50 protein-coding genes (2 of these 50 running past the window's edge) are annotated in these 56,436 nt (G+C 71.7%); 23 read left to right on the top strand and 27 right to left on the bottom strand.

Features of this window, described 5'->3' with window-relative positions; genetic code table 11:
- The 5 genes from WME79_RS33460 to WME79_RS33440 form a co-directional block, all read left to right on the top strand.
- Window positions 1-562, top strand: the end of a protein-coding gene (locus WME79_RS33460; RefSeq protein ID WP_437523085.1) for an amidase. 935 nt of this gene lie to the left of the window's left edge; only the last 562 of its 1,497 coding nucleotides appear in the window; its start codon lies off the left edge, out of view; the stop codon is at window positions 560-562.
- A 199-nt stretch (window positions 563-761) separates the two neighbouring features.
- The gene (locus tag WME79_RS33455) at window positions 762-1,454 is read left to right on the top strand and encodes a hypothetical protein (protein ID WP_437523084.1); all 693 of its coding nucleotides are present in this window, start codon (window positions 762-764) and stop codon (window positions 1,452-1,454) included.
- Window positions 1,455-1,753: 299 nt separating this feature from the next.
- Window positions 1,754-2,875, top strand: a complete 1,122-nt coding sequence (locus WME79_RS33450; RefSeq protein ID WP_437523082.1) for an ADP-ribosylglycohydrolase family protein — start codon at window positions 1,754-1,756, stop codon at window positions 2,873-2,875.
- Between the two features lie 128 nt (window positions 2,876-3,003).
- Entirely contained in the window at window positions 3,004-3,870 is an 867-nt protein-coding gene (locus tag WME79_RS33445; RefSeq protein ID WP_437523080.1) for a helix-turn-helix domain-containing protein, read from the top strand.
- A 111-nt stretch (window positions 3,871-3,981) separates the two neighbouring features.
- Entirely contained in the window at window positions 3,982-4,476 is a 495-nt protein-coding gene (locus WME79_RS33440; protein ID WP_437523079.1) for a VOC family protein, read from the top strand.
- A gap of 64 nt (window positions 4,477-4,540) precedes the next feature.
- On the opposite strand, the gene WME79_RS33435 is transcribed toward WME79_RS33440, so the two are convergent.
- Window positions 4,541-5,083 (bottom strand): response regulator, encoded by a 543-nt coding sequence (locus WME79_RS33435; protein WP_437539992.1) that lies wholly within the window; start codon window positions 5,081-5,083, stop codon window positions 4,541-4,543.
- 1,192 nt (window positions 5,084-6,275) lie between these two features.
- Between WME79_RS33435 and WME79_RS33430 the strand changes: the two genes are divergently transcribed.
- The 3 genes from WME79_RS33430 (at window position 6,276) to WME79_RS33420 (ending at window position 8,362) form a co-directional block, all read left to right on the top strand.
- A complete protein-coding gene (locus WME79_RS33430; RefSeq protein WP_437523077.1) occupies window positions 6,276-7,199 on the top strand; it encodes an undecaprenyl-diphosphate phosphatase in 924 nt (307 codons plus the stop codon).
- A gap of 446 nt (window positions 7,200-7,645) precedes the next feature.
- A complete protein-coding gene (locus tag WME79_RS33425; protein ID WP_437523075.1) occupies window positions 7,646-8,068 on the top strand; it encodes an RNA recognition motif domain-containing protein in 423 nt (140 codons plus the stop codon).
- 108 nt (window positions 8,069-8,176) lie between these two features.
- A complete protein-coding gene (locus WME79_RS33420) occupies window positions 8,177-8,362 on the top strand; it encodes a hypothetical protein (protein ID WP_437523073.1) in 186 nt (61 codons plus the stop codon).
- Window positions 8,363-8,444: 82 nt separating this feature from the next.
- On the opposite strand, the gene WME79_RS33415 is transcribed toward WME79_RS33420, so the two are convergent.
- The gene (locus tag WME79_RS33415) at window positions 8,445-8,801 is read right to left on the bottom strand and encodes a hypothetical protein (RefSeq protein ID WP_437523071.1); all 357 of its coding nucleotides are present in this window, start codon (window positions 8,799-8,801) and stop codon (window positions 8,445-8,447) included.
- Between the two features lie 797 nt (window positions 8,802-9,598).
- Between WME79_RS33415 and WME79_RS33410 the strand changes: the two genes are divergently transcribed.
- The 4 genes from WME79_RS33410 to WME79_RS33395 all read left to right on the top strand — a co-directional run bounded on the left by WME79_RS33410 (window position 9,599) and on the right by WME79_RS33395 (window position 15,818).
- Window positions 9,599-10,672, top strand: coding sequence for a DUF72 domain-containing protein (locus WME79_RS33410; protein ID WP_437523069.1), 1,074 nt, complete (start codon window positions 9,599-9,601; stop codon window positions 10,670-10,672).
- Window positions 10,673-10,838: 166 nt separating this feature from the next.
- The gene (locus WME79_RS33405; protein ID WP_437523067.1) at window positions 10,839-14,018 is read left to right on the top strand and encodes a hypothetical protein; all 3,180 of its coding nucleotides are present in this window, start codon (window positions 10,839-10,841) and stop codon (window positions 14,016-14,018) included.
- A gap of 68 nt (window positions 14,019-14,086) precedes the next feature.
- Window positions 14,087-15,190 carry a deoxyhypusine synthase family protein gene (locus WME79_RS33400; protein ID WP_437523066.1) on the top strand — a complete coding sequence of 368 codons (1,104 nt, stop codon included), beginning with the start codon at window positions 14,087-14,089 and terminating at the stop codon, window positions 15,188-15,190.
- 25 nt (window positions 15,191-15,215) lie between these two features.
- Window positions 15,216-15,818, top strand: a complete 603-nt coding sequence (locus WME79_RS33395; protein ID WP_437523064.1) for a hypothetical protein — start codon at window positions 15,216-15,218, stop codon at window positions 15,816-15,818.
- Here the strand turns inward: WME79_RS33395 and WME79_RS33390 are convergent.
- The 4 genes from WME79_RS33390 to WME79_RS33375 are packed head-to-tail and all read right to left on the bottom strand — an operon-like array spanning window position 15,802 to window position 19,791.
- A complete protein-coding gene (locus WME79_RS33390) occupies window positions 15,802-16,962 on the bottom strand; it encodes a homogentisate 1,2-dioxygenase (RefSeq protein WP_437523062.1) in 1,161 nt (386 codons plus the stop codon). The genes WME79_RS33395 and WME79_RS33390 overlap by 17 nt on opposite strands.
- Window positions 16,962-18,113: a 4-hydroxyphenylpyruvate dioxygenase family protein gene (locus tag WME79_RS33385; protein WP_437523060.1), complete on the bottom strand. Its 1,152-nt coding sequence runs from the start codon at window positions 18,111-18,113 to the stop codon at window positions 16,962-16,964. Before WME79_RS33385 ends, WME79_RS33390 begins: the two co-directional genes overlap by 1 nt.
- A 38-nt stretch (window positions 18,114-18,151) precedes the next feature.
- Window positions 18,152-18,817 (bottom strand): maleylacetoacetate isomerase, encoded by a 666-nt coding sequence (gene maiA / locus WME79_RS33380; protein ID WP_437523058.1) that lies wholly within the window; start codon window positions 18,815-18,817, stop codon window positions 18,152-18,154.
- Entirely contained in the window at window positions 18,814-19,791 is a 978-nt protein-coding gene (locus tag WME79_RS33375) for a fumarylacetoacetate hydrolase family protein (RefSeq protein WP_437523057.1), read from the bottom strand. Before WME79_RS33375 ends, maiA begins: the two co-directional genes overlap by 4 nt.
- A 196-nt stretch (window positions 19,792-19,987) precedes the next feature.
- On the opposite strand from WME79_RS33375, the gene WME79_RS33370 reads away from it, so the two are divergent.
- On the top strand, window positions 19,988-22,399 hold the full coding sequence (locus WME79_RS33370) for a substrate-binding domain-containing protein (RefSeq protein WP_437523055.1): 2,412 nt from the start codon (window positions 19,988-19,990) through the stop codon (window positions 22,397-22,399).
- Window positions 22,400-22,447: 48 nt separating this feature from the next.
- On the opposite strand, the gene WME79_RS33365 is transcribed toward WME79_RS33370, so the two are convergent.
- The 3 genes from WME79_RS33365 to WME79_RS33355 all read right to left on the bottom strand — a co-directional run bounded on the left by WME79_RS33365 (window position 22,448) and on the right by WME79_RS33355 (window position 25,470).
- A complete protein-coding gene (locus WME79_RS33365) occupies window positions 22,448-22,801 on the bottom strand; it encodes a DUF1801 domain-containing protein (protein ID WP_437523053.1) in 354 nt (117 codons plus the stop codon).
- A gap of 354 nt (window positions 22,802-23,155) precedes the next feature.
- The gene (locus tag WME79_RS33360) at window positions 23,156-23,938 is read right to left on the bottom strand and encodes a dienelactone hydrolase family protein (protein ID WP_437539991.1); all 783 of its coding nucleotides are present in this window, start codon (window positions 23,936-23,938) and stop codon (window positions 23,156-23,158) included.
- A 125-nt stretch (window positions 23,939-24,063) separates the two neighbouring features.
- Window positions 24,064-25,470 (bottom strand): NAD-dependent succinate-semialdehyde dehydrogenase, encoded by a 1,407-nt coding sequence (locus tag WME79_RS33355; protein ID WP_437523052.1) that lies wholly within the window; start codon window positions 25,468-25,470, stop codon window positions 24,064-24,066.
- A 268-nt stretch (window positions 25,471-25,738) separates the two neighbouring features.
- Here WME79_RS33355 and WME79_RS33350 point away from each other — a divergent pair, with 268 nt between their 5' ends.
- The gene (locus tag WME79_RS33350; protein WP_437523051.1) at window positions 25,739-26,743 is read left to right on the top strand and encodes a hypothetical protein; all 1,005 of its coding nucleotides are present in this window, start codon (window positions 25,739-25,741) and stop codon (window positions 26,741-26,743) included.
- Window positions 26,740-27,489, top strand: a complete 750-nt coding sequence (locus WME79_RS33345) for a metallophosphoesterase family protein (RefSeq protein ID WP_437523049.1) — start codon at window positions 26,740-26,742, stop codon at window positions 27,487-27,489. The genes WME79_RS33350 and WME79_RS33345 overlap by 4 nt, the downstream gene beginning before the upstream one ends.
- Before the next feature lie 27 nt (window positions 27,490-27,516).
- Here WME79_RS33345 and WME79_RS33340 read toward each other — a convergent pair whose 3' ends face one another.
- Together WME79_RS33340 and WME79_RS33335 are read right to left on the bottom strand one after the other, a co-directional pair.
- On the bottom strand, window positions 27,517-28,338 hold the full coding sequence (locus tag WME79_RS33340; protein ID WP_437523047.1) for an alpha/beta hydrolase: 822 nt from the start codon (window positions 28,336-28,338) through the stop codon (window positions 27,517-27,519).
- A gap of 136 nt (window positions 28,339-28,474) precedes the next feature.
- Window positions 28,475-29,290, bottom strand: a complete 816-nt coding sequence (locus WME79_RS33335) for a metallophosphoesterase family protein (RefSeq protein WP_437523045.1) — start codon at window positions 29,288-29,290, stop codon at window positions 28,475-28,477.
- A 324-nt stretch (window positions 29,291-29,614) separates the two neighbouring features.
- On the opposite strand from WME79_RS33335, the gene WME79_RS33330 reads away from it, so the two are divergent.
- Window positions 29,615-30,520 (top strand): hypothetical protein, encoded by a 906-nt coding sequence (locus WME79_RS33330; protein WP_437523043.1) that lies wholly within the window; start codon window positions 29,615-29,617, stop codon window positions 30,518-30,520.
- A gap of 132 nt (window positions 30,521-30,652) precedes the next feature.
- Here WME79_RS33330 and WME79_RS33325 read toward each other — a convergent pair whose 3' ends face one another.
- The 5 genes from WME79_RS33325 to WME79_RS33305 all read right to left on the bottom strand — a co-directional run bounded on the left by WME79_RS33325 (window position 30,653) and on the right by WME79_RS33305 (window position 35,037).
- Complete coding sequence (locus WME79_RS33325; protein WP_437523042.1) at window positions 30,653-31,024, bottom strand: hypothetical protein; 372 nt, start codon at window positions 31,022-31,024, stop codon at window positions 30,653-30,655.
- A 66-nt stretch (window positions 31,025-31,090) separates the two neighbouring features.
- Complete coding sequence (locus WME79_RS33320; protein ID WP_437523040.1) at window positions 31,091-31,471, bottom strand: hypothetical protein; 381 nt, start codon at window positions 31,469-31,471, stop codon at window positions 31,091-31,093.
- 273 nt (window positions 31,472-31,744) lie between these two features.
- Entirely contained in the window at window positions 31,745-32,212 is a 468-nt protein-coding gene (locus tag WME79_RS33315) for a peroxiredoxin (protein ID WP_437523038.1), read from the bottom strand.
- Window positions 32,213-32,332: 120 nt separating this feature from the next.
- Entirely contained in the window at window positions 32,333-33,541 is a 1,209-nt protein-coding gene (locus WME79_RS33310; protein WP_437523036.1) for a serine/threonine protein kinase, read from the bottom strand.
- Between the two features lie 101 nt (window positions 33,542-33,642).
- On the bottom strand, window positions 33,643-35,037 hold the full coding sequence (locus tag WME79_RS33305) for a hypothetical protein (RefSeq protein WP_437523035.1): 1,395 nt from the start codon (window positions 35,035-35,037) through the stop codon (window positions 33,643-33,645).
- A 140-nt stretch (window positions 35,038-35,177) separates the two neighbouring features.
- Here WME79_RS33305 and WME79_RS33300 point away from each other — a divergent pair, with 140 nt between their 5' ends.
- On the top strand, window positions 35,178-35,912 hold the full coding sequence (locus WME79_RS33300) for a hypothetical protein (RefSeq protein ID WP_437523033.1): 735 nt from the start codon (window positions 35,178-35,180) through the stop codon (window positions 35,910-35,912).
- Between the two features lie 54 nt (window positions 35,913-35,966).
- Here WME79_RS33300 and WME79_RS33295 read toward each other — a convergent pair whose 3' ends face one another.
- The 4 genes from WME79_RS33295 to recA all read right to left on the bottom strand — a co-directional run bounded on the left by WME79_RS33295 (window position 35,967) and on the right by recA (window position 39,958).
- Window positions 35,967-36,938: an HDIG domain-containing metalloprotein gene (locus tag WME79_RS33295; RefSeq protein WP_437523031.1), complete on the bottom strand. Its 972-nt coding sequence runs from the start codon at window positions 36,936-36,938 to the stop codon at window positions 35,967-35,969.
- 157 nt (window positions 36,939-37,095) lie between these two features.
- Window positions 37,096-37,956 (bottom strand): hypothetical protein, encoded by an 861-nt coding sequence (locus WME79_RS33290; protein ID WP_437523029.1) that lies wholly within the window; start codon window positions 37,954-37,956, stop codon window positions 37,096-37,098.
- Window positions 37,957-38,252: 296 nt separating this feature from the next.
- Window positions 38,253-38,762, bottom strand: a complete 510-nt coding sequence (locus tag WME79_RS33285) for a SixA phosphatase family protein (RefSeq protein ID WP_437523027.1) — start codon at window positions 38,760-38,762, stop codon at window positions 38,253-38,255.
- A 20-nt stretch (window positions 38,763-38,782) separates the two neighbouring features.
- Entirely contained in the window at window positions 38,783-39,958 is a 1,176-nt protein-coding gene (gene recA, locus WME79_RS33280) for a recombinase RecA (RefSeq protein ID WP_437523025.1), read from the bottom strand.
- A 371-nt stretch (window positions 39,959-40,329) separates the two neighbouring features.
- Between recA and WME79_RS33275 the strand changes: the two genes are divergently transcribed.
- Complete coding sequence (locus tag WME79_RS33275; protein WP_437523024.1) at window positions 40,330-41,631, top strand: protein kinase domain-containing protein; 1,302 nt, start codon at window positions 40,330-40,332, stop codon at window positions 41,629-41,631.
- Here the strand turns inward: WME79_RS33275 and WME79_RS33270 are convergent.
- The 3 genes from WME79_RS33270 to WME79_RS33260 form a co-directional block, all read right to left on the bottom strand.
- Window positions 41,579-43,699 carry an ATP-binding domain-containing protein gene (locus tag WME79_RS33270; RefSeq protein WP_437523022.1) on the bottom strand — a complete coding sequence of 707 codons (2,121 nt, stop codon included), beginning with the start codon at window positions 43,697-43,699 and terminating at the stop codon, window positions 41,579-41,581. The two genes, WME79_RS33275 and WME79_RS33270, sit on opposite strands and share 53 nt — an antisense overlap.
- A gap of 90 nt (window positions 43,700-43,789) precedes the next feature.
- Entirely contained in the window at window positions 43,790-44,404 is a 615-nt protein-coding gene (locus WME79_RS33265; RefSeq protein ID WP_437523020.1) for a TetR/AcrR family transcriptional regulator, read from the bottom strand.
- 73 nt (window positions 44,405-44,477) lie between these two features.
- Complete coding sequence (locus WME79_RS33260; RefSeq protein ID WP_437523018.1) at window positions 44,478-45,212, bottom strand: tyrosine-protein phosphatase; 735 nt, start codon at window positions 45,210-45,212, stop codon at window positions 44,478-44,480.
- 71 nt (window positions 45,213-45,283) lie between these two features.
- Here WME79_RS33260 and WME79_RS33255 point away from each other — a divergent pair, with 71 nt between their 5' ends.
- Together WME79_RS33255 and WME79_RS33250 are read left to right on the top strand one after the other, a co-directional pair.
- Entirely contained in the window at window positions 45,284-45,826 is a 543-nt protein-coding gene (locus WME79_RS33255) for a hypothetical protein (RefSeq protein ID WP_437523016.1), read from the top strand.
- A gap of 147 nt (window positions 45,827-45,973) precedes the next feature.
- Complete coding sequence (locus WME79_RS33250) at window positions 45,974-47,200, top strand: ArsA family ATPase (protein WP_437523015.1); 1,227 nt, start codon at window positions 45,974-45,976, stop codon at window positions 47,198-47,200.
- Between the two features lie 81 nt (window positions 47,201-47,281).
- Here the strand turns inward: WME79_RS33250 and der are convergent, their stop codons facing one another.
- The gene (gene der, locus WME79_RS33245) at window positions 47,282-49,057 is read right to left on the bottom strand and encodes a ribosome biogenesis GTPase Der (RefSeq protein WP_437523014.1); all 1,776 of its coding nucleotides are present in this window, start codon (window positions 49,055-49,057) and stop codon (window positions 47,282-47,284) included.
- Window positions 49,054-49,986 carry a GTPase Era gene (era, locus tag WME79_RS33240; RefSeq protein ID WP_437523012.1) on the bottom strand — a complete coding sequence of 311 codons (933 nt, stop codon included), beginning with the start codon at window positions 49,984-49,986 and terminating at the stop codon, window positions 49,054-49,056. The genes der and era overlap by 4 nt, the downstream gene beginning before the upstream one ends.
- A gap of 852 nt (window positions 49,987-50,838) precedes the next feature.
- Here era and WME79_RS33235 point away from each other — a divergent pair.
- Window positions 50,839-53,421 (top strand): glycosyltransferase family 39 protein, encoded by a 2,583-nt coding sequence (locus tag WME79_RS33235; RefSeq protein WP_437523010.1) that lies wholly within the window; start codon window positions 50,839-50,841, stop codon window positions 53,419-53,421.
- A gap of 129 nt (window positions 53,422-53,550) precedes the next feature.
- Window positions 53,551-54,033: a TIGR02266 family protein gene (locus WME79_RS33230; protein ID WP_437523008.1), complete on the top strand. Its 483-nt coding sequence runs from the start codon at window positions 53,551-53,553 to the stop codon at window positions 54,031-54,033.
- Between the two features lie 80 nt (window positions 54,034-54,113).
- Here the strand turns inward: WME79_RS33230 and WME79_RS33225 are convergent, their stop codons facing one another.
- Complete coding sequence (locus WME79_RS33225) at window positions 54,114-55,109, bottom strand: zf-HC2 domain-containing protein (protein WP_437523007.1); 996 nt, start codon at window positions 55,107-55,109, stop codon at window positions 54,114-54,116.
- A 19-nt stretch (window positions 55,110-55,128) separates the two neighbouring features.
- A complete protein-coding gene (locus WME79_RS33220; protein ID WP_437523005.1) occupies window positions 55,129-55,749 on the bottom strand; it encodes an RNA polymerase sigma factor in 621 nt (206 codons plus the stop codon).
- Between the two features lie 595 nt (window positions 55,750-56,344).
- Between WME79_RS33220 and WME79_RS33215 the strand changes: the two genes are divergently transcribed.
- Window positions 56,345-56,436, top strand: the 5' end (the start) of a protein-coding gene (locus WME79_RS33215) for a hypothetical protein (RefSeq protein ID WP_437523003.1). Its footprint extends 772 nt past the window's final position; 92 of the gene's 864 nt are visible here — the first part of the coding sequence; its start codon is at window positions 56,345-56,347; the stop codon falls past the right edge of the window.

Raw genomic sequence — 56,436 nt, 5'->3', positions numbered from 1 at the left:
CTTGCCCAATGAGCCCTACGACATGCGAGGGACGGAGTCTCTTGCCTACGACTTCCAGCACTATCTCAAGGGGGTCGCGGTCGGAGGGAATATCGTCGGCTCGATCGACGGATTGGCCGTCGTCACCGGGATCTCGCCGTTCGAGCCGGTGGTCGGCCCGCTGTCCTGGTACGTCGACAAGCTCCCCGTGCTGGCCTCCTCGCTGCTCTTCCCCGAGGACGCGCCCGATCTGTCTGCTTTCTGGGCCCTGCGCGACCAGTACGTGAACGTCTTCAACTCCGTGATGGCGACGCACGATCTGGACGGCCTCGCGTTTCCGCAGACCTATGACACGGTGCCGGAGCTGTCTGGCTCGGACACCTATCCCGCGACGACCGAGTCCGCGATCAACATCGCGGGCTTGCCCGGGGTGGTCGTGCCCGCTGGTCAATACTGCAACGGGGCTCCCTTCAGCCTGATCTTCGTCGGCCCTCGCTGGAGCGAGGCTGCCCTGCTGGGGTTCGCCTACGATTACGAGCAGGCGACTGAACACAGGATCGAAGCTCAGCTGACGTCGTGGTGAGCTCGCGCCTCGCACCTCCGGCGCTGCCGGAGGTGCGAGGGACGTGCGTGCAGGAAGCCGGCGACACACCCGCGGGACAGTGCCAGGGTGCCAAGGCGCACGCTGGCACACCCGCGGCACAGGTTACGCGTCGCACCGCCGTTTTGCCGTGGTTTTTGTCTGCCGTCAGGTTGGCGCTGGTCATGCAGTGGCGGACGCCATGAAGAAGAACGCTTCCATGCTGGTTGTTCTGGCGCCCCTCCTGCTGGCCGCCTGTAACGTGAGCTTCATCGAGGGCGCGACGAACGACGGCGGCGCAAGCGACCCCGCCGATCCGCCGGGCGAGAGCGGTTCGAACGACCCCGCCGATCCGCCGGGCGAGAGCGGCTCGATTGCGGGCAGCGGCAGCTCCGGGGGGGACGCTGTGCCAGGCGATGCGTTGCCGGCCGTCGCCTTGACGCGCGCTCAGCTGGATGTGCTCTGGGACCGGTACTGGGAGAGCCAGGGTGACGTCGGAGGCAGCACCGGGTCGGGCGGCGGCGACGGCCCGGCGCTCGATCCCAACGACCTCTTCCTTCATGCATCGGATCTCGGTGTCTCGTGCGGCTCCCCGACCACGCGTCTCACCTGCGGCGGGCACTGGGAGCTGAGCCTCGCGCTGCCCAGCGCTTACCAGCAGGTCGGCGTCTACGATCTCGAGGATCCAGCGCTCATTGCTTATAGCTACATGAGCGAGACGGGCGAGCCCAACTCGCCGCGGCCGGACGACTGCTCGGGGGGTGGTGGGTCGTTCGGGCCGGGTACGCTCGAGATCCTCTCCATCGACGAGGCCGAAGTGCGCTTCCGTCTCACCATGGGCTCGCCCTGGGACACCGATCCCAGCGGCGAGTACACCGCTCCCCGCTGCCCCTGAGGCGGAGTTGTCCGAGCCACGACTGCGAGGCGAGGCCAGATCGGCGTCACGATCAGGTTCCCCATCGTCGACGAGCACAGACGCTCGGCGCCCGGGAAGGCTCGTGAACATCGGTATCGCAGCTCGAGCTGCTTCGGCGTCCGGTGGTGCGGAGGTGGGCGTCCCCTGCTCTCGCGACACGGTGTCGATCCTACCGGCGAGTGACTGCCATCCTGGCACGCCGGCGCCCTGGCCAGCCCGCGAGGAGGCGCGGATCTCCGCTGTGCTCTCCGGGCACGGAACGTGAAACGCGCGCTCGCATGGCCATCGAGACGACACCCATCGATCGCGAGGACCGCCTCGCCGGCGTCCTCCTTGGGACGGCGGTCGGCGACGCGCTCGGACTGCCCAGAGAGGGCCTGTCGCGCCGCCGCGCAGCCCGCCTCTTCGGCGCGCCGCCGATCGAGCACCGCTTCGTGCTCGGCCGCGGGATGATCAGCGACGACGCCGAGCACGCGTGCATGACGGCCCAGGCGCTCCTGGCCGCGCCGGGGGACGCGGCGCGGTTCGCGCGCGCGCTCGCGTGGCAGCTCCGCGGCTGGCTGGCCTCGCTGCCGGCGGGCGTCGGTTACGCCACCTTGCGGGCGATCCTCAAGCTGTGGCTCGGGTTCTCTCCGGAGCGGAGCGGCGTCTTCTCCGCGGGCAACGGCGCCGCGATGCGCGCGCCGATCCTGGGCGCGGTCCTCGCGCTCACGCCTTCGCGCATCGATGCCATGGTGCGGGCGTCCACGCGCCTCACGCACACCGATCCACGCGCCGAGGAGGGCGCGCGGATCCTCGCGCTCGCGGCCGCGTATGCCGCGGTGCGCACGCCCGAGCAGGTGAATCCGGCCGAGCTGCTCCCGTTGCTCCGCGAGCGCGTCGCGGACGAGGAGCTCCGCCGCAGGCTCGACTGCGCGGCGGAGCTGCTGGGCCGGCGCGCCTCGTCGGAGGACTTCGCCGCAGCGATAGGCCTCCATCAGGGCGTGAGCGGCTTCATCGTGGACACCGTTCCAGCGGCCCTGTTCTGCTGGCTCGCGCACCCGGGCGATTTCCGCCGCGCGGTGGAGGACGTGATCCTGCTCGGCGGTGACGCCGACAGCACGGGCGCGATCGTCGGCGGCCTCGCGGGCGCGACGCTGGGGGCGCGCGCGATCCCGGGAGCGTGGCTCGACGGGATCGCCGATTGCCCGCGGTCGGTCGCGTGGATGCGGCGGCTCGGCGCGCGGCTCGCGCGGTGTTTCCGGGGCGAACACGACGAGGGCGCCGCGGCGGGGGAGGAGCGAACCGCCCGAGCGGAAGGGCCTCTCGGCCTCTTCTGGCCGGTATTGCCGTTGCGCAACCTGGTTTTCCTGGTGCTGGCGCTGGGGCACGGATTCCGGAGGATGCTGCCGCCTTACTGAACTCCGAGCGCCCTCTCCACGGGACGGCTCCCGAAGCCGTTTGCGCGCTGGCTCGACGGAGCCGGGGGCCTGCTCGACCGCGGCACGGCTCGGCCGGAGCGGCCTTTGCGCGCCGCGCGTCCTCGGCCATGGCATGCTGCTTCTCCCTCGGGCTGCCCATGCGCTTCGTCACGTACACCCCGCCTCCCCCACTCGGCCGCTTCGTCCGCCTGCTCTGGTACTACGCCGCCCCCGAGCTCCCCGACCTGCTGGAGCGCGTGCTCCCCAGCGGCGCCATGAGCCTGCTCATCAACCTCGCCGAGGACGAGCTGCGCTGGTACGACAGCGCTGCCGATGGCGGCGCCGCTCGCTGCCACCGCCTCTCCGGCATCGCCGTCTGCGGCGCCCACGCCGAGCACTTCGCGATCGACACGGCGGAGCAGCGCGCGATCGTGGGCGCGGAGCTCTCCCCGGGCGGCGCGGCCCCGTTCTTCGGCCCGGACGCCGCGGCGCTCGGCGGCGCCCACGTCTCGCTCGACGCGCTGTGGGGCCGCGAGGCCGCCCTCGTCCGCGAGCGCGTGCTCGAGGCGAAGACCCCCGAGGAAAGGCTCCGCGCGCTCGAGTCCGCCCTCGCATCGCGGCTCCTCCGCCCGCGCGCGCCGCTCGAGCGCGATCCCTCGGTCGATTTCGCGCTCGCCGCGTTCGCGGACCCGTCCCGCGCGTGGACCGTGGCCGACGTGACAGGGCAGCTCGGGATGACCTCGAAGCGGTTCATCCGGAGCTTCACCGAGCGGGTCGGCCTCACCCCGAAGCGCTATTGCCGTGTGCAGCGCTTCCAGCAGGCGGTCTCTGCGATCGAGCGCGGCGAGCGCGTCTCCTGGGCGGGCGTCGCGGCCGCGTGCGGCTATTACGACCAGGCGCACTTCATCCACGATTTCCGCGCGTTCGCCGGCCTCACGCCCACCGAGTACGTGACCAGGCGCCGCGAGCGGAACCATGTCCCGCTCGACGGCTGACCACCGGCGACGGCTGAGCCGGCGCTGGCCGAGCCGGCGCTCTCCGAGCCGGCTCAGCCGCCCGGCATGTTTTTACAATACCCGCTCCGGCCGCGTGGGCATCCTTCGCTCATGACCCAGCGACCGCACCCTATCGCCCCGCCCCCGTACCACGCCGTCGTGCCGCACCTTGTCGTCGCCGGCGCGCCTGACGCCATCGCGTTCTACAAGAAGGCGTTTGGCGCGACCGAGAAGCTGCGCCTCGCCGACCCGAAGCTCGGCGGCGCCATCGTCTGCGCCGAGCTCGTGATCGGCGACTCCGTCGTCAGCATCGCCGACGAGGCCCCCCAGTGGAACGCGCGCGGCCCGAAGACGCTCGGCGGCTCACCGATCGTCCTCACGCTGAACGTCGAGGACCCCGACGCGGTCGCCGCGCGCGCCGTCGAGGCGGGGGCCAAGATCATCTACCCGATCGCGGACCAGTTCTACGGCCGGCGAGAGGGCAGGGTCGAGGACCCGTTCGGGCACCAGTGGATCCTGTCGGCCGTCATCGAGGACGTCTCGGTCGATGAGATGCAGGTGCGCATGGCGAGGTGGTGGGAGGAGCAGGGCCCGAGCGGCGCCTGACCCGCGCCGCGCCGGCCGTGCCTCTCTGCGGCCGCGTCGGCCTCAGAGAGGCGCGGCCGCAGGCTCACCGGGCCCATCGCTTCCGGGCGCGGATCGCGGATGCGGCGGCCCTCGCCGGCTCCGGCTCGTGCGGCAGATCGTGCGGCGTGGCGCCGCACGTCACGCAGGCCTCCAGCTTCGTGGATCTCGGCGCGTGCGACGACTCCGGCGCCATCCCGGCGTCGGGCCAGCCGCACGACACGAGCTCGCTCCCGGCGTCCGTCGGCGTGAGCGAGTCCGCCATCGAGTGGACCGAGCGCTTCATCTCGGTGAGGCGCGCCAGCTGAAGGACGAGCGCCGTGAGCCGGGCCGGATTGAACGGCTTGAGCAGGACGTGGTGATACACGGCCTCCTTCGAGCGCGTGTACTCCTCGGCGCCGGTGATGAGGAGACAGCTCGTGTACACGGGCATGTTTGCCACCCTCCGGAGCAGCTCGTCCCCTTTCATCCCAGGCATCACCACGTCGGAGCAGACCAGGTGAAACTCCCTGGTTTCTAGCAACACGAGCGCCTGCTCCGCCGACGTACATTCCACGACGTCGACGTCCCCGGAGAGGACTGCAGAAATGGACTTCAGCGCCCTTTCGTCGTCGTCGACGACGAGGACGCAATACTTTCGTCGGGAAGACGAGATCGTGGCGTCCCTGTGCTGACCTTGCGAAGAGGTGCGATGGGCTCTTACGATCGATGACACGGTGCTGCCTCCCTGCGACGATCACGGGCCCGCATCTCCTGCCGCTGTGCCGCGGAAGTGCGCGAGCGCGCTTGCGTGGTGTCGATGGCCTGCACGGCGGCACCCCCCGGCGCCGACGGCCTCTTCTATCGAGGTGTACACGACGATGTTTGTTCGAGTCAACCGCGCAACATGCGCTCTCGACAGGCCAGCACGAAGATCTCGAGTTCCGTTCGACCTGATTGGATGGTGTTGTGGAGGCACTTGGGACGTCGAGGTGCAACGCGAACGGCCCAGTTCAGTGCGGCTGCGGGCGCGCGCCTCGGTTCACGGTCGCGATGCACGGCGGAAACAAATGCAATTTGTTCGAACCTTCACATGGCTATCGTGTGAGCTGCGGCACTCGCGGTGCCCTTCTTCTCTTCTTCGCACGGCCGGCACTTACGCGCTGATCGGGGCTTCCCTGTGTCTGTCGGGACTTCCCCTGTCCCAGCTGCCCTGTTCGTGTGGAGCTGGCGTTTTCGTGCTCTGCAGCTTGCGTCGGCCCGCGCGAGCTCGCCCGCGTCGGGCCGCGGGGCGAACTGCGGCGGCGATGGGCAGGTACCTCGATCATTACTGTTGAGTCCGCCGAGCGCTGGCTCGTAAGGCGGCTCCTGCTCGAAGCGGAAGAGGCCTGCGGCGATTACCGCTGTGCTGGCGCCCTCTCTGTGCCTTGGTCCAGGTGAGCGCCGACTACGACCCTTTCTTCCGCGTCCTCCACGCGCGGCCGCGAACACCGCGGCGGCGCGCGGCGCCGGGACGCGCGGGTCTTCGCGCTTTGCGCGGCCATATCCCGCGAGATCGTCCTGGCGAGGGTGACGCGCGCCTCGCGGGCGAGCGTGCCCCCGCTGGCGCGCCCTGCCGCCGACGCCGATCGCCCGTGTGGCTGGCGGCGCGGCGCTCGGAGGGCACTGCCTCCACGGGATCTCGCGCCGACGGCCGGCGCTCTCCATCGCGCCGCCGCGGCCGCGCCGCGATCCCGCCACGCAGCCCGATCCCGTGCGCGCTCTCGAGCACCTCTGGCCCGCGTGAGGGTAGACTCGGCGCAATGTTCTGGTTCGATGCCGTCCTGCTCGGGGTCCTCGAGGGCCTGACCGAGTTCCTTCCCGTCTCGTCCACCGGTCATCTCATCCTGCTCGGCGCGTGGCTCGGTCACCAGAGCGAGGCGGCGAAGACGCTCGATATCGTGATCCAGCTCGGCGCGGTGCTCGCCGTCGTCGTCTATTTCCGCGAGCGCCTCTCGACGACCGTGCGCGGCATGATCCGGCGGGATCCGGACAGCCTCCGCCTCGCGCTCGCCCTCGCGTTCGCGTTTCTCCCCGCCGCCGCGGTCGGCCTGCTCTTCCACAAGGCCATCAAGGCGTACCTGTTCGGCCCGGGGCCCGTCGCGGCCGCGCTGATCGTCGGCGGCTTCCTGATGATCGGCGTCGAGTCGGTCCGCCGCCGCCGGCCGGATCAGGGCGCTCCGCGCGTCGAGGACGTCACGCTCCAGCGCGCGCTCGCGATCGGCTTCGCGCAGTGCTTCTCGCTCTGGCCCGGCGCGTCGCGCTCGATGACCACCATCGTCGGCGGGCAGCTCTCGGGCCTCAGCACCGCCGCGGCCGCCGAGTTCTCGTTCCTCCTCGCCATCCCGACGCTCGGCGCCGCGACCGTCTTCGATCTCGTCAAGAACGGCCGCGCCTTGCTCGAGGCCCCCGGCGGGATCGTGGCGCTCGTGGTCGGGCTCGCCGTCTCGTTCGCCGTCGCCCTGCTCGTGATCGCGGTCTTCCTGCGTTACCTGAAGCGTTATGGCCTCGCGCCGTTCGGCTGGTACCGCGTCGCGCTTGGCGCCCTGGTCCTCTGGCTCTGGATCGCGAGCCGCTCCGCCCCCGCCGAGGCCGGCGCCGCCGCGGCCTCACCCGCGCCGCGGGGGGACGTGGCAGCCGCAGCGGACGGCCTCGCCCGTACCGGCGATCACCTGAGCCGCCCGTAGGCGTACAGCCAGCGGGCCGTCGTCTCGCCCCGGTAGGGCGCAAACCAAGGCTCGCCCGCCTTTGTCGAGGCCGGCGCCACGGCGGTCGGGCCCGCGGCGAGCGGCGATGATGGCGCGGCGAGGCGATCAGGGGCAACGTGGAGCTGGCGCGCCCGCGCGAGCGCGGACGCGCGGCGGCCTCCACCGCGGACGGCCTGCTTGCGAACGACGACGCATCGGGCTAGGATGCTCCTTCTCACGAACGTCCCTGGCCCTCGATACGACGCTTTCCCGCTTCCCTCGCGTGAGGGAGCCTGCAGCTCGCTCGGACGACTGGACGACGCACCGTGTGACCGCGCGGGAGTTCCGCGCGGCACGTCTCCGTTCGATCCGTTACGGCTTCGTCGGATGGCAGGCCGAGAGCGCCGCAGTGGCGCACCAGAAAGCCGTAAAAAAAGCAGGATGGCATGGGAAATCGTCTCTACGTAGGAAACCTTTCGTTCAGCACCACCCGCGAGACCCTCGAGTCCGCGTTCGCCGCAGCCGGCGAGGTTCGTGAGATCGCGATGCCGACCGACCGCGAGACGGGGCAGCCGCGTGGCTTCGCGTTCGTGACCATGGGCTCGGCCCAGGCCGCGAACAGCGCGATCTCGCAGCTGAACGGCGCGGTCCTCGATGGCCGCGCGCTCAAGGTCAATGAAGCGCAGGAGCGCCCGGCGCGCGGCTTCGGCGGCGGTGGTGGTGGCTTCGGCGGCGGCGGCGGCGGTGGTGGCTTCGGAGGCGGCGGTGGCGGCTTCGGCGGCGGCGGCTACGGCGGCGGCGGCGGTGGTGGTGGCCGTGGCGGTCGCGGCGGCTCCGGCGGCCGCGGCGGTCGCGGCGACCGGTACTGATCGCGGGCGCGGCGCGGCGCCGCTCGTGCGCCGCGCCTGCGCCTTCAGGACGCACCGCGAGGTGCTGAAGAACGCGCCGCCCGGAGGCGCTGAAAGGCCTGGCTCCCTATGCAGCAGAAACAGGCAGCAATGAAGCGGCAAAAAGAACGCGCCCGGCAGGAAAAGCAGCGCGAGAAAGACGCGAACCGTCTCGCGCGCCGCAAGGAAAAGGGCCTCGGTGATGGCGGGACACCGGGGGAGGATCCGGACATCGCAGGGATCGTTCCGGGGCCACAGCCTCCCATCGCCGAGTGAAACGCGGAGCGCGAGCCGAGGCGCGGACAGCGCCCCGGCCGCCGCTCGCGACGCACGCCGTCCCGGGCGATAAGCGCTCGCCCTACGCTTCGGGGCTACGGTACGTGGCCGTGGCGACGTAGCGGAGGACCCGGGAGCAGCACTCGCCACCACAGCTCCCTCGACAGGCGCATTCCCCCTCGAACCGCGCCGCGCGCGATGCAAGGCCGTTCAGGATCGCCTGCGTGACGTCGTAGCCGCCGTTGTCACAGGAAGAGTACGAGCACGGCATTTCGAACAGCGCATGCGCGTGCTCGACAACGACGCGGCGGATGTACTGCGTCTCGTTCGTGGGCGAATTGGGCCGGGTCTCGCGAATTTCCAGGTTCAAGCTCGTGAGCTCCGGCACCTTCTGAAGGAGCTTGCCGGCCGCCAGCTCCCGCTTCTCGCGGAGGAGCATGCGTTCCTCTCGCTCGATATTCCGGCGACGATTCGCTGAATACATCGATCACCTCTGTCCTGCCGCGGAGGAATATATCAATCCCCTCTAGCCCCTGTTCAGTATAGCGCAGGCGACCGGCCGGCGCATGCACAATCTGGGCTCTCCACGCAGTCGGCGCTCTGCATTCGCGGCCTCATCCACGGCGAAAGAGCGTGACGGAAGACCGCCTGGATCAGGAACGACATCCGTTACATCCGTTACATTCGTTGCAGCGGTCACCTCGGTCACGTCGATCACGTCGGTCACGTCGGTCACGTCGGTCACGTCGATTGCCCGTGACGACCAGGGCGCTCGCAGGACGCGTGAACATCGCCCGGTGTCGAGGGGAATGTACCGATCTTGACGAGCGAGCACGGGCTGGTGCGCACGACAGGAGTGCGGTGTTCCAAAGCGACGTCGCTCGGGCACCGTTGAGTGGCCAGAGAGCGCTTCCGTTGCCGGAGGACGGCCTTGTGGTGTGCCTGAAGACTTACACGGAGCAGCCGTGCATGCCCCGCTACGGCAACGGGGGCGTGACGTGAACTGAACCCGGTCACAACAGCTGGCCGGCTGCAGGTCGCCCGAAAGGCGCTCGCCGAGCGGATCGCGCGGCCGGTCTGGCAATCCGGGCGCTCGTCGCGTGGAGCGTGGCGAGCGAGCGGGAGCGTATGCGCACGGCTGGAGAGAGGACCTTCGTGAGATGCAATGAGCACCTGTCGCCGTATCTCAGGGCGAGCGGTTCCATCACCGCAAAGAGGCCTTAGGTTGCTCCCGACATGCACGAAGAAGCCCTGCGCGACCCGCCGCGGTCGCCTTCACAGGAGGCTCTTCACCAGGAGGAGCAGCGGCTCGCGCGCGCCGCAGCCCTCGCGGCGTGCGCGCCTGTGCCCGCCCGCATCGACAACGTCCTCACCGGGACCGCCGGGTGGACGGACCCGACCCTGGTGAAGAGCCATAGATTCTACCCGAAGGGCGTGTCGAGCCCGGCACAACGGCTGAAGTTCTACGCGTCCCAGTTCCCCGTGGTCGAGGTCAACTCGAGCTATTACGCCCTCCCGGGTCCGGGGATGGTCGCGCAGTGGGTCGAGCGGACTCCGCCTGATTTCGTGTTCAACATGAAGGCGTTCGCGCCGCTCACCCAGCACCCCGTGGAGCCCGCCCGCCTTCCCCCGGACGTCCAGGGCGCGCTGCCAGCCTCGCTCTTCGACCGGCGGCGCCTCTACCCGGCAGACCTGCCGGCCGAGGTCAGAGACGCGCTCTGGGAGCGCTTCCGGCTGGCGCTCGATCCGCTGCGCCAGGCGGGCAAGCTAGGGTACGTGCTCTTCCAGTTCCCTCCGTGGTTCACGGCGACGCGCGGCAACGTGCGTGTCATCGAGGATTGCCGCAGACGCATGGACGGGCTCCCGTTTGCCGTCGAGCTCCGGCACGGGTCATGGGGCATGCCCGGACGCATCGAGCGCGTCGTGGACCTCCTCCGAGATCTCGGCGCATTCTACGTCATCGTCGACGAGCCGCAGGGCAAGGAGAACAGCATGCCTCCCACCGCCCTCGTCGCCGATCCTCGCCTCGCTGTGGTGCGCTTCCACGGCCGGCGCGAGGAGACCTGGGACGCGCCCGTCGGCGTGAACGAGAAGTTCAGGTACGTTTACGATCCTGTGGAGCTCGCTCCCTGGGCGGAGACCGTCGCGCGGCTCTCCCAGGAGGCAGAGCAGGTCCATGCGATCTTCAACAACTGCGTGTCCGACCATGCCGTGGTCGGCGCCAGGGGGCTCATGGCTCTCCTCGCCCACAGGGCGGCTGCGCTGGCAGACGAGACCGCGCCGGTCCCCGAGGTCTCGGCCGTCCACTGAGCCTTGCTGTCGTGGTCGCTGCGTCCCTGTCGCGGTCGCTGCCTCTGTGTACCGCCGCTGCCTCCGTGTACCGCCATGGACACCGCACCTCTGGCGGGCGCAGGGCGGCGCCTGCGGCCCGTCACGGCGCCGCGGCGACCAGCGAATCACGGTAGGCTCAACCCCGATGATGCAGTCCAGAGCGGCGGGCGCTCCCCGCCTCGCAGCGGCACCGCGCCGGTCGCGGCGCGCGGCCGCGCTCCTCGCTGCGCTCGCGCTCGCCCGCTGCGGCGGCGTGCCGCCCCGAGCCGCACCGCAAGAGCGCGGCGCGCCCGCGGCGGCGCTCCCCCCGCCGCCCGCGCCCGTGCCCGCCCGCTGGGTCGACGCGAGCGGCGCGACCACGATCGGGCCGCGGGTCGCCGGCGGCACGATCGCGCTGGTCGGCGGTCAGCGCGTCCTCGTCGGGGCCGACGGCGCGGCACGGCCGGAGACCGCGGCGTGCCCCGAGCCCCTGATCGAGCTTGTGCTGGTTCCGTCCGCAACCGGCCCGCGGCTCGTCGGGCGCGGAGTCCACGGTGTCTACCGGTTCGATGACCCGCTCGGCGCGCCCGCGGTCCTCGCCCGGTCGGAGACGGACCTCCAGCACATCGGAAGCGGGCCTGCCGTCGTCGCCGTCTGGGACGTCATCGCAGACTCCCCGATCTTCCTCGACATCGAGACGGGACAGCCGCGCGCCCTGCCGGGCTTGCCCGCTCTGCCGCTGCGCGCCCTCGCGTTCCGCGACGCGCGGCACGGCGCCGGGCTCTTCGAGGCGGCAGGGCTCGCGGTCACGGCCGACGGCGGCGCGTCGTGGCGCCCCGTCACGCCGTCGCCAGGTGGCGACGGCGAGGACGCCGACCCCGCCGCGCTGCTCCGCGTCGCCGACGTCCGTCTGCGCGACGGCGAGCTGATCGCCGTGACGCAGGGCAGGGCCTCGTCGTCCGGGCGGCGCGAGGCGCGGATCCTGGTTGCCGAGGCGCGGCTCGGGCCCGCCGTCGAGGCGCCCGAGCCCGGCCCAGGCGCGCCGCTGCTCCGCTGGATCCGCGCGACGGGGCGCCACCCGCTCGAGGCGGCGATCTCGAGCGGCGCGGCGTGGACGTCCACCGCGATCACGGCGAGCCACGGCGTCCTCGCCCGCGTGGATCTCGCCACCGGCGCGCTCCAAGAGGTCGCCCCCTTCGGCCGCGGCGACTGGCTGAACGTCTGCGGCGTCGGCCGCGCGGGGCGAGCGGCGTGGGTGGCCTGCGCGCTCGGCGAAGGCGGGCCGGACGGCCGCCACGATCCGTTCGGCGTGCTCCAGATCAAGCCCGACCGCCCGCTCGGCAGCGAGCCCCCCGTCCTCGTGCGGAGCGGCGAGGCGGAGCTCCGCGTGTCCCCGAGCGGCGGCGCCCTGCTGCTCGCGCCGTGCGACGCGGACGACGAGGGCAGCGTGTGCGTGCGACAGCCGAGCGGCCGGTGGAGCACGCTCCGCCCGGGCACGGACGTCCGCTGGCGCGGCGCCGGCGCGCTCGCCGACGGCCGGATCGCGATCCTGCGCGGGCTCTGGGACAGCGACGTCGCGCCCCGCGACGAGCCCGCGCCGCGCGGCGGCGACGGCCGCGAGGGCGCCGCGCCCGGCGCCCACGTCGCGGTGATCGACGCCGGCGGCAGGGAAGCTCCGCTGCTCCCGCTCGGCTGGCTGCGCGGCGGGGGCGACGACGTCAACGTGGTCAGCCCCATCGAGGAGGGGCAGGACGGCGCGCTGTCGTTCGTGGTGGCCGACGAGGCCGGAGACCTCACCGCCGTCGTCCTTTCCCCGGGCGGCGAGGCCTCGCGGGCTCGCCTCGCCGGCGCCGCGCACGCCGTGGTCCACGCTGGCCGCGGGATCGCCGTCGGGGAAGGGAAGGTGCTCGCGTCGGATGACGCCGGCCGCACGTGGTCGCCCATCGAGGTCCCACCCCAGGCCGCAGAGGAGATCGCCCAGAGTGGCGACCTGCTCGCCGAGCCCGGGATGCTGGCCGTGAACGAGGTCGGCCTGAGGATCTCGACCCACCTCCGCGTCGGCTGGGGGCCGCCGCTGCCCGCGCAGGGAGCGGCGTCCGGCGGCCCTGCGCTCGGCGCCGCGCCGCTCCTGCCGCTCCGCCCGCCGCCGGCGCCGGCGTTGCCGGAGCGCGCGCTCGCCTGCACGACACAGCCGGGGCCGCCGCTCTCGCCGGCGGGCGTGCCGCCGCCGCGCAGCACCCAGGAGGCGCTCACGCTGCTCGCCCGCGACGCGAAGCCCGGACCGGACGGCCAGCGGCGCGTCTCGTCGGTGAGCGCCAGGCGCTGGGGCCAGCTCTCCACCGTCGCCGCGCTCGAGGTGCGCTCGCCCGACGGCGCTGCTGCCAAAGGCGCCGGCGCCGATCACCAGGCGCGCGGCGCCTCCGCTGCGCCGCGGGCGACCTGGACGCTGCGCTGGCTCGACCCGACCGAGCTCCAGGCCAGGGTCCGCTCGTGGACGGGCCCGGCGCCCGAGGGCGTCGGCCGGGACGCGATCCTCGCCCGGTTCGCGGCGTCCGGCGGCCGGATCCTGTTCGGGGTGCGCGCCTCGGGCCGCGACGTGCTGATCCAGGTGAGGCCGGGCCGCGGCGCCGAGGTCGCCGAGGTGCCGCAAGAGCTGATGCCCGAGGCGGAGGTCGCCTTCAGCGAGGCGCCGGATGGCCCCGTCGCGTGGCTCCGCGGCGCGTCGCTTGTCGCGTGGTCCTCCGGCGAGGCCCCGCGGTCGATCGCCTCGCTCGCGAACCTCGGCGAGCCCGCGCTGGGGCAGCCGACGAGCGCTGGCGTGCCGCTCTTGCTCAGCTTCCGCGGCCTGACGCTCGGCCGGACGGTGCCGATCCCGCTCGCGGCGACGACGGCGCAAGGAGCGACCGCGAAGGCCCCGCCGCTCCTGCCGCTCGACGGCTGGGAGATCGTCCCGAATGTCCGCACCGAGCTCACCCGCATGCCGGCGTGCGCCGCGCGCCCGCCCGGCGCGCGCTTCCTGCTCGATCGCGCGAGCGCGTTCGCGACGGTCGATGGCCACCGCGCGCCCGCGAGCACGGCTGTGTATGACGTCCGTGTGTCAGGTCGTGACGTTTGCGTGGCGAAGATCGCCGCGCTGATCGATCTGGAGCGGCGGACCGACGGCCAGCCCGGCGCGAGCCAGCTCGCGTTCGTTCGCGCCGATCTCGCAGCCCGGCGCGCCGAAGGCGGCGATCGCGGGATCGGCCAAGGCGCAGGGAAGCTCGGCGGAACGGAGGGCAGACCAGCGGGCAGACCGGCGGACAGACCGGCGCGCCGCCTCGCGTGCTCGCTGCCCGTCCGGCCCTGAGTTTGCCGCTCTCGCTGCGAGCTTCGCGCTCGACGGCTCACCCCCCGCGCGGGTATATGTCGCGCCCTATGTCCTCTCCGAAGCATCCTCGTTCCTCGCACCGCCAGCTCGGCGACGGCGTCGAAGACCAGCTCGTCCCGCTCGCCGCGCTCGACCCGCTGAAGATTGATTCGTTCGACGATCTGCTCCGCGCGATGAGCAGGACCGCGTTCAGCGGCCGCGCGCTCGGCGAGGCGTGCGACGTGCTCGAGGCGATGGTGCGCGACGAGGACTGCCTCGTCGTGGCGACGTTCTCCGGCGCGATGACGGTCGCCAAGATGGGCGTCGTCATCGTCCGGATGATCGAGGCCGGCATGATCGACTGCATCATCAGCACAGGGGCGCTCATGGCGCACGGGCTGAGCGAGGCGGTCGGCCTGACCCATTACAAGGCGAACCCGGGCATCTCCGACGAGACGTACTTCGAGAAGGGGTACAACCGCGTCTACGACACGCTCGAGATGGAGAAGAACCTCAACGCGATCGAGGTCTTCGTCCGGAAGGAGCTCGACAAGCTGGACCCCGGCTCTCCCTGGTCGAGCGAGATCATCTGCCGCCAGCTCGGCAAGGCGCTCGCGGACATGGGCGACTCGCCGGGCGTGCTCCGGAGCGCGTACCTCCGCGACGTACCCGTGTACGTGCCGGCCTTCACCGACAGCGAGATGGGCCTCGACGTGGCGACGTGGATGCTGCGCAAGGTGAAGGCGCAGCACGGCGACAAGCCCGGCTTCGACGTGTGGCGCGAGGCCGTGCCGCCGCCGTACAATCCGTTCCTCGACCTGCTGAGCTACGCCCGCCTGGTCCGCAAGAAGAAGCGCCTCGGCATCTTCACCATCGGCGGCGGCGTGCCGCGCAACTGGGCCCAGCAGGTCGCGCCGTTCTACGACATCGTCGGCGACCGCCTGGACATCGAGGTCGATCACCCGCGGTTCCAGTACGGCGTCCGCATCTGCCCCGAGCCCGTTCACTGGGGCGGCCTGTCCGGCTGCACCTACTCCGAGGGCGTGAGCTGGGGGAAGTTCACCCCGCCGCAGGAGGGCGGGCGCTTCGCCGAGGTGTACGCGGACGCCACGGTTGCGTGGCCGCTCCTCGTGCGCGCGCTGCTCGAGCGGCTCGGCAAGATGCCGAAATGAAATAAAGTAGGGGGAGGAGGTCATCGTGCTCGCCCCCAAGCGCCGCCCGCCGCGCACCCACTGGGTGCTCCTCTTCCTGGCCGCCGCCGGCGGCGCGCTCGTATCCGCCGGCTGCCCCTCGCCCGAGGAGCGCGCCTGCGACCGCATCTGCGACTGCTCCGGCTGCAGCGAGGCGAGGTACCTCGAGTGCGTCGACAAGGCGGAGATCGCGCGGGCGGCCGCGGTGAAGGCGAGCTGCACCGGCTCCTTCGACGACTACGTGACGTGCGTCGAGGACGAGCTCGAATGCAAGGACGAGAAGTACCTGTTCGACCGCTGCGACGACCAGCGAGAGAGCCTCCGTGGCTGCGGCGTCTCCCTCTTCCGCTCCCTCTGCGAGGACGCCAACGACACCTTCATGGCGTGCGGGCTGGGATTCCCGTTCTCGACCGACCCCGACGAATGCGTCGGGCAGATCCTGTGCAACGCCGGCTGCATCGTCGGCATGTCCTGCAACGGGCTGAACGGGATCGATTTCGAGGAGTCGCAGCGCTTCAACGAGTGCACGACCGCCTGCTTCAACAAGCCCCAGCCCCAGAACCCTGACGGAAGCCTCCCGTCGCCCGACCCCGCTAGGGGCTCGCGATGAAGCTGTCCTGGTAGCCCGGGTCCTCCACCGCGAGCGCGGCCGCGGTGGCCGAGAGCGGGCGGATCGTGTCGAGCATGACCGCGAGCTCGCTCGTCTCGCGGGCGCCGAGGCTCGCCTCGTACGCGCCGGGGTGCGGCCCGTGCGGGACGCCGGCCGGATGGTGCGAGATGCTGCCGGGGCCGACGCCGCGGCGCGAGGTGAAGTTGCCGCGGCAGTAGAACAGGAACTCGTCGCAATCGACCGACGAGTGGGGGTACGGGCAGGGGATCGCCTCCGGGTGGAAGTCGGTCGGGCGCGGCACGAAGCTGCAGACGAGGGCGCCGCGCGCGGCGAACGTCCCGTGCCAGTCGGGAGGCAGGTGGACGAGCCCGACGCGCGCCTGGAAGCGCTGGATCGGGAACGCGAACGGGTACACCGCCCCGTCCCAGCCGACGACATCGAGCGGCGAGCGCTCGAGGGCGAAGCCGTGGAAGGCGCCGCCGCGCTTCACGACGAGCGCGCGGATGCCCTCGTCGAGGGGGCCGACGAACGTGGGCCGCCGGAAATCGCGGTGCGAGTACGGCGCGTCCATCCGCAGCTGGCCGACCTCGTTGCGCCACTTGCGCGGGAGGTGGATGTCCGCAGCCTCGATCGAGAGCCACCGCTGGGGCACGGCGTCCGGGAGGAAGCGGTGGAAGAGCCCCTTCGGGATGACGACGTAGTCGTCCTGCTCGAAGCGGAGATCGCCGAGCATCGTGCGCAGGACGCCGCCCCCGTGGAAGATGAAGAACAGCTCGTCGGCGTCCGCGTTCGCGAAGTACACCGGATCGGCCGCGTCCGGCTGGACGAGCCCGATCACCACGTCGTCGTTGAAGAGCAGCGGCACGCGGCAGTCGATCGCGGGCCCGCCCCGCCGCGGCAGATCCTGGGACCGGTAGTGCCGCTTCGCCAGCGGGCGCGCCGGCGCGGCGACCGGCAGCGCGAAGCCGTGCGCGGCCTCCGCGATCCGGTGCTCATGCGGCCGGCGCTCGTGGTAGGCGATCGTGTACGGGCCGTCGAAGCCCGCCCGCGTGAGGCACTCCTCGTAGCGGAGATCCCCCGCCTCGCTCCGGAGGGCGGTGTGGTGCTTGGGCGGGACGATCCCGGCGATGACGCGATCGAGCATCAGCCGCGCCCCCCCACCTTCTGCTGCCGCTCGATGCTCTCGAACAGCGCCCGGAAATTGCCGGCGCCGAAGCCGCGGTCCCCCTTCCGCTGGATGAGCTCGAAGAAGAACGGCCCGGCCTCGGGATCGCGGTGCGTGCCCGACGACTCCTTCAGGAAGATCTGGAGGAGGTACGACCTCGCGCCGTCGCCGTCGACAAGCACCTCGAGCTCGCGCAGCTCCGCCACGTCCTCGTCGATCTGCCCGATGCCGAGCCGCTGCAGGCGCTCGGGCAGCATGTCGTAATAGGCGGCCGGGGTCGGCATGAACTCCACACCCCGCGCGCGCATCGCGCGCACGGCGGCGAGGATGTCCTCCACGGCGAGCGCCACGTGCTGCACGCCGTCGCCGCGGTGCTCCTCGTGGAAGACGTTGATCTGCGAGCTCTTGAAGTGCGGCCGGTAGGGCTCGTTGTTCGCGAACTTCACGCCCGAGGCCGGGTCCCACATCACGGCCGAGCGCAGGCCGGAGCCGTGGTCTGTGTCCTTCGCGACGTCGTTCGTGTGGAAGGCGATCTGCCAGAACGGCTCGAGCCCGAGCACGTGCTCCATCCAGAGCAGGGCGGGCGCCATCGTCTGGAAGTTCGAGGTGATGTGATCGAACCGGGCGATCCCGAAGCGGTTCGCGCCGCCGCGCGGCGCGTCGTAGGCCGCGCAGCCGGGGAACAGCGCGGGGTAGCCGCGCCGCTCCACGAAGCGGAAGGTGGTGTCGCCGAACGGCGTCGTGATCGAGAACGAGGCGAAGGTGCCGCCTGCCTCCGTCACCCGGTGGACCTCGTCGATCGGCGTGCCCCCGCGGCCGTCGAGCAACCGGAAGGCGCGGTCGATGTCCTCCACCTCGAAGATGACCGTGCCCACGCCGTCGGGGTGCTTGCGCAGGTAGCGCCACGCCCGCCCCCCCTCGCCGGCGGGCTGCGAGCAGACGACGACACACTCGCCGGCCTGGAAGACGACCGAGCGCTGCGCCGCCGCCGCCGTCAGCTCCGGCGAGCTCGCGGCGATCTCCGCGAAGTCGAGCCGCTCCGTGTAGAACCTGCGGCTCCGCTCCAGGTCGCGCACGTAGTAGTGCAGCGCCTCCACCCGCTTGATGCCGATCGACTCCACCTTGGCCATCCGGGTCCTCCGTCGCGAGGGGGTAACGCAGGGGCGAGCTAGGCGACCGCGTCGACCTGGCGGTCGGCGTGGGCGGCCTGGAACGCGGGCAGATCCATGCACGCGGCCTCGATGCGCGTGAGGGTCGAGAGCGGCGCGAGGTCGACCTCGTAGCGCCGCGCGTTGTAGAGCTGGGGCACGAGGAACACGTCCGCCACGGTGACCTGGTCGCCGACGCAGAACCGCCCGGAGACCTCGCTCGCCGCCGCCTGGAACGCGGCGAGGCCCGCGGCGATGAAGCGCCGGCCAAAGGCCTTCTCATCGCCGCCGAGCTCGTCCCTCACGTACTTCAGGGTGGCGGTGTTCTGCATCGGCTGCGTGCCGGAGTTGATCATCTCCACGAGCTGCCGCGCCTTGGCGCGCAGGTACGGATCTGCGGGCAGGAGCGGCGGCGCGGGGAAGAGGTCCTCGAGCAGCTCGATGATGGCCACCGACTGGGACACACGCCGGACGGCGCCGCCCTGCTCGAACTCGAGCAGGGGCACCTGCGCCATCGGGTTCTTGGCCCGGTAGTCGTCGCGGAGCTGCTCGCCGCCGTCCCGGAGGAGGTTCACCGGCCGGTACGCGTGCTCGATGCCCTTGTGGGCCAGGGCGATGCGCGCGCGCCAGCTGCACGAGCTGCGCCAGTAGCCGTAGAGCGCGAGCCCCTTCACCGCGGCGCTCATCTGGCGACCACCCGCTGCGCGATGCGCCCGAACAGGCTCTCTCCCGCGCGATTCAGCATCTCGATCATGATCGTGTCTCCTGGCTTCATGAACGGCGTCCTGGCCGCCCCGTCCGAGAGGATCTCGAGCATGCGCCGCTCGGCGAGGCAAGACACGCCGCGCGCCGCGTCCTCGTTGGAGACGGTGCCGCTGCCGAGGAGGGTCCCCGCCGTGAGGCTGCGCGTCCTCGCGATGTGCGCGATGAGATCGAAGAACGAGAAGTGCATCTCCGGGCCGGCCTCGGGATCGCCGATGAGCGCGCCGTTGTAGGTCGAGCGGAGCCGCAGGTGGACGCGCCCGTCGCGGAGCGAATCGCCGAGCTCGTCGGGCGTGATCGCGAACGGCGAGAACGCGGTGGCGGGCTTGGAGCAGAAGAACCCGAAGCCCTTCGCGAGCTCGGCGGGCACGAGATTGCGCAGCGTCACGTCGTTGGCCAGCAGGAAGAGGCGGATGTGCCGGTGGGCCTCTTCGCGGCGCGTGCCCTGCGGGGTGTCGCCGAGGACGACGCAGACCTCGGCCTCGAAATCGAGGCCCCAGGCCTCGTCGTGCAGGACGATGTCGTCGGTCGGGCCGAGGAGAACACCGGAGCCGCCCTGGTACACAAGCGGATCGGTCGTCAGCGTCTCGGGAGGCTCGGCGCCGCGCGCCTTGCGCACGAGCACGATGTGGTGGATGTACGCCGAGCCGTCGATCCACTCGTAGGCGCGCGGAAGCGGCGCAGCGAGCTCTTCCGCGACCAGCGGCGTCACGGCCGCTTCGCCGAACTCGACGTCGGCCGCGATGCGGCGGAGCGCGGGCTCGGCGCGCTCCCAGTCGTCCAGCGCGGCCTGGAGTGTGGGGAAGGCCTCGCCTACGGGCGTGTAGGCAAGGCCGTCACGGCGGACGACGACGAGCGTGCCATCGCGGCCGGGGCCGCGGAGAGAGGCGAGCTTCATGCGGGTGCGAGCTCCTCGTGGTCTTACGGTGGTCTCATCGTCTCTGCTTGACAAGCACGAGCCCGCTCACGCCTGCTACGAGCATGTGCTCGCATGCGTCCTGCGCATGCGAGCGACCGAGCGAGCGGCTGAACGGATCTGCATGACTACCGGACTGGACGTTTTCTCGACCCTCCACGACCTTGTGCGACGAGCCATGGAAGGCCTCCCCGGCGCGCGTCGCGGGAGCCTGCTGATTCGCAGCGGCCGGCGCCTCTCCTACAGAGCGATCGTCGGGCTCGACGGCCTCATGCCGGGCCAGGTGAACATGCCGTCCGACGGCGGGGCGCTCAGCGCGTCGGCTCCGTTCGGCCCCGTCGCGGCCCCCGACGCGGCGCACGGCCCGTGCCTCGTCCCCGCTGCCGCGTGGTACCGGGCGCACCTGCCCGAGCTCGCGGCAGCGCCTGGCTGGCCGCTCGACGGCGTCGACGTCCACGTCGTCCCGGTGCCCATGTTCGGCGCGCCGGGCGCCTACCTCGCCCTGGAGCAGCCGGACGCGGCGCCGCTCTCGGGCCCGCGCCGCGCGCTCGTGGAGTCGGTCGCGGCGAGCGCGGGCGCTGCGCTCGAGCGGCGCGGCCTCTTCGAGGAGAAGTCGCAGAGCGCCCAGGAGCTGCGCCTGCTGGAGGAGGTGCTGAGCTCCGTCGCCGAGTCGGTCGATCTCCTCGAGCTCATCGAGACGCTCGCGGACGGGATCCGGAGCGTGCAGACCGGCCCGCGCTGGAGCGCGATCGACCTCGCCATCCTGGAGGATGCTGGGGGCGAGGGGCGCGTCGCCGATGGGTGGCGCGGATCCCACGACGCGAGCGGCGTGCGAGGTCAGCCGATGATCCGCGTCTACAAGGCTCCTCGCCGGCCGCTGACGGCGTACTGGAACAACCTGCGGGACGGCGCGCTGGCGGCGGGGCGTGATCTGCGGGTCGGGGTCGAGTTCAGGAGCGTCATGTCCGCCGGCGCCGCGGCTCAGGAGGCGCTCCTCCAGGAAGGGATCCGCCGGCGGGTGGACGGGATCGCGATCGCGCCCATCGACCCCGTGGCGCTCGAGCCGGCCATCGACCGCGCGATGGAGGCGGGTATCCCGGTCATCACGATCGACACGCCGGCCGCCCCGGGCAGCCGGTCGTTGCTCTACGTCGGGACCGACAACCGGGCCGCGGGGAGGATCGCGGGCGAGGCGATGCTGCGGCTCATGCCGCAGGGAGGCGAGATCACCATCCAGGCGGAGTCCTTCGCCGTGCCGAACGCCCAGGGGCGCATCGAGGGGTTCCGCGAGGCGATCGCCGGCTCGTCGGTCCGCGTGGCCTCGCTCTCGGAGAACCAGTTCGACGCGGAGCGCGCGATGGCGCTCGCCGTCGACGCGGTGCGGTCGAACCCCGGCCTCGCCGGCGCCCTGGGTGTGTGCAGCGAGAACGGCCCCAGCCTGGGGCTTGCGTCGATGACGCTCGGGCGATCCGGCGATCTCAAGGTGGTCGCCTTCGATCTCGTCACCTCGACGGTCGCGATGCTCCAGGACGGCGTGATCCACGCGGCGATCGTGCAGCGCGAGTACGACATGGGGTACCGCGGCGTGCAGGCGCTCTACGAGATGGTCACGCGCGGCGTCCCGAAGGCCCTCGCGGATCTGCCGGCGTCGCGCTGCCTCGACACGGGGGTCGACCTCGTGACCCTCGAGCGCACGCCCTTCTCGAGCGCCCTCTCGGATCACCTCGCCTCGAGCTCCGCTCGCAGGATCGCGAACCGCAGGCTGGGCGCGTGGGGGCACGAGCGCGCGCTCGATTTCCTGGTGATCGGCATGTCCCAGCGCGAGAGCCTCGTCGACGACGAGCGCGCGCCCGTCGCGGACGACTCGCTGGTGGGCCGGGTGATGAGCTCGTGCTGCTCGCTCGTCATCGACACCGCGTCGAGCGAGTACCAGCACTTCGGCGACGTCGCCGAGGCGCGCCGGCGCGGCGCGCGCACGCTGGTCGGCGTGCCGCTGCTCTCCCGGGAGACTGTCCTCGGGGTCCTCGTCCTGGCCAGCCCGCAGCCCGGCGCGTGCTCGGCGACCGACCTGGCGCTCATCGAGCGCGTGGCCGCGGTGGCCGCCGTCGTGATCGAGAACGCGCGGCTCCTGTCGCGGATCAAGGAGCGGACGAGGGCGCTCGAGGCGCTGAGCAGCCGCCAGGAGGCGCTCCTCGAGACGATCGCCGCGATGTCGAGCCCGGTGGTGCCGATCGCGCGCGGCGTCCTCGTCATGCCGATCGTCGGCGCGCTGGACACGCACCGCTCCGGCCGCTTCATCGAGGCGATGCTGAACGAGATCTCCGAGCACCAGGCGCGCGTCGTGATCATCGACGTCACCGGCATGGCGGTGGTCGACGCGAGCGCGGCGAACCACCTCGCGCAGGCGGCGCGCGCCGCCGGGCTGCTCGGGGCCGAGGTGGTGCTCGTCGGGATCTCGCCCGAGGCGGCGCGGCTCATGGTGGAGCAGGGGCTCGATCTCGGGGCGATCGTCACCCGCTCCACGCTGGAGCTCGGGTTCTCGTACGCGCTCGGCAAGACGGGCGGGCGGGTCGTCCACGGGCGCCGCTGAGCCGCGGCGGAGCCCGCGGCCCTCGCGCCGCGGCGCTCCGCGCGATCATCACCGGTCCCGGTGGAGCGCGACGGCGGCCGCGACCAGCGCGGCGATCGCTGCGACGTCCACGTCCTTGGCAGAGCGGATATGGAGGTTCCTGGCCTGCTTGGCTTCGCCGGTGAGCAGGCCGTTCGGATCCGGCAGCTCGGCGCCGCGCTCGAAGCCGAGGGTCACGCCGAAGCGCTGCGGGGCGAGCCAGCAGATCTTGTGTTGGTCGCCGCTGCCCATTCGGAAGCTGATGAGCCGCCAGCCTGGATAGACGTGCTCGTGGACGTCGGGAATGATGCGGAGGAGCAGCTTGCGCACGCGCAAGGTCAGCTGTTGCGCTGCAGGGGGGTACTCGCTCAGCAGAGCGGCCACGGCCGGATCGTCCGACACAATGAATGACGGTAAGTCGACATTCACGAAGACGCAACCGGCTGTGCATCGTCGCGTGACGTTCCGGTTTGGGCGCTCTGTCCTCAGTTCTGGTTGAGTTCTGGCTCAGTTCTGGCTCAGTCCTGGTTCAGGCGCATGCGGTACCACGGTTACATGGGGTTTACATGCGGTCACGTCCGGTGATGTCAGGCACCAGCATCACAAAGCGTCACGACCGGCCAATCTCAGCTCAGGCCGCTTGGTGCATGCGAATCGATCGGTTCGCGGTGGCCGATTGACCAGCTAGCAGGATCCTGACCAGGTCGCCTGCCTTCCGTTGCCTTCCGTTGCGGGCGGTCAGGGGTGGAGTCGCTCGCGGAAGAAGGCGAGGACGCGCGAGAGCGCCTCGCGCGTCGGGTGGCCCTCGCGGTCGACCAGATCGCGCGTCAGGACCGAATGGGCGGCGCGCGGGATCCCATGGGGGTTGCCTGCGGACGAGTCGATCTCGATCCCCTCGAAGCCGTCGCCGAGCTCGGCGCGGAGCCGGTCGAACCGCTCCTTCGGGCACATCGGATCGTGGGTGAAGCGGAGCCCGAGCACCGGGGTGCCGGCGGCGACGCGCTCCTTGACGGCGCGGAGGCCGTCGTCGGAGAGGTGGAGCCCGGCGCGGCGCTCGCGCGAGAGCGGGAAGGGCAGCGACGGCTGGCTCAGCACGGGCGCCGCGATGGCGGGGTCGACCATCAGCGCCAGCGCGAAGTTGCCCGTCAGGCACATGCCGATCGCGCCGACGCCCTTGCCCCCGAGCTCCGCGTGGACGGCGCGGCAGAGCGCGCGCAGCCAGTCGGTGATCGGGCTCGCCTGCCTGGACGCGAGCACGTGGAACTCGCGGCTGACGCAGGCGCGGGCCAGCTGCTCGACGATGTAGAGGGGCGTGTCCGGCTTGCCGGGCGTCCCGAAGAGGTGCGGCACGAAGACGGTGAAGCCGGCGTCCGCCACGCGCTCGGCGAACGCCGCGACCGACGGGGTGATGCCCGGGATCTCGTGCATGACGACGACACCCGGGCCCGCGCCGCGGCGGTAGACCACCCGCGCCACGCCGTCGTGCGAGAACTGCGTTTCGGTGAAGCCGGGGAGCGACATGGTCGCCATCATCGCCCGTCGCAGGACGCCGGGGAAGCGGCGGCGGCCGGACGGCTGGCGAGCGCTCACTCAGCGATCGCTCGGTCGCTCGATCTCGCCGTCCTTCGGTCGCGCCGTTGCTCGGATTACTCGGATGCCGGCAAGCCCCTCGGCCGTTCGTCCTTGGCGATCCAGACGGTCTTGACGTTCACGAACTCGCGCAGGCCGTACGACGACAGCTCGCGGCCGTAGCCGGACATCTTGATGCCACCGAACGGCAGCCGGGGATCGGACACGACCATCCCGTTGACGAACACCTGGCCGGCATCGAGCTCGTTGATGAGGCGCTCTCGCTCATCGGCGTCGCGGGTCCAGGCGCTCGCGCCGAGGCCGAACCGGGTGGAGTTCGCCATCTGGATGGCCTCGTCGAGGTCGGTGGCGCGGAAGACCGCCGCGACCGGGCCGAAGAGCTCGTCGTCGGCGGCGGGGGAGGGGCGCTGGACGTCGGTGAGCACGGTCGGCGGGAAGTAGTTGCCCGGCCCCCTCAGCCGCTTGCCTCCGGTGAGGAGGAGCGCGCCCGCGGCCACCGACGCCCGCACCTGCTCCTCGAGCTCGGCGGCGATCTGCGGCGTCGCCAGCGGCCCGACGTCGACCGACGGATCCATCGGATCGCCGACCCGTAGGCGCCGCATGGTCGCGACGAAGCGCTGCTCGAACTCGGGCGCGATCGACTCGTGCACGATGAAGCGCTTCGCCGCGATGCAGGACTGGCCGTTGTTGATGATGCGCGCCCGGATCGCGGTCCCCACGGCGGCGTTGAGGTCGGCGCTCGGCATGACGATGAACGGATCGCTGCCGCCGAGCTCGAGCACCACCTTCTTGAGGTGCTTTCCGGCGTGGGCGCCGACGCTGCGCCCCGCGTTCTCGCTGCCGGTGAGCGTCGCGGCCGCGATGCGCGGGTCGGCGAGGAGGCGCGGCACGACGTCGGTCCCGGTGAGCAGCGCCTGGAAGACCCCTTCCGGGAAGCCGGCCCGGCGGAGGATGTCCTCGATCACGATCGCGCAGCGGGGGACGTTCGAGGCGTGCTTGAGGAGGCCGACGTTGCCGGCGACGAGCGCCGGCGCGGCGAAGCGGAAGACCTGCCAGAACGGGAAGTTCCACGGCATGATGGCGAGCACCACGCCGAGCGGGTGGAAGGCCACGTAGCTCTTGCCCGCGTCGGTGGCGACCTCTTCGGGGGCGAGCAGGCGCTCGGCGTTGTCGGCGTAGTAGCGGCACGCGGTCGCGCACTTCTGGGCCTCGGCGATGGCGGAGCCGATGGTCTTCCCCATCTCGAGCGTCATGAGCTGCCCGAGCTGCTCCTTCTCGCCGTCCAGGATGTCGGCTGCCCGGCGCAGCTTCTGGGCCCGCTCGGCGACCGGGGTCTGCCGGAAGCTGCGGAACGCGGCGTGCGCGCGCGCCACCTTCTGCTCCAGCGCCGCTGACGAGAGGGGTTCGAACGTCTCGATCGTCTCTCCGGTCGCTGGATTGATCGTCGCGATGGCGGTGTTCACGGATGTGCCTCCTCTTCGAGCGTCGGGGGCGGCGGCTCGTCGCCAGCCGGCTCGGGGCGCGCCGAGCGGTCCCGGCAGGCGAGCTTGAGCCAGACCCGCCACGTCGTGCAATGGTCAGCGAGGACGAGCCCGCTTCTCTTCCTTCGTTCGCGTCGTTCCGGCGTGGTCCACGTGGTGCACGTGGTGCACGTATGTTCCGCGCATGTTCCGGGCGCGTGAGGGTGGAGGGGGGTCGCCATCGCACGTCCTGTTCATTACGCAGAGGGGGATGGTCCGCAGCGGATCCCCTGTCGCAGGCGACGCGGAGCACGCGCTTTCAGCCCGGGCGACGCGGGCAGGCGAGCGCGCGGCGCTCGCTCCTCCGGCCTTCGACGACCCCGCCGGCCAGCTCTCCCGCGCGGGCGAGCTGGAGGTGAGGGTGAGGGCGATGGACGCCCTCCTCTGCGCCGGCGTGCCGTTCATGGTGGCGGGGGCGTATGCCTTCTTCGCGTACACGGGCATTTTCCGGGACACGAAGGATCTCGACGTGATGCTGGACGAGCGGGAGGTGCCGGCGGCGTTCAGGGCGCTTGAGCGGGCCGGCTTCGCGACGGAGCTCATCGATCCGCGGTGGATCGGGAAGGCCTACGCGGGCGATCGCTTCATCGATCTCATCTTCTCGTCGAGCAACGGCCTGGCCGTGGTGGATGGCGGCTGGTTCGAGCACGCGCGTCCGGCCACGATCCTGGGGCACTCTTGCCTGATCGCGCCGGTGGAGGAGATCATCTTCACGAAGGCGTTCGTGGACGAGCGGGAGCGGTACGACGGCGCCGACGTGAACCACCTCATCTACGCGTGTGGGGACGAGATGGACTGGGAGAGGCTCCTCGCCCGGTTCGGTCCCTACTGGGAGGTCCTGTTCGCGCACCTGACGCTGTACCGCTTCGTCTATCCGGGCGCGCGGAGCCGGGTGCCCGGGTGGCTCATCGACGAGCTCTGCCGGCGCACGCTGGAGCAGATGCGGGCCGGCGACGCGCCGCTCCGGGTCTGCCGGGGGAACCTGATCAGCAGGCGGCAGTACGCGCACGATTACGAGAAGCTCGGGCTCGTGGTGGGGCCCCCTGGGGCCGCGCCCGAGGCGGCACGGGGGGCGCTGTGCCGGAAGCGCCGGCGGTCTGCGGCGGGGCGGCCTCGCCTCGGCAAGGGGAAACCGGGCCGCGACGGGGCTCCGTGCGGCGCGGAGGGGCCGGGGGTGGAGGTCGAGGCGGCGCGGGTCCGCAAGCCGGGATCATGAGCACCACCGTCGCTGGAGGGAACGGGGAGCCGGGCAAGCGCCGCATCGCGGCGTCCTCGGATCTGCACTGCCGGCCGGAGCACGGCGCCCGGATGCGCGAGCTCGTGAAGGCGGTGAACGCGGAGGCGGAGCTGCTCGTGCTATGCGGCGATCTCACCGATCGCGGCCATCCCGAGGAGGCGAAGGTGCTGGCCGACGCGCTCGCCGGGCTGTCGATGCCGTGCGCTGCCGTGCTCGGCAACCACGATCTCGACCGGGGGGCAGGCGCCGAGATCGCGAAGCTCCTGGGCGACGCGGGCGTCGAGGTGCTCGACGGGGATCACCTGATCTTGCGCGACGACATCGGGGTTGCCGGCGTGAAGGGCTTCATGGGCGGGTTCGGGAGCGCGACGCTTCAGGCGTTCGGCGAGGGCCCGCTCAAGGCTTTCGTGCAGGAGGCCGTGACCGAGGCGCTGAAGCTCGAGGCGGCGCTGTCCCAGCTCGACAGCGAGAAGAAGATCGTGATCATGCATTACACGCCGATCCTCGAGACGACCGTCGGCGAAAACGTGGAGATAAGGCCGTTCCTTGGGACGAGCCGCCTTGCAGCGCCGATCGATCTGTACGGCGCCGACGTGGTCTTCCACGGCCACGCGCACCACGGGACGCTCGAGGGGCACATGTCGAACGGGACTCCGGTTTACAACGTGGCGATGCCGCTGCTCAGGAAGCTGACGGGGAAGTCGTTTCTGCTGTTCGAGGTGTAGCGGGCGAGCGCCGCTCGGTGCTCTCGCTCAGTGCTTCTGCAGGAAGGCCCGTATCGCTCCGAAATAGGCGGACGCGAAGAGGAGGACATCGTTGTGCCCGGCGCCGTCGATGAGGTGCAGGGCTTTCCTCTCGTGGCGGACGGCAGCATGGTTCTCGCGGGCGTGGTCCGGCGGGAGCAGCGTGTCGCGCGCGCCGTGCAGGACGAGGACCGGGATCTCGACGTTCCTCAGGAGCTCCGGGTTCGAGAAGTTGCGGTGCGCCTCGTCGCGCAGATCGCCGAGGTCGATCTCGAAGAGGGCGAGCAGGTGCCGGACGTCGCTGAACCCGCTCTCGAGGAGGAGCGCGCGGTACGCGTCGCCGCGGTGCGCGGCGATGCGCGACGCCGGGGAGCTGCCGAGCGAGCGGCCGAAGAGCAGCGGCACCGGCGGCCGGTCGAGGCCTGCGGCGCGGCTCTTCTCGGCGAGCTCGCGCTGGAAGAAGTCGGAGACCTTCACGGGGTCTTCACAGAGCGAGCGCATCGTCGGCTGCCCGCCGCTCCATCCGTAGCCGCGGTAATCGACCATGAAGAGGTTGAGCCCGATGTCCTGCCAGCCCTCGGCGATGTCGTCGTAGTCGGGCACGGTCTCGCCATTGCCGTGGAACGCGAGCACGGTCGGATTGCCCGGGTCGGACAGGTGCCAGCGCGCGCCGAGCGTCACCCCGGGGGCAACGGGGATATCGTAGTCCGTCGCGCCGGCGGGCGGGCTCGCGTTCACCTGCCTGGGATAGAAGACGTCGGTGGCGCGAGGATTTGCGTCGAGCGCGCGAAGGAGCTCATCGAGCTGGCTATCGGGGTCGTTCGTCGGCATGGGTCACCGTTCTGCCGAGGTCGGCGGAGGTCGTGGCGCGCAGGATACATCGTGTCGGGGCCGGAAGGTCTGTGGGATGGACGCCCGCGAGCGCGGTGGGGCGGCGTGGAGCCGGGGCGCGCGGCGCGATGGTGGCCTACGTGGTCGCGATGACACCTTGCACCGCGGGCTCACCGTACTCGGCGCCGCCGGTGTGCACGATGAGGTTCGGGAGGATCTCCGCCACGCCGGCGCCGTGGGTGTGGCCGCACAGCACCTCGATCCGCCGCTCCGGGTGCCGCACAGCGGCCTCGCGGATCACCTCGCCTGTGGCCTTGCAGGTGAAATGAGGGAGCCAATCGTCGTTGGAGATCTGGCCTTCGTGCCAGCAAGCCTCCTTGAATGGGGGGACGTGCGTCGCGACGATGACGCGCCGGTACCGCTCGAGGGCCAAGGGCAGGACGCGGCGCAGGTATTCTGCGGCCTCGTCCCCGAGGCGGTGCAGGGCCTCTTTCCGGCGGCGCCGGCCAAGGGAGGCGAGCTCCTGGATGAGCACGTAATCGTTGAGCATGACGGGCGATCTCTCGTAATCGCCGAGGCGGGCGTCGGCCCAGCCGTCGTGGCCGACGAGGGCGGTGTCCGGGCCGAGCTCGACATGGGGGATCGACGGGAGCCACCTGAGCCAGGGGGAGGTGACCGAGAGCTCGGCGGCCATCGTGCGCACGGCGGCGATGCTCCCGCGGTAGAAATCGTGGTTGCCGAGGACGAAGTAGAGCGGGCGCTCGATGGCCTGGGCGACGGTCTCGAGGAGGGGGCGGAGGCTCGCGGCTTCGGCGATGTCGCCGGTGAAGAGGACCGCATCGGAGGCGGTGGCGGCGAGGGTGGAGCAGAAGGCGGTGAGTTCCTCGCGGGAGAGGAAGTTGAGGTGGACGTCGGTCGCCCAGGCGAGGCGGAGCGGGGTCGGCGCGGCCATGAGGGCAGGATAGGCGGGGAGGGGAGGGGGAGCCAGTGAGGTGGCGCGAGAGCGGGAGGCGCTCGCTATGCGGCGGAGTGAGGGCGCTTCTTGTCGGCGGCGACGAGGGGGTGGGGGCGATGGGGCCGCCGCGGTTCAGGGGCGGTGAGCCCTGGGAGGATCGTCAACTGGGCGCGCACTCCCGAGCTTCAATGGGCCGCCGCCTTTCCGTGGCGGAGACCTTTCTCGCGGGTCCGCCATGGCGCCGCCACCCCGGAGTCGGCTCTCTCCTCGCGTGTTCCCGTCGTTTCATGTCGGCACGGTGCGTGCTCGAGGCCCCTCGTCATGCCGACGCTCGAGCACAACGCCCTCGTCGAGATCTTCCGTGAGCACCCGGAGCTCGCGCCCCGCTTTCTCGCGACGCTCTTCCACGTCGAGGTACCGCCGCACGCCTCGGTTGCGGTGGTCGAGTCGTCGCTCGACCAGCTCATCCCTGTCGAGTTCCGCGCCGACCTGGTGCTCGAGCTTCGAGACGCGAGCGGCGCGCTCGCGCTGGCGATCGTCCTCGAGGTCCAGCGCAACGAGGATCCCGACAAGAAGTTCTCGTGGCCGACGTACGTCACGGCCGTGCGCGCCAGGAAGCGCTGCGGCACGGTCGTCCTTGTCGTAGCGCCGGACGCGGGCGTGGCCACCTGGGCGGCGGAGAACATCGACCTCGGTCTGGGGCTGGGCCACGTCGAGCCGCTGGTGCTCGGTCCAGCCGTGGTCCCCGAGATCACCGACCCTACCGAAGCCGAGAGGGAGATCGAGCTCGCCGTGCTCTCGGCCGTGGTGCACGGCAACGGGCCGAACGGGCTCACCGTGGTCCAGGCCGCGCTCGCCGCCCTCGGTCGGCTCGACCAGGAGCACGCGGCGGTCTATTTTCAGGTCATCTGGAACGGGTTGCGTGAGCCCATGCGGCGGGCTCTGGAGGCGTTGGTCATGGAACGGCAGATCGAAGGCGAGGCAACTTTTCCCCCGTTCGTGCAGAAGCTCATCGACCGCGGCAAGCTCGAGGGCCTGCGTGAGGGCTTGCGTGAGGGCGAGCTCAAGGCCAAGAGGGGCACGCTGCTCCGGCTGCTCGCGCGTGCAGGGATCGTGCTCGCCGAGTGCGAGAGCGCGCGCATCCAGGCATGCACGGACATCACGACCCTCGACCGCTGGATCGATAACGTTCTCGGGGCGAAGGATGCCACGGAAGTGCTCTCCTGACGGTGGACGAAAGCGGCCCGACGAGGCGATGAAACACGGTCTCCAGATGTCTTCGTGAGAGCATGAGCGGCCAGCGGCTGCACCCCGCCGTCGATGGCTGTGCGTCGCTGCCGATCTTGTGCATTCATGGCGTCATGGCGATAGCCCGCCTGTCCCGTCCGCCTCCAGCGAGTCCGCGAGCGCGCAGCGCGCGAGTCCTGCCTTCTTGGCCTCTTCGCGCAGCATTGCCCCCTGCTCTGCGGCCCCTTTTACGCTGAGCATCGTGCGGAGCTCAATTCCATCGGGGCTCTCGACGTGCTCTGTGATCCACGCCGACCGCATCTGCCCGACGCTGATAGGATCGGCCTCCGGGTCGAGCCCGGCTCTCCTGTCGACATCGCACATCATCGCGACCGCCTCGGGGAACGTCTGTCCGCCCGGGGCCGGGGCCTTCGCCTCGGGAGCTGAGCTGCAGGCGGAGAGGAAGGCAGGAAGGAGCAGGGGCAAGAGGGGATCGGGGCGCATGCTGCCTTCGACAGGAGAGGGCGCCTCGGCTTGGCAGCGATCATCTCGCCCTGGTGCGCCCGTCAGCTACTCGCCCGTGCCCCCGTCCACCGCCGGGACGAGCTCGATATCGACGTTCTGAGGCAGGAAGCTCTCGCACTCCTCGTTCATGACGGGCGCGAGCGTCTGCTCGAAGTCGTCGTAGCCTGTCCCCGAGATCTTCACCCACGTCACCCCGGCCGTCCACAGCTCGCAGACGAGCGCCTCCAGCGCTTCGGGAGGAGGCTGCGCGCGATCGACGGCGCACACCAGGTTGGCCTCGTCGAGCGTCTTCCAGGTGGTCGGATCGCTCAGGACGAAGATCGGCTCGTCCGCGGCGCTCCACGCGATGTGAACGGTGGTGTCTGGCGGGACGGTGGCGCCTCTCGCGCGCACGGTGATGGTGAACAGCGCCTGTCTTGGCCCCATCGGACAGCCGCTTGCGTCGCCCGTACTCGAGCCGACAGACCCGCCGCCCCCGGAGCCTTTACAGGCGCCCACCACCGAAGCGGTCGAGAGCGCCGCCGCGGCGATCGCCGCGAAGGCCGTGAGCGATACGATTCGACCGGAAGCAAAAGGAGGGCGTGCTGCCACAAGGGCGACAGGGTAGGGGCGACATGCCAGCAAATCCAGCGTGAGCAAGTTTTTGCGCAGGTGGAGCGTCCTCCTCCCTGCGCCCTGCCCCCGCAGGCCTCGCGGCTTTCAGGCCTGGGCCTTGAGCTCCGCGATGTCCTTGAGGAGGGCCTGCTCGTGCCCGTCGGGCTTCACCTTCAGGTAGGTCTTTCGCAGCACGCCCGACGGATCGATGACGAATGTCGTCCGGTCCCAGTACAGGGTGCCTTTCCACTCGCTCTGCCCGACGCCCGCGGCCTTGAGCACCTCGTGGCGCGTGTCGGCGAGCAGGTCGATGGTGAACGAGAACTTGTCGCAGAAGCTCTTGTGCGACGTGACGTCGTCCTCGCTGAGGCCGACCACGGCGATGTTGGCCTCGTCGAAATCGGCCTTGGAGGCCGTGAACGACTTGCCCTGGATCGTGCATCCCGGCGTGTCGTCCTTCGGATAGACGTAGAGGACGAGCCATTTGCCCGCGAAATCTTCGAGCTTCACGGTCTTGCCGTCCTGGTTCGGCAGGGCGAAGCGCGGAAACGGCTTTCCAATCTCGACGCTCATCTTCTCTGTGCCTTTGCTGTGGGCCGGAGGAAGGCTCCTCCTGGCCGGTGACGGGTCATGGGATGGGACGGATGGGACAGCGCAGCGGCGCGGACGCCACGTCGCTGTCCGCGCAGGGATCTAGCGCGGGATGAGCCCCCGGAACCAGGCCGTCACCGAGGACGACGACTCGTCCTGGTGGAGCGAGTCCGGGCCTTCCAGCTCGTCGGCGAGCCCCCCGAGCGGCCCTTCGCTGCGCGGGGGCGGCGAGCTCGGGTGCTCCTCCCCGTGGTTCAGGATCGTGGCGCCCTCCAGGGTGGGCAGCAGGCTCAGGCCGCTGCCGCCGGCGGTCGGCTCCTTGGTGAGCGACTTGAACTCGAGGAGCATCATGTCGATGAGCTCGGCGATCTTCTGCGTCCCGTCGACCGCCCGTGCCGGCCCGCCCTTGGCGCGCTCCACGAGCGCGGCGACGTCGTCCTCGCTCACCGGGCGGCCGTAGCGGTAGAGGAAGCGGGTCAGGTCGCGCCCGAGCTCGCGCGCCGACAGGTAGCGAGCCCCCGGGTCGCGGGCGAGCGCGCGGCGGATGATCTGCTCCAGCTCGCGCGGCACGTCGCTGTTGATCTGCTGGAGCGAGGGGACCACCGCGTCGCGCACCAGCCGCACCGTGATGTAGTCGGAGTCGCCGAGGAACAGCCGGCGCCCGGCGAGCATCTCCCAGAGGATGATCCCGAGCGCGAAGATGTCGACGCGCTGGTCGACGCCCTGCTCGAGCACCGTCTCGGGCGCCAGGTAGCCGAACTTCCCCTTGATGATGCCCGCGTCGCTCTCGGCGAGCTGGCTCGACGCCTTCGCGAGCCCGAAGTCCACGATCTTCACCTCGCCGTAGCGGGTGATGAGCACGTTGGCCGGGGTGATGTCCCGGTGCACGATCTGGAGCGGTTTTCCGTCCCCGGTCGCGAGATCGTGCGCGTAGGCGAGGCCCTGGCACATCTTCGCGGCCATGAAGGCGGCCACCTCGACGGTCATCGGCCGGCCCACCTTCTTCTGGTGATCGAGGAGGGCCCTCAGGTCGGCGCCGTCCACGTACTCCATCACGATGAAGTAGGTGCCGTCGCCGACGCCGATGTCGAACACCGACACGACGTTCGAGTGCGAGAGGTGCGCCGAGAGGCGCGCCTCGTCGAGGAACATCGCGATGAACTGCTCTTTCTTGCTGAGCTGCGGCAGGACGCGCTTGATCGCGACCTGCTTCTTGAACCCTTCGATCCCCGCGCTCTCGGCGACGAAGACCTCCGCCATGCCTCCGGAGGCGAGGCGCTTGATGACCCGGTACCGCTGCTGCTCGGACATGCCCTGTCTATCGTCCTCCCGCCCCGTGCCGCCTGGCCGTCCAGTTTAGCGGCTCGGGGCTCGCCGCGGATCAAATCCACAAGGCGGCACGCCCCCTCGGGTCATCGGAACGTGGCGAGCGCCGCGACCGCCGCGAAGGAGAGCCCGACGAGCGCGGCGAGGGCGAGCACCGACAGCAGCGGCTCCGCCCGCACGGCGGCGAGCAGCCGGTCGCGATCTTCCCTGGACAGCGGCGCGCCATGGGTCCCGTCCTTGCCCTCGCCGCCCGAGGCGGCGGCGACGTGCGCCTCCAGGCGGCGCCGCGCGGTGCGTGATCGCAGCGCGAGCAGCAGCACCTGGACCACCGCGGACGCGGCGAGGACCAGGAGGCCAGCGCGCCGCGCATGCGAGGCGCGGGCCCGCTCGCGCGCCTCGGCCGCCGGCATCCCGTCCGCGAGCAACTCCACGCGCCGCGGCGAGGCGGACGCCACCGCGGACGCGATCGGCCAGGCCACCGTGCCCACGCCCTGCTCGTAGGGGTCGCTCGCGACCACAGCCCAGTCCGCCTCCCCGGGCGCGAGGCTGTCCGGGAGCGTCACCCTGCCCGAGAAGAAGCCCGCCCCGTCGGCCACGAGCGGGACGATCGTCCCGAGCGCACGGCCGCGCGCACCTCCAATCGAGACATAGGCGCGTGGCCTCGGCGTCGGGGAGATCAACCGGAGCTCGGGCCGTTCACCATCGAGACCGCCCGGATCGAGCCAGATGGCTCCCGGGATCACAGGCAGCTTCCCTTCCCAGGTGCCGCTCGCGATCCGTGTCCCTGGTGGTGCGCTCCCCGGGCGGGTCGCGCGGAGCGTGAGCTCGACCGTGTGCGCCAGCGGCTTGAGCGTGAGCTCCGCGGCGCCGCGCGCATCGGCCGTGATCTGCGCCGGACCGCTGCCGTGCCCCTCGATCTCTGCCCCGACGGTGCTCGCCTCGAGGCGCGCCCCTGCCGCGGGTGTTCCGTCCTGCGTCTCGATCGCGACGCGCACCCGCTCCGGGAACGGAGCTGCCAGGGCTCCCCGCGCCGCCGCGACCTGCAGGCGGAGCTCCCCGTGCGCCGCGCCTGGCAGCGCGCTCGTCTCCGCCGCTGGGAGCGGAGGCAGCAGCGGGAGCTGCCGCTCCAGGAGCGTGTCGCTGCCCAGCGCGATCCGCACGGTCACCGGCTCCTGCAGCCCCGCTGGCGCGCGCAGCCGCGCCTCGCCGATGCCGTCCTTGTCGAGCGAGCCGGTCCATCGTTCGAGCGGCGACCCTGCGGACGTGGCGCTCACCTCGATCTGCGGGATCGCCGCCGGATCGTCGGCGCCGTGGAGGCGGCGCATCCCTTCGACGCGGAGCGCCAGCGCCCCGCTTCCGGCGACGGGCGTCCCCCACACCCTCACGCCGGTGGCCATGCGTGGCGAGCCTGGCCCCAGGATCGCGAGGGCTGCGAGCCCGATGCCCAGCGCGGGCAGGACGTACGTCGCTGCGTTGGGCATCGAAAGCATCGCTGTCCCAGCATACCTCTCCGTCCTTGCGGCGCGGGCGGGGTGCGGCTCCCGTCTGGCTGCTCGCGTAGAGCGCTGGCCTGGGCTGAGCCCCTTTGCGTCCGGGCGTCTCCTCCGATAGGAAGCCGCCGATGGCAGCCGATAGACCGGTGAAGCGCAAGCGCAAGGGTTCGGGGACCACGGGGCAGGGCGGTGAGGTCGTGTTGCGGCAGCGGACCGATCCGCGGAGCGAGCGACGTTTCGAGCCGAAGGCATCGCTCGAGCTCGGCCTCACGATGCTTGGCATGTCCGTCGCGGCGCTGCTGGCCGGGGCGGGTGTTTACGGCCAGTGGTTCCGGGGCGAGGACGCAGGGGCGCACCCGGCGGCCACGTACCTGCTCCTCGGCGCCTTGCTCCTCGGGGCGGCGGTGGGGCTCTTCGGTCAGTGGTCGATGAAGACGCTTCGTGTCGGTGATGCCGGCGTGGGGCTAGAGAGCGGACCTGGCGAGATCGAGCGCATCGGCTGGCACGATGTCACGGGCCTGTTGCTCACGGAGACGGCGCTCACGGTCCAGGGCAGCGGCACGGCGATCGCCATCCCGCTGCGCGCGCATCTCCCGGCGGCCGCGCGCGTGCTGGCCGAGGCGAGGGTGCGTATCCCCGCGCGTGCGGCTGACATCAAGGAAGGCGCGCTGCCTCCGCCTGACGATGCCGCCGGCGAGGTGCGCTCGCTGGAGCCGCCGCAGGTCGCCGGCCTCCGCTGCAAGGCGACCGACAAGCTGATCGCCTTCGAGGCCGACGCCCGTCTCTGCGGCCGTTGCGGCGAGCACTACCACAAGGAAGGCATCCCCCAGCGCTGCGTCACCTGCAACGCCCCGCTGCGCTGACCGATCGCCCGCACAGGAGGCGGGCACCCCGGCTTCCCTACCGCGCGCCGCCGGTCAGATCCCGAATCGCCCTGCGTGCTCGCGGAGGAAGGCGATGTAGACGTCCGCCTCTTGGTGCGACGCCACCTCGCCCGTCTCGACCGCCTCCTCCAGCGCGCGCTTGAGCTCGCCGATCCGCCGCGACGGCGGCAGCCCGAACGCATGCATGATGGCGTCGCCGATGCCGCTCGGCAGCGGCGGCACCACCGCGTCCTCCGCCTGGACCTGGAGCACCCGCTCGGCGAGCTCGCTGATCTGCTTCAGCCCCTTCCGCTTCTTCTCGGGCCGCTTCGTGGTGATGTCCGCCCGCGACAGGTCGAGCACGTCCTTCAGACAGCTGCCCATCTCCTTGGCGAACCGGCGCACCGCGCTGTCGGTCCACGACGCGTCGTACTGGCTCGCCCGGAGGTGGTGCAGGATCAGGAAGCGGATGCTGTTCTTCAGCGCCTCCTCCTTCGTGAAGAGCGGCAGCCGCCGGTCGATCTTGTCGAACATGCGCGCGCCGACCTCGGCGTGACCGAAGAAGTGGACCTCGCCCGTCGGCGAGATGGAGCGCGTCCTTGTCTTGCCGATGTCGTGGAGCAGGGCCGCCCAGCGGACCTCTAGCCTCGGGACGGCCTGACGCACCACCTGCTTCGTGTGCTTCCACACGTCCTTGTGGCGCCACTCCCCGTCGCCGAAACCCACCATCGCCTCGACCTCGGGCAGCATCGCGGCGAGGGCGCCCGACTCGAGCAGGGCGTCGAGCCCGGCCTCGGCGTCGTCGCTCATCATGACCCGGTCGAGCAGCTTGCGGACATCGGGCAGGTAGGTGGCGGCCGCGGCCTTGAAGTCGGCGGGCCGCCCGGAGATCACCCTGGACGAGGCGCATGGCTCGGCGCCCGCCTCGGGCTGCTCGGCCTCTGCCTTCTCTGCTCGCTGGACGGCCCACTCGAGGGCCTCCATCGCCCGCTTCGGGCTCGCTTCCTGGGTGAGAATCTCCTGCACGCTGGCCTTCCACACTTTCGAGGTTACGGGATCGCCCACGGGGCGCCTGCTGGCGCGGCCCGTACGGGGGTTCGCGGTTTAGAGCCAGCCGCACCTTCGCGCAATGGTTCGTCGCTCGGCACCGCCGGATGCCGTGCGTCCGCAGGCGATGGATGCGTCAGGTGCGGAGCAGCCGCCCCACGTGGTCCGTCTCCCAGGCGAGGGCGCGCTCGTAGTCGCGGAAGAGCCGCTCGCGGGCGAGGAACTGGGGCGGATGGAGCATCCGGCGCCCGTTGCCGTGGCTCGCCGGCATCACGTGGTGGATCATCTCGTGGTAGATGACGTAACAGATGAAGTAGCGGGGGACCCAGGGCCGGTCGAGCACCGGGTGGATGCGGATCAGCCGCTCGACCGCCGAGTAGCTCCCGAGCTTGATGGTGCGCCGCGGCTTCCGCGCCTTGGTCCGCTTGCCCCAGGTGATCAGCGCGTCGACCCCGCCGCCGAAGTACCCGTGGTTCAGCTTCTGGAACAGGATCAGCAGGTCGTGCGTCCGCCCCTGCGTCGTGAGCGGCGTGCTCACCGGCCGGCTCGCCCGGATGCGATGGCCGTTCTCGTCGATGTACTGGCCGACCACGAGCGAGGCGGCCCGGTCCTGGGTCACCACGTACCGGACGAGCGCCTCTTGAACGAGCGCCGGCGCGTCGAGGAACATGTGGTGGACGCGCGCCTGCAGGATGCCCTCCCGGAGCGAGGAGGAGATCATCTGCCGGTAGTTGTCGGTCACCGAGAGGAGGACCGGCCGCTTCTGGGCCAGCTCCAGCCGACGGATGAGCGCCTGGCGCGCCCCCTCGTGCACGTAGATGTGCGGCTGGCCCGGCGGCAGATCGATGTCGATCGGATGGTGACGGGGGTCCGGCACCCGGACGACCGCCCGGGAGACACGCGGCAACAGGGAAGTACGCGCCACGCCCTTCCCACCGCTGCGCGACAGACGGCCTGGAGGGGGTTGAGCGAAGGGGAAGGCCATCTGTCCCGCCATCTCAATCCTCCTTATTTGGGCGTATTCTCGGGTGGGATCCTTGTCAAGCGAGCGGCCGAGAACATCGAAATCATTCGGATTTGTGACTATGTAAGCGGGTGGCCGATCCCTCCGGAGGGAGAGGGAGGGCGCCCCGGCCGCCGCTCGCCAGTGATCTGGATTTCCTCTGCAATTTCATGAGCTTGTAGTGAAGGCCGCGAGAGCATGCTCCGGTCGGGCCGTCTTCCGCCTCGGACGCGCGTCTTCTGCTCCTGCTCTCTCTCCCGCCATGACACGTCGCGTACGCAGCGCCTCCCTCATCGTGAGGCGAGCGCCCGGGGATCGAGGATCTGCGTCATGCGCCAGCGGCCCTGCGCGCGCTGGGAAGGCTCCGGCTCGAGGGCGACGACCAGGGCGGTACAGAAGCCGGCAGGGAGCAGCGCTGTCGCGCCCCGGCCGGGCGTGTCGAGGAGCGTACGGACGAGGTGCTCCACGTTCGGTTGGTGCCCGACGAGCAGCGCATCGGCGCCGCCTCGGGCGAGCGCGGCGACCAGCGAACTCGGGAGCCCGGCATCGAGCGCGAGCTCGTCCCGGAGCTCGACCTCCGGCGCACCGCAGATCGGCGCCGCGATCTCGGCGGTCTCTCTCGCACGCGCGAGGGGGCTCGCGAGCACCAGCGGCAGCGGGGCGCCGCCCCGGAGGCGGTGGAGCTCGAGCGAGACCCGCGCCACGCGCTCGCGGCCCTCGGGGGTGAGCCTCCGGTCCGCGTCGCGCCCGCTGGTCGCCCGCTCCTCCGCCGGGCCGTGCCGCATCACATAGAGGTGCATGGCGTCGGGGGCGGCCAGCGTCAGTTCGTCTTGCCCGGGGGACGGCGGGCGTCCTGGCCGGACGCGGCTGCCTCGCCGCGACCCTTCGCCTGCGCGGGGGCCTCGGCCGCGGCTCCGCCCTTCGGGCCGGGGCTCGCGGCGCCGTTCGTCGGGGCGGCCCCGCCGACGCGCGAGATGCCCTGCTTCGCGAGCACCATCGACTCGATCTTATCGAGGATCGCCGGGTGCTGCTCGAGGTAGGTGCGGGCGTTCTCCCGGCCCTGACCGATGCGCTCGCCCTGGAACGAGAACCAGGAGCCGCTCTTCTCGATGATGCTCGCCTCGGTCGCGAGGTCGATGACGTCGCCGCTGTGGCTGATGCCCTGGCCGTACAGGATGTCGAACTCCACCTCGCGGAACGGGGGAGCCATCTTGTTCTTCACGACCTTGACGCGGGTCCGGTTGCCGACGACCGCCGGCTCCTTGCCGCCGGCGGCGGCCTCCTTGATGGCGCCGATGCGGCGGATGTCGAGCCGGACCGAGGCGTAGAACTTGAGGGCGTTGCCGCCGCTCGTCGTCTCGGGGCTGCCGAACATGACGCCGATCTTCATCCGGATCTGGTTGATGAACATCAGCAGGCACTGCGAGCGTGCGGTCGTTCCGGTGAGCTTCCGGAGCGCCTGGCTCATCAGCCGGGCCTGGAGGCCGACGTGGCTGTCGCCCATGTCGCCCTCGATCTCGGCCTTGGGTACGAGCGCGGCGACGGAGTCGACGACGATGATGTCGACGGCGTTCGAGCGGACCAGCATGTCGGCGATCTCGAGCGCCTGCTCGCCGTAGTCGGGCTGGGAGATGAGCAGCTCGTCGGTCTTCACGCCGAGCTTCTTGGCGTAGGTCACGTCGAGGGCGTGCTCGGCGTCGATGAACGCCGCCGTCCCGCCCGCCCGCTGGATGGCCGCGATGGCGTGGAGGGTGAGGGTCGTCTTGCCGCTCGACTCCGGCCCGTAGATCTCGACGATGCGGCCGCGCGGGTAGCCGCCGATGCCGAGGGCGATGTCCAGGCCGAGCGAGCCGCTCGGCACGGCCGCGACCTCGTCGTGCAGCGTCTGCCCGTCCTTGAGGCGCATGATCGCCCCCTTGCCGTACTCCTTCTCGACGCTGGCGATCGCGAGCTCGAGGGCGGCAGACTTCTGCTTGGTGTTCTTCTCGTCACTCATGCGTACCTCGGGAGGGAGCGATAGGAGGGGGGCGACGACGGGGGACCGCGGAGGTGGACCCACGACGCGCGGGGCAACAGTTTCCGGCAGCTTTACTGTCCGGTTGTTCAGGAATCAAGACCCCCGCATCCCGGATAGGACCGAAAACGTCCGAGCAGCGGGCTGGCCCGGCAGGCGCTCCGAGGCGATGACGTCGCGGTCGGAAGTGGTTCCTGGTTGAGGTTGAGTCTCACAACCAGGGCAACAATCGTGATCGTCGCACACCGGGAGCACTGGCGGCCTCTTCAACTGTGGGCCACATCTTCCGCGTGGGGGGCGGGGGGCGCTTTTTCCCGGGGTTTTCCCTGGGCCGGTACGAACTCGTCCTGCGGGTGGCCGCAGGCGATGTGGGCGAGGTCTGGGCGGCGCGGCTGAGGCGGGAGCACGGGTTTCAGCGGCTCTTTGCGATCAAGGTGCTTCGCCCAGAGCTCTCGCCCGATCCCGACGCTGTCCGGACATTCCTCGACGAAGCCGCGCTGGCCGCGCGCGTCAGGCACCCGAACGTGGTGCCCGTCGTGGATCTGGGCGAGACGGACGGCACGTTCTTCTATGTCATGGAGTGGGTGAGCGGGGAGCCGCTCTCGTCGGTGCTGCGCGCCGCGCGCGGGCGCCCGGCGCCGGTGCTCGTCGCGGCGAGGCTCGCCTACCAGATCTGCGCGGCCCTCGACGCCGCGCACGAGCTGCGGGACGAGGGCGGCAACCCCCGGGAGCTCCTGCACTACGACGTCTCGCCGGACAACGTCCTCATCACGTCCGAAGGGCTCGTCCGCATGGTCGATTTCGGCATCGCGAAGCTCGAGGAAGGGCGGATGTCCGAGCGACTGCCGGAGGCGCTGCGCGGCGACGGCGGGCGCCCTTTGACGGTGGGCGCGGCGGGCGCGGCGGCCGGCGAGGGGGGCGCGTTCCTGTTCCGGAGCAGCGCGCCGTACATGGCGCCGGAGCACATCCGGGGGCAGCCGTGCGATCGGCGGTCCGATCTCTTCGGGGTCGGGGTGCTCCTCTACGAGCTCCTGTCGGGCGCTCATCCCTTCCAGGCCGACGACAGCGAGAGCACGATGACCCACATCGCGAGCGAGCGGCCTGCCGCGCCGCTGTCGTCGCGGGCGGTCCCGTCCCGGCGCGGGTTCGCGGAGCGCCTGAGCGCGCCGCCGCCGCCCGAGCCGATCCCGCCTGCGCTCGACCGCCTCGTCTCCGAGGCGCTCGCCAAGTCGCCCACCGCGCGCACGGCGACGGCAGCGAAGCTCATGCGCGCGCTCGAGGAGGCGATCCCGGGCGCCGCGAACCCGGGCAACGACGCGCTCGTCGCCAGCTGGCTCGGACAGATCCTGGGCGACGCGTCCCACCTGCGCACGCAGCAGCTGCGCGCCGCGCTCGAGTCGCTCGATCCCGGGGGCCGCTCGGCCGACGACGAGGTGGAGCCTCCGCCCGCCCCGCGGCGCTGGCTGCAGGCGCTGCTGGTGTTCGGGGCCGCTGTCCTGGGGGTCGCGCTCGCCGGGAGCGCGGCGGTGAGGGACAGCCCGCTCCCTCCCGCCGCCGTCTCCGCGCCGGCCGGACCTCGCCCGCAGGGCGCCGCGGCGAGCGTCAGCTCGCCCCCACGTCGCCGAGGAGCGGCGACCACGCCGCTCCGGAGATGAGCCAGAGCTGGTGCGACGTCCGCGTCACCGCGACGTGGAGCCGCCGGCGGGCCTCGTGGTTCACCGGGTAGGCCGCCGCGGTCGCGTCGGGCACGACGACGTAGTCGAACTCGAGCCCCTTCGCGCTGTCCACGTCGGTGACGTCGATGCCCGGCTCGAACGAGAACGCTCCCTCCAGCACGAGCCTCGCCTCCGGCAGGTCCGCGATCAGCGCGTGGAGCTCCCGCGCGGCGCCTGCGTCCCGCGCGGTGACCGCCACCGAGGCGCGGGGCTCCCGCCCGACGAGATCGCGGAGCGCGCCGGCGAGGAACAGGTGCGCCTGCGCCTCGCTCGGGAAGCGGAAGAGCCCGACCGGCGCGCCGTCCCGGGCCGCGCGCGCGGGCGCCTCGGGCGCGAGCTCGCCGAGGAGCCGCCGCGCGAGCTCCGTCACAGGCCGCGGGCACCGGTACGACACAGCGAGGCGGCAGGTCGCCGCGTCGCCCACGCCGAGCGCCGCTCGCGCCGCGTCCCACCCGGCGAAGCTCGAGGAGGTCTGCTGCGCCTCGTCGCCGGCGAGCGTGACGCTGCGCGTCTCGCCAAGGAGCTTCCCCAGGACGAACAGCTCGAACAGCGAGAAGTCCTCGGCCTCGTCGAGCACGAGGTGCGACCACCCCGCCCCGTCCAGGCCGCGGCGAGCGGCGCGAAGGAAGAGCAGGATCGGCAGATCGTCGATGTCGAGCGTCCCCGCGAGCTCGTCCGGCGTCCCTTCCGCGATGGCGCGGCCGTCGAGCGCCCGCTTCATCGAGGCCACGGTGATCGAGGCGAGCTGCCGCTCGAGCGGCTCGGCGATCTGCAGCAGGGTGTGCCGGACGGTCTCTTCGACGGCGCTCCTCGGGAGGTCCCCGCCCGAGGCGGCGACGACGCCCTCGAGGAACCCGCGATCCGTGAAGACGTCGGCGAGGCGGCGGCGCAGCCGCGGGAGCGTCGTGTTCGCCGGGGCGAGCTTGGCGAATCTCTCGCGCAGCGCGCCGTAGAGCGCCGGGTGGCGCTTGAGGCTGGAGACGAGCGCCGGGGGATCGTCGCACAGGGCGATCGGCTTGCCGAAGACCTCGCGCGCGGTCGCCGACGACCAAGCGTCGAGCGTCTTCACCTGGGCCTCCCCCGCGCCGAGCGGCGAGAGCAGGCGGCGCGACAGCCGCGCGAGGCCCTCCTCGGGGACGACGACGTTCATGGCCGAGAGCGGGCAACGTGCCGGATCCAGCGCGGCGATCCTGGCGAGGCGGTGCAGCGCCACGGTCGTCTTTCCGCTCCCGGCGCTGCCGAGCACGAGGAGCGGCTGCTCGGGGGGCGCGCACACGGCGGCGTACTGATCGGCGTCGAGCAGAGCGGTGACGTCCGCGGCCTTCGCGTGGTCCAGGGCGCCGGCGCCGACGCCGAGGCTCCCGGGGCGGGCGGCCGTGCCTGCGCCGCCCGGCTGCATGGCGAGCGCCGCGCGCTCCGCGAGGGTCCATCGCCCGTCGCCTCGCCGCGTCAGGACGAGGCCGTCGCCGACGATCCGGGTGAGGGCGCCGCGCTCCACGACGACGATGCGGCGCGCCTTCACGACGCCCTCGGCCACGCGCCCCGGGAAGGCCTCCTCGTACTCGTCGCCCTCGCGGTACCGGTAGAAGATCTGAGCCACCGGCGCGACGCGCCAGTCGAGGATGCGCACGTCGGCCGACGGATCCAGGAACGTCGCGTGGCCGAGCAGGTAGTCCTTCGCCCCTTTGCCCTCGTCGACCCGGAGGTGGGCGAGGTACGGGCTGAGCGGGTCGGGCAGCGCCTCCCTGGGCTCCTGCTCGATAAGGCGCTGCCGCACGCTCATCTCGAGGAGCACCGCCGGCAGATCGTCGGCCGAGGCCGCGGCGGCCTCGTCGCGGAGCTCCCGGAGCGCCGCGACGGACCTGAGCTCGCGCGGCGCGCGCCCGCCGACGCGCGAGGCGCGCTCCTGCGCCCGGTCCAGCGCGGCGCGCACGCGCTCGAGGAGCGTGGCCTCTTCCTCGAGGACGGCGCGCGCCTCGACGGGCAGATCAAGCGTGCTCTCCAGCATGATGGGCCTCCTTGCGCCCCTCGCCTCCGCGAGGGGTCGAGCTCGATGGGTGAATGGTTCGTTCACTTTTGAGGCGAGGCGAAGAGAAGGTTACGCGAAGAAGCTCCTGAGTCCGGCAAGGTGGTATTTCGAGTAACCGTGGACCGCTTCTCGGATGGCGGCCTCGTCCTCGAAGCGGGCGAGGGCGTTCACCATCGTCCTGACGAAGCCCTGGTAAATCTGGTCCAGGTTGAACCGCATCGCCTCCGTCACCGAGAGGCAGGGGTCGAGGGCGCGGAAGTGCTCGGTGGCCAGCGCGATGAGGCGTTCGACCGTCTCCTCGGAGAACCGCTCGTACCTGGAGCCGCCGGCCCGCCCCAGGAGGATCACGACGCGCAGCCTGTTCTCGACGCAGAAGCGGAGGAGCTCCTCGGAGATCAGGTGGTAGGCGGCCGTCGGCGGGAGCGCCCGGACGTCCTCCACGCCGTCGAGCGCCTTCACGCGGCGGCGCAGTAGGATCGTGAAGGCGCGGGCGAAGCCGTCGTCGACGATCCCATAGAAGAGCGCGTCCTTGTTCGCGAAGTACCGGTAGATGTTGCCCGTCGAGACGCCGGCCGCCCGGGCGATCTCGGCCATGGTCGCGCTCTCGTACCCCTTCCGCGCGAAGATCGTCAGCGCGGCGGAGGTGATGCTCTCCTGGACGTCGTCTTTGAGGTACTGCGCCATGGCGAATAATGAACGTTTCGTTCACTTATAGCGATGGGCGCCGGCCCGTCAAGCGAGCGGGCGGATCACGGCCTCAGGGGTCGACGGTGCCTTCGAGGATCGCGCGCGGGCCGTCGATGAGCATGAAGCTCGCCTCCTCCTCGCCGACCCTGGCGAAGAGGGCCTTGATGCCGTCGCGCACGTCGGGGACGTCCTTTGCGGTGTGGGCGTCGCTGCACGCGGCGTAATAGTAGCCGGCCTCGATCAGCTGCTCGGCGGCCCGGCGGGGGGTGCGCCCGTACTTGCCGGTGAGCGCCGCGACGTCGAGGAGGAGCACCGCGCCCGCGTCGAGCAGCGGATCGAGCGAGGAGATGTCGTCGAAGACGGGCTCGTAGCGCTCCGGGTGGGCGATGACGGGGCGGAGCTTGCGGCGGCTGAGGTCGAAGATCCGCTCCGCGGCCCGGGCGGGGAAGCTCCGGGTCGGGAACTCGACGAGCGCGGCGCGGCCGCCCGGAAAGGGCAGGGCGCTGCCGTCGAGGAGACGCTGGAAGACGATGTCGTCGAAGAAGTGCTCCGACGAGAGATCGAGCGCGGGCAGGTCGCGCGCGCCGCTCGCGGCCCGGAGCGCGGCGCAGGTCGCGTCGTAGGCGGCCTGGAGGCCCTGCCGGGTGTTGTCGAACATCCCGGGGCGCATGTGCGGCGTCGCCACGACGGTGTCGAACCCGGCGCCGCGGAGCGCGGTGAGGAGGGCGAGGCTCTCCTCGACGGTGCGGGCGCCGTCGTCGACGCCCGCGACCCAGTGGGAGTGCAGATCGATGAAGCCGCGCATCGTCGATCCGAACTTAGCAAAGTTGGCCGCCCTCGTGCGCTGCGACCATCCTTCGCGTCGAGGAGGTGTTCGTGTCGCTCTCGTTATCGAACCAGCAGCTTGTGCCTCAGCTCGCGTCGGACGGCTGCGCTGGCGCCCAGCGCGGCGGCAGGCCGGGAGGCCGCGCAGAGCGCCCGGTCGATCCCGGCGCGATCTCGATCGAGCAGGGCACATCGGCCCTGGATGAGGGGATCCCCACCTCCGAGCGGCGGCGCCGCCGCAGCGACGATCCGGTGACCGCGCTGCACTACCAGCTCTCGACGACCCGCGCCGAGGCGAACCTGGACGTCGTGGTCCTTGTGGACGACAGCGGCTGCCTCGTCGCCGGGGCGGGCGCGTGGCCGGCGTGCGAGGAGCTCGCCGCCTACGCCCCGCTCCTCGCCAACCCGGACGCCGTGCAGAGCGCGGCGGTCGGCTCGCGCATCGCCACGCTCACCACCGAGGTCGAGGTCCAGAGCCTCTCGGTGGAAGGCGGCGAGGTGCTGCTCTGCGGCCGTGGTGGCACGGCAGAGCGTGGCGCCTCCATTGCTCGGGCCGCTGCGGGGTGTTTGCGCATCCTCCGCGCCGCCGCCTGAGCGGTCGCGACGCCGCAGGCTGAGCGGTCGCTGCGCCGCAGGCTGGACGGTCGTGACACCGCAGCTGGGCGCTCGCGACGCCGCAGGCTGGGCGCTCGCACCCCCTCGGTTCGTGCTACAAGGGGCCGCGGCCTCAGGTCGCGCGCAATGCCCGGCCCGCTCGCACCCCCTCGGAACAGCCCGCCCGCCGCCGACGCGTCCCTTCAGGCAGACCACGCCGGTCTGGCCCCGCTGCTCGCCTCCCGCAGGGTGATCCTCTGCGTCGGCTGCGGCGGCGTCGGCAAGACGACCACGACTGCAGCGCTCGGTCTGGCCGCTGCCCGCCGCGGCAAGCGCGTCCTTTGCCTGACGATCGATCCGGCGCGCCGGCTGTCCCAGAGCCTCGGGCTCGAGGAGATGACGACCGAGGCGCAGAAGATCGAGCCCGCCCGCTTCGCCAGGGCGGGGGTCGACGTGCCGGGCTCGATGACGGTCATGATGCTCGACACGAAGTCGACCTTCGACGGCCTCGTCGCGTCGCTCGCCCCGACGCCTGAGCAGCGCGACCGGATCCTCGACAACGTCCTCTACAAGTACATCTCCACGTCGCTCGCGGGCACGCAGGAGTACATGGCGATGGAGAAGCTCTACGCCGTTCGGAGCGACCCGAGCTACGACCTCGTCCTGCTCGACACGCCGCCCACGGCGAACGCGCTGGATTTCCTCGACGCGCCGGAGCGCCTCGTCGGCGCCATCGACGGCGCGGCGACGCGGTGGTTCGTGCAGGCGTTCCAGAGCTCCGGCAAGCTCTCGCTCAACCTGCTGGCGCGCTCGACCGCAGCGGTGCTGCGGGGCATCGGCAAGCTGACCGGCAGCGGCTTCCTCGAGCAGATCGCGGCGTTCATCAGCGAGATGAACGCGGTCTTCGGCGGCTGGAAGCAGCGGGCGGACGCGGTGGCGTCGGCGCTCCGCGGCCCGGACGTGGCGTACGTGCTCGTCACGACGCCCGATCCGCTCTGCGTGCGCGAGGTGCTGTACTTCGCCGATCGCCTGCGCGAGCAGCAGATGCGTCGCGACGCGTTCGTCGTGAACCGCGTCCACCCGGTGTACGGCGCGCTCCCCGGCGTCGGCGAGATCGCCGACGCGCTCGAAGGGAGCAGCCTTGCGCTCGCCTCCGGCGCCGCGGCGCGCCTGCTTCAGGCCGCCAAGGACGAGAGCCGCATGGGCAAGCTCGACCAGCTGAACCTGATCGCCCTCGAGGCGGCGCTCGAAGACGAGCAGAGCGGCGGCAGCGTCCGCGTCGACGTCCCGGCGTTCCCGTACGACATCCACGACGTGGCCGGCCTCGCGAGGATCGCCGACGTGCTGGCGCCGCTGCCCGGGGCGGCGGGGTAGCCAAGGGCAGCTCGTCCGTTCTTCTGGCTGCCCCGGGGTAACTCGGAACGGTCTGGAGGAGGCAGCTGGGCTGCCCCCGGCCTACCCCCGCCGCCTGCGCTCCTTGTACTTCACACGGACCGGCACGCCCTCCAGCCCGAACGCCTGCCGGAGCTGGTTCGCCACGTAGCGCCGGTAGCTGAAGTGGAGTTTGTCGGGATCGCTCGCGACGACGACGAACAGCGGCGGCGACGTCTCGGCTTGCGTGACGAAGAACAGGCGGGGCGCGCGCCCGCCGTGCGTGGGCGGCGGGTGCGTGAGCAGGATCTGCTCGAAGAAGCGGTTGAGCTCCCCGGTGGGCACGCGCTTCCGGTAGGCGTCGGCCACCTGGGCCACGGTCTCGATGAGCTTCGCCACGCCGCGCCCGCTGCGCGCGCTCACGTGCGCGATCGGCGCCCACGGCACGAACGAGAGCTTGTCGCGGGCGTCCTGCTCCGCCTTGGTGAGCGTCTTGCGATCGAGGAGATCGATCTTGTTGAGGCCGATCACGACGCCGCACCCGCGATCGACCGCGAGGCCGAGGATCTTCGCGTCCTGCTCGGCAACACCCTCGGCCGCGTCGCAGAGCAGGAGCACGACATCCGCCCGCTCCATGGCGCGGATCGCGTGGATCACGCTGACCGCCTCGACGGCGCTGTCCTCCTTCGCCACCTTCGACTTGCGCCGGATGCCGGCCGTGTCGATGAGCAAGAACCGCTTCCCGTCGCGCTCGGCCAGCGTGTCGATCGGATCGCGCGTCGTGCCGGGCGTCGCGTCGACCAGCATGCGCTCCTCGCCCGCGATGCGGTTGACGAGCGACGACTTCCCCGCGTTGGGCCGCCCGATGATCGCGATGCGGAGCGCCCCGTCGGCCGACTCCTCGGGCGCCGCGGGCTTCTCGGGGAGCGCCGCCTCGATGGCCATCTCCAGATCCGAGATCCCGCGGCCATGGAGGGCGCTGATCGGGATGAGCCGCTCCATCCCGAGGCGGTACAGCTCCGCCGCCTCCACCTCGGCCTTTGGCGAGTCCGCCTTGTTGGCGACGTAGATCACGGGCTTGCCCGCGCGGCGCAGCAGGCCGAGCTCGGCGTGCTCGGACGGCGTGACCGGCGTCACGGCGTCGAGCACGCACACGATGACGTCGGCCTCGGCGATGGCGAGGTCGATCTGCCGCTTGATCCCCTGCCGCATGGGATCATCGCTCTCGGGGTCGAACCCGCCCGTGTCGACGAGCGTGAAGCGCCGTCCCCGCGAGGTGACGTCGCCGTAGTGGCGATCGCGGGTCACCCCGGGCTCGTCGTGCACGATCGCGACGCGCTTGCCGATCAGCCGGTTGAACAGCGTGCTCTTGCCGGTGTTGGGCCGCCCGACCAGCGCCACGATCCCGGCTGACGGGGGCAGCGCAGGCGCATCGGCCGCGGCGTCCTCGGCGGCCGCGATGACCTCCTCGGCGAGCTCCGCCTCGAGCTCCTCCCTGTCGTGCGCCGCCTCGTGATCGATCGGCTCGGCGAGAGCACGGCCCTTGCTCGAGCCTGATCTGCTGCCCTTCTTCGATCCGGCGGCGCTCTTGCCGGGCGCCGCCGCGCTCTTTCCGGGAGCGGCAGCGCCCTTGCCGGGCGCCGCTGCTCCCTTTCTGGAAGCGACAGCGCCCTTGCCGGGCGCCGCCGCGCGCTTTCCGGGAGCGGCAGCGCCCTTGCCGGAGGCGGCAGCGCCCTTCCTGGGAGCGACGCCGCCCTTCTTCTTCTCGGGGGCGTCGCCCTTCTTCGCCGTCCGCCCGCCTCCGGCAGCGCTCTGGCTGCGCTTGTTCGATCTGGAAACGGCTGGCTTTGCCGCGCTCACGAGGTCTCTCCCTTGTTGTAACCGAGCTCGTCCAGTCGCTCCCGCGACTCACGCCACTCCGGCGTCACCCGGACCCAGAGCTTGAGGTTCACCTGCCGGCCGACGAGCTCCTCTATCCGGAGCCGAGCCTCCGTGCCGATGCGCTTCAGCTGCTCCGCGCCGGCGCCGATCAGGATCTTCTTCTGCCCGGGCCGCTCCACGTGGATGGTCGCGTCGATGTGCAGCGCGCCCTCGCCTGTCGGCTCGACGTAGCGCTCGATCTGCACGGCGCTCGCGTGGGGCACCTCGGCCTTGGTCGCACGCAGGATCTGCTCGCGCACGTACTCGGCGGCGAAGAAGCGCGTCGGCCTGTCGGTGAGCTCATCGGGCGCGAAGCCCCAGTCCCGCTCGGGGCAGAGCTTCGCCACCTCGTCGAGCACGCGCTGGACGCCGTCCTCGCGCAGCGCCGAGATGGGGACGATCGCCGCGAAATCCCGGAGCTTGGCGAACGCGTCGAGGAGCGGCAAGATCAGCGCCTTGTCCCGCATCCGGTCGACCTTGTTGAGCACGAACACCACCGGCGCCTCGCTCCCCAGGTCCGCGAGCAACGTCAGATCGCCCGGGTGCGGCGCGAGCGGCGGGCCGTCCTCGCCCTCCTTCACACGCCGCGGCAGGCGGGCGGGATCGGGCGCTTCGGCCACGAACACGATCACGTCGGCGCCCCGCGCCGCCTCGCGCGCCGCCTGATTCATCACGCGCCCGAGCTCCGTGCGCGGCCGGTGCAGGCCGGGCGTGTCGAGCAGCGCGATCTCCGCTGGGCCGTGGTGCACGACCCCGAGGATCGCGTCGCGCGTCGTCTGAGGCGTCGGCGAGACGATCGCGAGTGGATGGCCGAGCGCCGCGTTCAGCAGCGTCGATTTGCCCACGTTGGGGCGCCCGACCAAGGCCACGCGCCCGGATCGCCTCGGCAGCGCGGCGTCGGCCTCATCCGTCTGCCTCGGCTCGGCGGCCTTCCTGCGCTGTTGCTGCGCGGCGCCTCGGCTGGCGGGCCTCCCGCCCGGGAGCGGCCGACCCTCCGCGCCGCCTCCCGCGCGGGGCCCACGCCCTGCCCGGCCGCGGGCCGCGCCGGAGGAGCGCGCCGTGGAGCCCCTCTGCTTGGCCGTCTTCTCCCCCTCGCCCCGCTCTGCAGCGCGCGCCGCGCCAGCCCGCCGCTCCTTGCCCGGCTCTGCAGCGCGCGTTGCGCCGGCCCGCCGCTCCTTGCCCGGCTCCGGAGCGCGCGTTGCGCCGGCCCGCCGCTCCTTGCCCGGCTCTGCAGCGCGCGTCGCGCTGCCCTGCTCGCTCGCGCGTCGCGACCTGTCGTCGGCGTGCGCCTGATTTTCGCGCCGGGGAGGGCGGCCTCGCGGGATCGCCGCGTCGCTCGCCTGGGGGGCTTCGCTGGATTGCGCTCCCCGGCGGCTGCCTCGGCTGTCTTTCTTGGCAGGACGGGGGCCGCGGGGAGCCGATGCGGGCTTCGGCGCCTGCGGGCGCGCTTTCGCGCCCTGGGGCGCGCTCTGGGGACGGGCTTTCACCACGCCGCGCGCGATAGCAGACGCCCAGGGGGGCTACAAACGCTTCCCCACGATCCGTGGTCACGCGCGCGCGAAGGCGGTAAGGGGATGCCCTGCATGTCGAGCGTCCACCGAGGGGACCCACAGCGCGGAGCCCCGCCCGCCGCCCCCGACCCGCACGCCAGCGGAGCCCCGCCCCGCGCCGAGGTGCCCCCCCTCGAGGCGCGCTCGGCTGAGATCGGTGACGCGCCGGCCATGGACCGCGGCCGCGCGGCCGCCGGGAGCGGGCGCGCCGGCCTCGCGAGGCTCGCGGCCCTCGCGCTCGCGGCCCTCGCGCTGCTGCCCCTCGTCGGCAAGAGCGGCATCTGGGACCCTTACGAGCTCGACCGTGCCGACCTGGCCCGCCGCATCGCCATCCACGTCTTCGGCGCGCGCGGCGTGGATCTCGCGGACGCTCCCGGGCAGCTGCCGACCCTGACCGATCTCGGCATGGGCGAGCTCGGGTTCACCTCGATGGCGCTCGGCTTCCGCGTGTTCGGTCTGCACGACTGGGCCGGGCGCCTCCCGCTCGCGCTGTGGGGGCTCGCCGGCGCGCTCGTGCTCTACGAGTTCCTCGCCCGCCTCGTCGATCGAAGGGCCGGCCTGTACGGCGTCGCGGTGCTCGTGACGATGCCGCTCTACGTGATGCAGGCGCGCACCCTGCTCGGCGACATCGTCACGATGGCCGCGCTCACGATGGCGTTCTGCGGGCTGACCGGCGCGCTGCTAGAGGGCGGGCGAGGGGCGCAGCGCGGCGCCCTGCTCGCGTCGGCCGCGTGGCTCGCCGTGGGGATCCTCGGCGTCGTCGCCGGATACCTCAGCCGCGGCCTGCTGATCGGGGTCGCCGTCCCCGCGCTCGGCGCCGGCCTGACCTGGTTCCTGCTCCGGACGTCCGGCGCCTGGCCCGCGCCAGAAGGCCAGGGGCCCACGCTGGGCGACCTCGTCGGCGCCGCCGCGCTGGTGCTCGGCGTCGCGGCGGCGGCGCAGGGCGCCCTCGTGCTCGCGAGCTCGAGCGCCGGCGAGCCGCTCCCCCGCGCCCTCGGCGTGGCGCTCCTCAAGAAGCCGCCGGTCGAGTCCACGTTCGATCTCACGCTGCGCCAGCTCGGCCATGCCCTCTTCCCGTGGAGCGCCTTCCTGCCGTTCGCCGTCGGCCGGCTCTTCCGAGCGCCCGCCGCGGACCGAGCGGGCGAGGTCGTCGCCCCCGGCCTCGATCGCGAGGCCGGCGTCCGCATCGCCCTGATCGTCACGTCTGCGCTCGCCTACGGCGCCTTCGCCCTCCTCGCGCCGCACGCCGGGGCGCTCCCGTTCAGCGGCCCCGCGCTCCTCGCCGCCATCGCCGCGCTCGCCATCCGCGATCTCGAGCGCGGCGCCCCCTCCTCGCGAGCGCTCGCCGTCGGCTGCGCCGTGCTCGCCTTCGTCCTCTACCGCGATCTCGTCACCTCACCGGACAGGGCGCTCAGCGTCTTCTCGGTGGACAAGCCCGTCTTCCCGAAGAGCTTCGAGGGCGAAGCGGCCTCGGCGATGCGCTTCGTCCTGCTCGCGTTCGCCGGCCTCGTCGCGCTCACCTGGTTCGAAGAGCAGCCCCGCGAGCTCGATCGCAGCTTCAGCGCGTGGGCGCGGCGCCTCCTCGATGAGGTGCACGCCGGCGCCTCGGAGCTCGCTCGCATCTGGAACGGCAACCTGCTCTTCCTGCTCATCGTCATCGAGGCGGCGCTCGTCGGCGTCGGCGCGATGCTCTTCGTCGGCAAGCGCATCGGGTGGGGCACCGTGGCGACGATGCCGAACCACCTCGCCGCGTACGGGATGAACGCCTGGTGGGCGCTGCCCATGCTGCTCGCGGCGAGCCCCGTGCTGCTCCTCGTGGCGCGCGACGCGTTCCGCCACGCCGTCGCGCGCGCCTCCATTCCACGCGCCGTCGGCACGCCGCTCGCCGGTCTCGTCGCCGGCTTCGCGCTGAGCTTCTGGTACTATCCGGCGCTCGCGGCCCAGCTCTCCCCGAAGGAGGTCTTCGCGTCCTACGAGTCCCTGCGCCAGCCCGGCGAGCCGCTCGCGACGCTCGGCGTCCGGAGCCGCACGGCGGCCTATTACCAGGGCGGCGAGGTCACCTCGTTCACCGATGCCCTGCAGGCGTTCGACTGGCTCACCGCCGCGGGGAGCTCGGTGGACGGCGCCGCCGCTCCGGCCGCGCCCGCCGCTCGCCGCTGGCTCGTCGTGAAGTCCGACGATCTGCCCCGGTTGAACAGCCTCTTTCGCAAGCGCTACCGGCGCAACCTGCCCGTCCTCGACGGCCGCTCCAGCCAGATCCTGCTTGCGTCGAACGAGCTCGGAGGCAGGCCGAACGAGAGCTGGCTCGGACGTATCGTCCTCGACGAGCCCGCCGCTCCGGAGAACCCGCTCGATGCGATGTTCGAGGATCAGCTGGAGGTGCTCGGCTGGGAGCTGACCGACGACGACGGCCAGAAGGTCTCGAGCGTCGTCCCTCAGAAGGGCTACCACCTGCGGACATACCTTCGGGTCCACCGGCCGATCACCGGCAACTGGAAGATGTTCGTTCACATCGACGGGTTCCAGCGCCGGTACAACGGCGACCATCCCGTGCTCGAGGGGCGCTACCCGCTGAGCCTGTGGCAGCCGGGCGACGTCATCGTGGACGACCACGAACTCCAGCTCGAGCCCAACTTCACCCCGGGCGACTACACGCTCTACTTTGGCCTCTTCGCCGGTGAGACGCGCTTTCAGGTGACGCGCGGGCCCGAGCACGAGGACCGCGTCCGCGGCGGCGTCATCCGCGTGCGGTGAGCTGCCCTCGTGGGGTTCCCGACGCATGCCGCGCTGCGCGGCTCGTCTGGCGCGGGCCGGCGACGCACGCGTGCTTCTCCTCGTCGAGCGCCCTCGACGCGCGTGCGGAAAGCGGCTAGTCGCAGACTCATGACCGGGGGCCGTGGGGACTCGAACCATCCGCCCGACACGCCTGGCGGTACGTCGCCGTCGTGCGCGCAGGCCGGCGCCTACGGCGAGGACGCCGAGCACGAGATCCCCGCCCCGGATTCGCTCGACCGGCGCTCGTCCGAGCGCCTCGACGTCACCTGGCTCGTGGACTGCGAGACCGATGACACGTTCCTCTACGCGTCCATCACGAACATCTCGGAGATGGGCATCTTCGTCCGCACGACGCAGCCTCTCTCGATCGGCACGCGGCTCACGCTCCGCTTCTCGCCGCCCGGGGCCGACGGCTCGTACGTGCTCGAGGGGACGGTGCAGTGGATCAACGAGGTGCGCCCCCTCCACGACAACCCGAACCCGGGCATGGGGATCCGCTTCGTCGATCTCACGCCGGACGATCGCGAGCGCATCGTCGGCACGATCAGGACGATCGCCTACATCCGTGACGCGCCGGTGAGATCGAACTGACGCTGGCGCCACCGCGGCGCGGCGCGCGCGGTGAGCCAAGGCGTGGCGCCGGGGCGAGCCGCGCCGGCGCCCGCAATCCGTCAGCGGGACATCGCGGTGTCGGCGGGCGCCGCCTGCGAGGGGCCCGCGGCACCTTGCTCCTCGGCGTTGCGTGGTGGCGCCGCGGGCATCGCCGCCTTGGGCGCAGCGCGCCGCGCCGCCGCAGCGGGGGCGGCGGCCGCCGGCGCCGAGTTCTGCGCCTGCGCGCCGGCGGCGTTCGCCTCGAGGCCCGCGAGCTGCTGCTCGGCGCGATCGCCGTAGCCCTTCGCGGAGCGCAGCGCGAGCAGCAGCTCGCGCGCTTTCTCTGTGTCCCCGGAGGCCTGGTAGCACCGGGCCGCCTCCCACATCGCGGCGTGCGCGGACGGCGTGCCCGGGTACTGCGCGCCGACCTCGTCGAGCTTTCCGACGGCGGCCGCGCAGCCCGACTTGCGTTGCAGCGCTTGCGCCTCATGCAACGCGGCGCTCGCGCCATCTTCCGGGGGCGCGGACGCGGCCGCGCGCGCGCTCTTCTCCTTCGCCGCCTCCGCCCTGGGCGCCTCGTTCGCCTTGGCATCGGCCGAGCGCCGGCCGTCGCCTTCCTCCATCGCGACGGCCGCGGGGGCAGGCGTGGCGCTGCGGGGCGCCTCGTGCTGATCCGACGCGGGCTGGCCCCACTCGGTGACCCGCACCGGCGCCACGCCCGTCTTCGGCCGCAGCAGCAGCAGGCTCGATCCGATGACGAGCACGAACAGCGCCGCCATCGCCAGCTGCGGCCGCATCGCGTGGCTGCCGGCCCAGGCCAGCGCGCGGAGCGCCTTGCGCCGGAACGGCGTCTTCTTCTGCGCGACCTCGACGGCGTCGAGGATCCGCGCCTCGAGCTCCTCGCTCGGCTCCTCGAACGGCAAGGCGCCGACGTCGCGTGCCGCGCGCAGCCCCGCGAACGCCGACGCGCACCGGGCGCAGCCGTCCATGTGCCGTTTCATGGCCGCGTAGGTCAGCTCGTCGAGCTCGTCGTAGAGCGCGTCCATCACGTGCTGGTCGAACTTCTCGCAGTCCATAGACAGCTCTTCCGGAGCGCTAGCGCAGCGCCCTCGCGTAATCCTCGTACTCCGAGAGGGCCTCCTGAAGCCGCTCCAGGGCGTAGCGCATCCGGCTCTTCACCGTGTTCTCGGGCACCCCCACGATGTGGGCGATGTCCTTGAAGGGCACGTGCCCGATCTCCCGGAGCAGGAAGACCTCCCGCTGCTCGTGCGGGAGACCCTCGACCGCGCGGACGATGCGCTGCCCCATCTCGGCCCCGATCGCGACCCGGTCCACCGCGGCCTGGGGCGCCGGGTCCGCGGTCCGTTCGCCGAGCGTCGGGCCGTCGCCGCCCTCCCCGGAGCCCTGGTCGAGCGACGGGTGGCGCCGGAGCGACATCTTGCGCAGGTGATCGATGCAGACGTTGCGCGCGATGGTGAACGCCCAGGTGGTGAACCTGGCCTCGTGCTTGAAGTCGGAGGCGCTCTGCACGATCTTCACGAACACATCCTGCACCAGATCCTCGGCGATCGCAGGCCCGCGGACCTGTCGCAGGATGAAGTTGTAGATGGACGTCTTGTGCCGCCGGACGAGCCCGGCGAACGCCGCGCGGTCGCCGCCCTGAAAGCGCATCATCAGGGCTTCGTCCGTGACCTCCTCTCGAGAAATCGGGACCATCCTAGCTCCCGGAGCGGCCGAGCCTCTGCGGCGCTCCTTCGGGGGCCCGGGCGGCGGGGTGTTCGCGGCGGCGACCGCGGCGTCGGATCGGACGCGCAGCGCGGCTCGAAGATCTGAGGAGCACTCCTTCCCCTGACACAAGCGCACCTTAGCGGATCCGCCCCCGAGCGAGCGAGCCCCCTTCGCCCGCAGCGCGCGCAGCCAGGGGAGGGCAGGGGGACGGGCGTGCGCGGACCTCTACGCGCGCCGCGCGCCGCGCGCCGCCGGTGGGGGGGAGCCGGTCGCGGTCGCGTGACGTTCTCGGGGCAGCGCCCTGGGGACCGGCTGAGGGCGCGGTCCGCGTCCGGTGCGGGAGGGCCCCCACACGATTTCGGCTGCGCCGTGCTGTGCTGTCATTGCGTCGTGAGCGACGGGAGCCTGCGCCGGGGGAGGAGGCAGGTGTCCAGGTCGTTGCGCTCGGAAGCCCGCCGCCACTAGACTCCCCGGCACCGGGCGAGAGGTCGCCCCCCCTCTGCTGACGAGGGTTCAACCACGAGGTTACCTTTCGATGCGACTTATCAGGATGCTGGCTGTGGGGGTGGGAGCCTCGTTCTTGATGTCGATGCCCGCCTTCGCGCAGGCCCCGGGCGGCGCGACGGGCAAGGCCGCTTCTCCCGCCGCCTCTGTGGCGCCGGCGGCCTCCACAGC

The sequence above is a fragment of the Sorangium sp. So ce726 genome (genome assembly GCF_051521405.1).
Taxonomy (GTDB): Bacteria; Myxococcota_A; Polyangia; order Polyangiales; family Polyangiaceae; genus Sorangium.
Note: the sequence above shows the minus strand (reverse complement) of the source record. Positions and strands in the feature narration are given on the sequence as shown.

Coding starts and splice junctions, on each gene's coding strand:
- WME79_RS33455 (WP_437523084.1), top strand. CDS start 762: ATGAAGAAGAACGCTTCCATGCTGGTTGTTCTGGCGCCCCTCCTGCTG.
- WME79_RS33450 (WP_437523082.1), top strand. CDS start 1,754: ATGGCCATCGAGACGACACCCATCGATCGCGAGGACCGCCTCGCCGGC.
- WME79_RS33445 (WP_437523080.1), top strand. CDS start 3,004: ATGGCATGCTGCTTCTCCCTCGGGCTGCCCATGCGCTTCGTCACGTAC.
- WME79_RS33440 (WP_437523079.1), top strand. CDS start 3,982: ATGACCCAGCGACCGCACCCTATCGCCCCGCCCCCGTACCACGCCGTC.
- WME79_RS33430 (WP_437523077.1), top strand. CDS start 6,276: ATGTTCTGGTTCGATGCCGTCCTGCTCGGGGTCCTCGAGGGCCTGACC.
- WME79_RS33425 (WP_437523075.1), top strand. CDS start 7,646: ATGGGAAATCGTCTCTACGTAGGAAACCTTTCGTTCAGCACCACCCGC.
- WME79_RS33420 (WP_437523073.1), top strand. CDS start 8,177: ATGCAGCAGAAACAGGCAGCAATGAAGCGGCAAAAAGAACGCGCCCGG.
- WME79_RS33415 (WP_437523071.1), bottom strand. CDS start 8,801: ATGCTCCTCCGCGAGAAGCGGGAGCTGGCGGCCGGCAAGCTCCTTCAG.
- WME79_RS33410 (WP_437523069.1), top strand. CDS start 9,599: ATGCACGAAGAAGCCCTGCGCGACCCGCCGCGGTCGCCTTCACAGGAG.
- WME79_RS33405 (WP_437523067.1), top strand. CDS start 10,839: ATGATGCAGTCCAGAGCGGCGGGCGCTCCCCGCCTCGCAGCGGCACCG.
- WME79_RS33400 (WP_437523066.1), top strand. CDS start 14,087: ATGTCCTCTCCGAAGCATCCTCGTTCCTCGCACCGCCAGCTCGGCGAC.
- WME79_RS33390 (WP_437523062.1), bottom strand. CDS start 16,962: ATGCTCGATCGCGTCATCGCCGGGATCGTCCCGCCCAAGCACCACACC.
- WME79_RS33385 (WP_437523060.1), bottom strand. CDS start 18,113: ATGGCCAAGGTGGAGTCGATCGGCATCAAGCGGGTGGAGGCGCTGCAC.
- maiA (WP_437523058.1), bottom strand. CDS start 18,817: ATGAGCGCCGCGGTGAAGGGGCTCGCGCTCTACGGCTACTGGCGCAGC.
- WME79_RS33375 (WP_437523057.1), bottom strand. CDS start 19,791: ATGAAGCTCGCCTCTCTCCGCGGCCCCGGCCGCGATGGCACGCTCGTC.
- WME79_RS33370 (WP_437523055.1), top strand. CDS start 19,988: ATGGAAGGCCTCCCCGGCGCGCGTCGCGGGAGCCTGCTGATTCGCAGC.
- WME79_RS33360 (WP_437539991.1), bottom strand. CDS start 23,938: ATGTCGCTCCCCGGCTTCACCGAAACGCAGTTCTCGCACGACGGCGTG.
- WME79_RS33350 (WP_437523051.1), top strand. CDS start 25,739: ATGGTCCGCAGCGGATCCCCTGTCGCAGGCGACGCGGAGCACGCGCTT.
- WME79_RS33345 (WP_437523049.1), top strand. CDS start 26,740: ATGAGCACCACCGTCGCTGGAGGGAACGGGGAGCCGGGCAAGCGCCGC.
- WME79_RS33340 (WP_437523047.1), bottom strand. CDS start 28,338: ATGCCGACGAACGACCCCGATAGCCAGCTCGATGAGCTCCTTCGCGCG.
- WME79_RS33335 (WP_437523045.1), bottom strand. CDS start 29,290: ATGGCCGCGCCGACCCCGCTCCGCCTCGCCTGGGCGACCGACGTCCAC.
- WME79_RS33330 (WP_437523043.1), top strand. CDS start 29,615: ATGCCGACGCTCGAGCACAACGCCCTCGTCGAGATCTTCCGTGAGCAC.
- WME79_RS33325 (WP_437523042.1), bottom strand. CDS start 31,024: ATGCGCCCCGATCCCCTCTTGCCCCTGCTCCTTCCTGCCTTCCTCTCC.
- WME79_RS33320 (WP_437523040.1), bottom strand. CDS start 31,471: ATGGGGCCAAGACAGGCGCTGTTCACCATCACCGTGCGCGCGAGAGGC.
- WME79_RS33315 (WP_437523038.1), bottom strand. CDS start 32,212: ATGAGCGTCGAGATTGGAAAGCCGTTTCCGCGCTTCGCCCTGCCGAAC.
- WME79_RS33310 (WP_437523036.1), bottom strand. CDS start 33,541: ATGTCCGAGCAGCAGCGGTACCGGGTCATCAAGCGCCTCGCCTCCGGA.
- WME79_RS33305 (WP_437523035.1), bottom strand. CDS start 35,037: ATGCCCAACGCAGCGACGTACGTCCTGCCCGCGCTGGGCATCGGGCTC.
- WME79_RS33300 (WP_437523033.1), top strand. CDS start 35,178: ATGGCAGCCGATAGACCGGTGAAGCGCAAGCGCAAGGGTTCGGGGACC.
- WME79_RS33290 (WP_437523029.1), bottom strand. CDS start 37,956: ATGGCGGGACAGATGGCCTTCCCCTTCGCTCAACCCCCTCCAGGCCGT.
- WME79_RS33285 (WP_437523027.1), bottom strand. CDS start 38,762: ATGCACCTCTATGTGATGCGGCACGGCCCGGCGGAGGAGCGGGCGACC.
- recA (WP_437523025.1), bottom strand. CDS start 39,958: ATGAGTGACGAGAAGAACACCAAGCAGAAGTCTGCCGCCCTCGAGCTC.
- WME79_RS33270 (WP_437523022.1), bottom strand. CDS start 43,699: ATGCTGGAGAGCACGCTTGATCTGCCCGTCGAGGCGCGCGCCGTCCTC.
- WME79_RS33265 (WP_437523020.1), bottom strand. CDS start 44,404: ATGGCGCAGTACCTCAAAGACGACGTCCAGGAGAGCATCACCTCCGCC.
- WME79_RS33260 (WP_437523018.1), bottom strand. CDS start 45,212: ATGCGCGGCTTCATCGATCTGCACTCCCACTGGGTCGCGGGCGTCGAC.
- WME79_RS33250 (WP_437523015.1), top strand. CDS start 45,974: ATGCCCGGCCCGCTCGCACCCCCTCGGAACAGCCCGCCCGCCGCCGAC.
- WME79_RS33235 (WP_437523010.1), top strand. CDS start 50,839: ATGGACCGCGGCCGCGCGGCCGCCGGGAGCGGGCGCGCCGGCCTCGCG.
- WME79_RS33230 (WP_437523008.1), top strand. CDS start 53,551: ATGACCGGGGGCCGTGGGGACTCGAACCATCCGCCCGACACGCCTGGC.
- WME79_RS33225 (WP_437523007.1), bottom strand. CDS start 55,109: ATGGACTGCGAGAAGTTCGACCAGCACGTGATGGACGCGCTCTACGAC.
- WME79_RS33220 (WP_437523005.1), bottom strand. CDS start 55,749: ATGGTCCCGATTTCTCGAGAGGAGGTCACGGACGAAGCCCTGATGATG.